Source organism: Arthrobacter sp. 05T47 (genome assembly GCF_056395825.1).
On the sequence record NZ_JBFTKG010000016.1, the window covers coordinates 57,672 to 111,476 of the forward strand.

At 63.1% G+C, this 53,805-nt stretch carries 66 protein-coding genes and 1 pseudogene (2 of these 67 running past the window's edge); 29 read left to right on the plus strand and 38 right to left on the minus strand.

Going from position 1 to position 53,805, the window contains the following annotated elements; genetic code table 11:
* The 3 genes from AC1DEY_RS12745 to AC1DEY_RS12755 all read left to right on the plus strand — a co-directional run.
* A protein-coding gene (locus tag AC1DEY_RS12745) for a hypothetical protein (RefSeq protein WP_476868241.1) crosses the window boundary here: on the plus strand, nt 1-573 show its end. 789 nt of this gene lie to the left of the window's left edge; only the last 573 of its 1,362 coding nucleotides appear in the window; its start codon lies off the left edge, out of view; the stop codon is at nt 571-573.
* A 131-nt stretch (nt 574-704) separates the two neighbouring features.
* Nucleotides 705-1,565 (plus strand): formyltetrahydrofolate deformylase, encoded by an 861-nt coding sequence (gene purU, locus AC1DEY_RS12750; protein ID WP_476868242.1) that lies wholly within the window; start codon nt 705-707, stop codon nt 1,563-1,565.
* A gap of 608 nt (nt 1,566-2,173) precedes the next feature.
* Nucleotides 2,174-2,689, plus strand: a complete 516-nt coding sequence (locus AC1DEY_RS12755) for a winged helix-turn-helix transcriptional regulator (protein ID WP_476868302.1) — start codon at nt 2,174-2,176, stop codon at nt 2,687-2,689.
* Between the two features lie 200 nt (nt 2,690-2,889).
* Here the strand turns inward: AC1DEY_RS12755 and AC1DEY_RS12760 are convergent, their stop codons facing one another.
* Nucleotides 2,890-3,456 (minus strand): recombinase family protein, encoded by a 567-nt coding sequence (locus AC1DEY_RS12760; RefSeq protein WP_476868243.1) that lies wholly within the window; start codon nt 3,454-3,456, stop codon nt 2,890-2,892.
* 273 nt (nt 3,457-3,729) lie between these two features.
* Here AC1DEY_RS12760 and AC1DEY_RS12765 point away from each other — a divergent pair, with 273 nt between their 5' ends.
* Nucleotides 3,730-4,173, plus strand: a complete 444-nt coding sequence (locus tag AC1DEY_RS12765; RefSeq protein ID WP_476868303.1) for an SDR family NAD(P)-dependent oxidoreductase — start codon at nt 3,730-3,732, stop codon at nt 4,171-4,173.
* Between the two features lie 200 nt (nt 4,174-4,373).
* On the opposite strand, the gene AC1DEY_RS12770 is transcribed toward AC1DEY_RS12765, so the two are convergent.
* The 3 genes from AC1DEY_RS12770 to AC1DEY_RS12780 form a co-directional block, all read right to left on the minus strand.
* On the minus strand, nt 4,374-5,399 hold the full coding sequence (locus tag AC1DEY_RS12770; protein ID WP_476868244.1) for a DUF4192 domain-containing protein: 1,026 nt from the start codon (nt 5,397-5,399) through the stop codon (nt 4,374-4,376).
* A 1,011-nt stretch (nt 5,400-6,410) separates the two neighbouring features.
* Entirely contained in the window at nt 6,411-6,494 is an 84-nt protein-coding gene (locus AC1DEY_RS12775; RefSeq protein ID WP_476868304.1) for a hypothetical protein, read from the minus strand.
* Nucleotides 6,491-6,649, minus strand: a complete 159-nt coding sequence (locus tag AC1DEY_RS12780) for a hypothetical protein (RefSeq protein ID WP_476868245.1) — start codon at nt 6,647-6,649, stop codon at nt 6,491-6,493. Before AC1DEY_RS12780 ends, AC1DEY_RS12775 begins: the two co-directional genes overlap by 4 nt.
* A gap of 597 nt (nt 6,650-7,246) precedes the next feature.
* Here AC1DEY_RS12780 and AC1DEY_RS12785 point away from each other — a divergent pair.
* Nucleotides 7,247-9,226, plus strand: a complete 1,980-nt coding sequence (locus AC1DEY_RS12785) for an APC family permease (RefSeq protein ID WP_476868246.1) — start codon at nt 7,247-7,249, stop codon at nt 9,224-9,226.
* Between the two features lie 653 nt (nt 9,227-9,879).
* On the opposite strand, the gene AC1DEY_RS12790 is transcribed toward AC1DEY_RS12785, so the two are convergent.
* The 5 genes from AC1DEY_RS12790 to AC1DEY_RS12810 all read right to left on the minus strand — a co-directional run bounded on the left by AC1DEY_RS12790 (nt 9,880) and on the right by AC1DEY_RS12810 (nt 12,387).
* Nucleotides 9,880-10,572: a hypothetical protein gene (locus tag AC1DEY_RS12790; protein ID WP_476868247.1), complete on the minus strand. Its 693-nt coding sequence runs from the start codon at nt 10,570-10,572 to the stop codon at nt 9,880-9,882.
* A gap of 130 nt (nt 10,573-10,702) precedes the next feature.
* Nucleotides 10,703-11,050, minus strand: coding sequence for a hypothetical protein (locus tag AC1DEY_RS12795; protein ID WP_476868248.1), 348 nt, complete (start codon nt 11,048-11,050; stop codon nt 10,703-10,705).
* 126 nt (nt 11,051-11,176) lie between these two features.
* A complete protein-coding gene (locus AC1DEY_RS12800; protein ID WP_476868249.1) occupies nt 11,177-11,623 on the minus strand; it encodes an Hsp20/alpha crystallin family protein in 447 nt (148 codons plus the stop codon).
* Nucleotides 11,624-11,782: 159 nt separating this feature from the next.
* On the minus strand, nt 11,783-11,947 hold the full coding sequence (locus AC1DEY_RS12805) for a hypothetical protein (protein WP_476868250.1): 165 nt from the start codon (nt 11,945-11,947) through the stop codon (nt 11,783-11,785).
* 242 nt (nt 11,948-12,189) lie between these two features.
* Entirely contained in the window at nt 12,190-12,387 is a 198-nt protein-coding gene (locus AC1DEY_RS12810; RefSeq protein WP_476868251.1) for a hypothetical protein, read from the minus strand.
* Nucleotides 12,388-12,613: 226 nt separating this feature from the next.
* Here AC1DEY_RS12810 and AC1DEY_RS12815 point away from each other — a divergent pair, with 226 nt between their 5' ends.
* From AC1DEY_RS12815 to AC1DEY_RS12830, 4 genes and pseudogenes are all read left to right on the plus strand, one after another.
* Nucleotides 12,614-12,916 (plus strand): hypothetical protein, encoded by a 303-nt coding sequence (locus AC1DEY_RS12815; RefSeq protein WP_476868252.1) that lies wholly within the window; start codon nt 12,614-12,616, stop codon nt 12,914-12,916.
* A gap of 845 nt (nt 12,917-13,761) precedes the next feature.
* Nucleotides 13,762-13,935, plus strand: a pseudogene (locus tag AC1DEY_RS12820) (PAS domain-containing protein); the annotation flags it as partial.
* 157 nt (nt 13,936-14,092) lie between these two features.
* Nucleotides 14,093-14,878 (plus strand): EAL domain-containing protein, encoded by a 786-nt coding sequence (locus AC1DEY_RS12825; RefSeq protein ID WP_476868253.1) that lies wholly within the window; start codon nt 14,093-14,095, stop codon nt 14,876-14,878.
* A gap of 40 nt (nt 14,879-14,918) precedes the next feature.
* Nucleotides 14,919-15,623 carry a hypothetical protein gene (locus tag AC1DEY_RS12830; protein WP_476868254.1) on the plus strand — a complete coding sequence of 235 codons (705 nt, stop codon included), beginning with the start codon at nt 14,919-14,921 and terminating at the stop codon, nt 15,621-15,623.
* A gap of 168 nt (nt 15,624-15,791) precedes the next feature.
* On the opposite strand, the gene AC1DEY_RS12835 is transcribed toward AC1DEY_RS12830, so the two are convergent.
* Complete coding sequence (locus AC1DEY_RS12835) at nt 15,792-16,934, minus strand: EAL domain-containing protein (RefSeq protein WP_476868255.1); 1,143 nt, start codon at nt 16,932-16,934, stop codon at nt 15,792-15,794.
* A 552-nt stretch (nt 16,935-17,486) separates the two neighbouring features.
* Between AC1DEY_RS12835 and AC1DEY_RS12840 the strand changes: the two genes are divergently transcribed.
* Nucleotides 17,487-17,738, plus strand: coding sequence for a hypothetical protein (locus AC1DEY_RS12840; protein ID WP_476868256.1), 252 nt, complete (start codon nt 17,487-17,489; stop codon nt 17,736-17,738).
* 1,360 nt (nt 17,739-19,098) lie between these two features.
* On the opposite strand, the gene AC1DEY_RS12845 is transcribed toward AC1DEY_RS12840, so the two are convergent.
* The 3 genes from AC1DEY_RS12845 to AC1DEY_RS12855 all read right to left on the minus strand — a co-directional run bounded on the left by AC1DEY_RS12845 (nt 19,099) and on the right by AC1DEY_RS12855 (nt 20,500).
* On the minus strand, nt 19,099-19,302 hold the full coding sequence (locus AC1DEY_RS12845; RefSeq protein WP_476868257.1) for a hypothetical protein: 204 nt from the start codon (nt 19,300-19,302) through the stop codon (nt 19,099-19,101).
* 224 nt (nt 19,303-19,526) lie between these two features.
* Nucleotides 19,527-19,757, minus strand: coding sequence for a zinc-ribbon domain-containing protein (locus AC1DEY_RS12850; protein ID WP_476868258.1), 231 nt, complete (start codon nt 19,755-19,757; stop codon nt 19,527-19,529).
* A gap of 29 nt (nt 19,758-19,786) precedes the next feature.
* Complete coding sequence (locus AC1DEY_RS12855) at nt 19,787-20,500, minus strand: TetR/AcrR family transcriptional regulator C-terminal domain-containing protein (protein ID WP_476868259.1); 714 nt, start codon at nt 20,498-20,500, stop codon at nt 19,787-19,789.
* A gap of 177 nt (nt 20,501-20,677) precedes the next feature.
* Between AC1DEY_RS12855 and AC1DEY_RS12860 the strand changes: the two genes are divergently transcribed.
* The 4 genes from AC1DEY_RS12860 to AC1DEY_RS12875 all read left to right on the plus strand — a co-directional run bounded on the left by AC1DEY_RS12860 (nt 20,678) and on the right by AC1DEY_RS12875 (nt 22,076).
* Entirely contained in the window at nt 20,678-20,947 is a 270-nt protein-coding gene (locus tag AC1DEY_RS12860; protein ID WP_476868260.1) for a hypothetical protein, read from the plus strand.
* A 225-nt stretch (nt 20,948-21,172) separates the two neighbouring features.
* A complete protein-coding gene (locus tag AC1DEY_RS12865) occupies nt 21,173-21,430 on the plus strand; it encodes a hypothetical protein (RefSeq protein ID WP_476868261.1) in 258 nt (85 codons plus the stop codon).
* 5 nt (nt 21,431-21,435) lie between these two features.
* Complete coding sequence (locus AC1DEY_RS12870) at nt 21,436-21,861, plus strand: hypothetical protein (protein WP_476868262.1); 426 nt, start codon at nt 21,436-21,438, stop codon at nt 21,859-21,861.
* A gap of 53 nt (nt 21,862-21,914) precedes the next feature.
* Complete coding sequence (locus AC1DEY_RS12875; RefSeq protein WP_476868263.1) at nt 21,915-22,076, plus strand: hypothetical protein; 162 nt, start codon at nt 21,915-21,917, stop codon at nt 22,074-22,076.
* Between the two features lie 511 nt (nt 22,077-22,587).
* On the opposite strand, the gene AC1DEY_RS12880 is transcribed toward AC1DEY_RS12875, so the two are convergent.
* The gene (locus AC1DEY_RS12880) at nt 22,588-22,746 is read right to left on the minus strand and encodes a hypothetical protein (protein WP_476868264.1); all 159 of its coding nucleotides are present in this window, start codon (nt 22,744-22,746) and stop codon (nt 22,588-22,590) included.
* A 411-nt stretch (nt 22,747-23,157) separates the two neighbouring features.
* Here AC1DEY_RS12880 and AC1DEY_RS12885 point away from each other — a divergent pair, with 411 nt between their 5' ends.
* On the plus strand, nt 23,158-23,550 hold the full coding sequence (locus AC1DEY_RS12885; protein WP_476868265.1) for an SOS response-associated peptidase: 393 nt from the start codon (nt 23,158-23,160) through the stop codon (nt 23,548-23,550).
* Nucleotides 23,551-23,574: 24 nt separating this feature from the next.
* Complete coding sequence (locus AC1DEY_RS12890; RefSeq protein ID WP_028275079.1) at nt 23,575-23,952, plus strand: hypothetical protein; 378 nt, start codon at nt 23,575-23,577, stop codon at nt 23,950-23,952.
* Between the two features lie 370 nt (nt 23,953-24,322).
* Here AC1DEY_RS12890 and AC1DEY_RS12895 read toward each other — a convergent pair whose 3' ends face one another.
* The 5 genes from AC1DEY_RS12895 to AC1DEY_RS12915 form a co-directional block, all read right to left on the minus strand.
* Nucleotides 24,323-25,018, minus strand: coding sequence for an 8-oxoguanine DNA glycosylase OGG fold protein (locus tag AC1DEY_RS12895; RefSeq protein ID WP_476868266.1), 696 nt, complete (start codon nt 25,016-25,018; stop codon nt 24,323-24,325).
* Nucleotides 25,019-25,407: 389 nt separating this feature from the next.
* The gene (locus tag AC1DEY_RS12900; RefSeq protein WP_476868267.1) at nt 25,408-25,584 is read right to left on the minus strand and encodes a hypothetical protein; all 177 of its coding nucleotides are present in this window, start codon (nt 25,582-25,584) and stop codon (nt 25,408-25,410) included.
* Between the two features lie 431 nt (nt 25,585-26,015).
* Nucleotides 26,016-26,243: a DUF5670 family protein gene (locus tag AC1DEY_RS12905; RefSeq protein ID WP_476868268.1), complete on the minus strand. Its 228-nt coding sequence runs from the start codon at nt 26,241-26,243 to the stop codon at nt 26,016-26,018.
* Between the two features lie 228 nt (nt 26,244-26,471).
* A complete protein-coding gene (locus tag AC1DEY_RS12910; RefSeq protein ID WP_476868269.1) occupies nt 26,472-26,669 on the minus strand; it encodes a hypothetical protein in 198 nt (65 codons plus the stop codon).
* Between the two features lie 101 nt (nt 26,670-26,770).
* Nucleotides 26,771-27,145, minus strand: coding sequence for a hypothetical protein (locus AC1DEY_RS12915; protein WP_476868270.1), 375 nt, complete (start codon nt 27,143-27,145; stop codon nt 26,771-26,773).
* A gap of 387 nt (nt 27,146-27,532) precedes the next feature.
* On the opposite strand from AC1DEY_RS12915, the gene AC1DEY_RS12920 reads away from it, so the two are divergent.
* The 6 genes from AC1DEY_RS12920 (at nt 27,533) to AC1DEY_RS12945 (ending at nt 31,151) form a co-directional block, all read left to right on the plus strand.
* The gene (locus AC1DEY_RS12920) at nt 27,533-27,961 is read left to right on the plus strand and encodes a hypothetical protein (protein WP_476868271.1); all 429 of its coding nucleotides are present in this window, start codon (nt 27,533-27,535) and stop codon (nt 27,959-27,961) included.
* 464 nt (nt 27,962-28,425) lie between these two features.
* A complete protein-coding gene (locus AC1DEY_RS12925; RefSeq protein WP_476868272.1) occupies nt 28,426-28,755 on the plus strand; it encodes a hypothetical protein in 330 nt (109 codons plus the stop codon).
* A 46-nt stretch (nt 28,756-28,801) separates the two neighbouring features.
* Nucleotides 28,802-29,704 (plus strand): NosD domain-containing protein, encoded by a 903-nt coding sequence (locus tag AC1DEY_RS12930; protein WP_476868273.1) that lies wholly within the window; start codon nt 28,802-28,804, stop codon nt 29,702-29,704.
* Between the two features lie 3 nt (nt 29,705-29,707).
* Nucleotides 29,708-29,986 (plus strand): hypothetical protein, encoded by a 279-nt coding sequence (locus tag AC1DEY_RS12935; RefSeq protein ID WP_476868274.1) that lies wholly within the window; start codon nt 29,708-29,710, stop codon nt 29,984-29,986.
* Between the two features lie 313 nt (nt 29,987-30,299).
* Complete coding sequence (locus tag AC1DEY_RS12940; RefSeq protein ID WP_476868275.1) at nt 30,300-30,857, plus strand: NAD-dependent epimerase/dehydratase family protein; 558 nt, start codon at nt 30,300-30,302, stop codon at nt 30,855-30,857.
* Nucleotides 30,858-31,151: a hypothetical protein gene (locus tag AC1DEY_RS12945; protein ID WP_476868276.1), complete on the plus strand. Its 294-nt coding sequence runs from the start codon at nt 30,858-30,860 to the stop codon at nt 31,149-31,151. It begins immediately after the preceding gene.
* 454 nt (nt 31,152-31,605) lie between these two features.
* Here the strand turns inward: AC1DEY_RS12945 and AC1DEY_RS12950 are convergent, their stop codons facing one another.
* Together AC1DEY_RS12950 and AC1DEY_RS12955 are read right to left on the minus strand one after the other, a co-directional pair.
* The gene (locus AC1DEY_RS12950; protein WP_476868277.1) at nt 31,606-31,923 is read right to left on the minus strand and encodes a recombinase family protein; all 318 of its coding nucleotides are present in this window, start codon (nt 31,921-31,923) and stop codon (nt 31,606-31,608) included.
* A gap of 234 nt (nt 31,924-32,157) precedes the next feature.
* On the minus strand, nt 32,158-32,874 hold the full coding sequence (locus tag AC1DEY_RS12955; protein WP_476868305.1) for an HAD hydrolase-like protein: 717 nt from the start codon (nt 32,872-32,874) through the stop codon (nt 32,158-32,160).
* Between the two features lie 73 nt (nt 32,875-32,947).
* Here AC1DEY_RS12955 and AC1DEY_RS12960 point away from each other — a divergent pair, with 73 nt between their 5' ends.
* Nucleotides 32,948-33,415: an Lrp/AsnC family transcriptional regulator gene (locus AC1DEY_RS12960; RefSeq protein WP_476868278.1), complete on the plus strand. Its 468-nt coding sequence runs from the start codon at nt 32,948-32,950 to the stop codon at nt 33,413-33,415.
* Nucleotides 33,416-33,421: 6 nt separating this feature from the next.
* On the opposite strand, the gene AC1DEY_RS12965 is transcribed toward AC1DEY_RS12960, so the two are convergent.
* The 3 genes from AC1DEY_RS12965 to AC1DEY_RS12975 form a co-directional block, all read right to left on the minus strand.
* Nucleotides 33,422-34,831 carry an aspartate ammonia-lyase gene (locus AC1DEY_RS12965; RefSeq protein ID WP_476868279.1) on the minus strand — a complete coding sequence of 470 codons (1,410 nt, stop codon included), beginning with the start codon at nt 34,829-34,831 and terminating at the stop codon, nt 33,422-33,424.
* Between the two features lie 106 nt (nt 34,832-34,937).
* The gene (locus AC1DEY_RS12970; RefSeq protein WP_476868306.1) at nt 34,938-36,350 is read right to left on the minus strand and encodes an aldehyde dehydrogenase family protein; all 1,413 of its coding nucleotides are present in this window, start codon (nt 36,348-36,350) and stop codon (nt 34,938-34,940) included.
* On the minus strand, nt 36,343-37,395 hold the full coding sequence (locus AC1DEY_RS12975) for a homoserine dehydrogenase (RefSeq protein ID WP_476868280.1): 1,053 nt from the start codon (nt 37,393-37,395) through the stop codon (nt 36,343-36,345). The genes AC1DEY_RS12970 and AC1DEY_RS12975 overlap by 8 nt, the downstream gene beginning before the upstream one ends.
* A gap of 300 nt (nt 37,396-37,695) precedes the next feature.
* On the opposite strand from AC1DEY_RS12975, the gene AC1DEY_RS12980 reads away from it, so the two are divergent.
* The 3 genes from AC1DEY_RS12980 (at nt 37,696) to AC1DEY_RS12990 (ending at nt 41,218) form a co-directional block, all read left to right on the plus strand.
* On the plus strand, nt 37,696-39,135 hold the full coding sequence (locus tag AC1DEY_RS12980; protein ID WP_476868281.1) for an amino acid permease: 1,440 nt from the start codon (nt 37,696-37,698) through the stop codon (nt 39,133-39,135).
* Between the two features lie 81 nt (nt 39,136-39,216).
* On the plus strand, nt 39,217-40,380 hold the full coding sequence (gene alr / locus AC1DEY_RS12985) for an alanine racemase (RefSeq protein ID WP_476868282.1): 1,164 nt from the start codon (nt 39,217-39,219) through the stop codon (nt 40,378-40,380).
* Nucleotides 40,381-40,417: 37 nt separating this feature from the next.
* A complete protein-coding gene (locus tag AC1DEY_RS12990; RefSeq protein ID WP_476868307.1) occupies nt 40,418-41,218 on the plus strand; it encodes an IclR family transcriptional regulator in 801 nt (266 codons plus the stop codon).
* Here AC1DEY_RS12990 and AC1DEY_RS12995 read toward each other — a convergent pair.
* From AC1DEY_RS12995 to AC1DEY_RS13005, 3 genes are read right to left on the minus strand one after another with little or no spacing between them, the layout of a single operon-like run.
* Nucleotides 41,215-41,991: an IclR family transcriptional regulator gene (locus AC1DEY_RS12995; protein WP_476868283.1), complete on the minus strand. Its 777-nt coding sequence runs from the start codon at nt 41,989-41,991 to the stop codon at nt 41,215-41,217. The genes AC1DEY_RS12990 and AC1DEY_RS12995 overlap by 4 nt on opposite strands.
* A gap of 32 nt (nt 41,992-42,023) precedes the next feature.
* The gene (locus tag AC1DEY_RS13000; RefSeq protein ID WP_476868284.1) at nt 42,024-42,776 is read right to left on the minus strand and encodes a cyclase family protein; all 753 of its coding nucleotides are present in this window, start codon (nt 42,774-42,776) and stop codon (nt 42,024-42,026) included.
* Complete coding sequence (locus AC1DEY_RS13005; RefSeq protein WP_476868285.1) at nt 42,773-43,222, minus strand: hypothetical protein; 450 nt, start codon at nt 43,220-43,222, stop codon at nt 42,773-42,775. Before AC1DEY_RS13005 ends, AC1DEY_RS13000 begins: the two co-directional genes overlap by 4 nt.
* Before the next feature lie 317 nt (nt 43,223-43,539).
* Between AC1DEY_RS13005 and mmuM the strand changes: the two genes are divergently transcribed.
* On the plus strand, nt 43,540-44,508 hold the full coding sequence (gene mmuM, locus AC1DEY_RS13010) for a homocysteine S-methyltransferase (protein WP_476868286.1): 969 nt from the start codon (nt 43,540-43,542) through the stop codon (nt 44,506-44,508).
* 50 nt (nt 44,509-44,558) lie between these two features.
* Here the strand turns inward: mmuM and AC1DEY_RS13015 are convergent, their stop codons facing one another.
* The 7 genes from AC1DEY_RS13015 to AC1DEY_RS13045 form a co-directional block, all read right to left on the minus strand.
* The gene (locus tag AC1DEY_RS13015; protein WP_476868287.1) at nt 44,559-44,807 is read right to left on the minus strand and encodes an acyl-CoA thioester hydrolase/BAAT C-terminal domain-containing protein; all 249 of its coding nucleotides are present in this window, start codon (nt 44,805-44,807) and stop codon (nt 44,559-44,561) included.
* A 567-nt stretch (nt 44,808-45,374) separates the two neighbouring features.
* The gene (locus AC1DEY_RS13020; RefSeq protein WP_476868288.1) at nt 45,375-46,283 is read right to left on the minus strand and encodes an SRPBCC family protein; all 909 of its coding nucleotides are present in this window, start codon (nt 46,281-46,283) and stop codon (nt 45,375-45,377) included.
* A gap of 260 nt (nt 46,284-46,543) precedes the next feature.
* Nucleotides 46,544-46,774 carry a hypothetical protein gene (locus AC1DEY_RS13025; RefSeq protein WP_476868289.1) on the minus strand — a complete coding sequence of 77 codons (231 nt, stop codon included), beginning with the start codon at nt 46,772-46,774 and terminating at the stop codon, nt 46,544-46,546.
* A gap of 131 nt (nt 46,775-46,905) precedes the next feature.
* Complete coding sequence (locus tag AC1DEY_RS13030) at nt 46,906-47,172, minus strand: GlsB/YeaQ/YmgE family stress response membrane protein (RefSeq protein WP_476868290.1); 267 nt, start codon at nt 47,170-47,172, stop codon at nt 46,906-46,908.
* A 214-nt stretch (nt 47,173-47,386) separates the two neighbouring features.
* A complete protein-coding gene (locus AC1DEY_RS13035; protein ID WP_476868291.1) occupies nt 47,387-47,764 on the minus strand; it encodes a hypothetical protein in 378 nt (125 codons plus the stop codon).
* A 47-nt stretch (nt 47,765-47,811) separates the two neighbouring features.
* Nucleotides 47,812-48,216, minus strand: coding sequence for a J domain-containing protein (locus tag AC1DEY_RS13040; RefSeq protein ID WP_476868292.1), 405 nt, complete (start codon nt 48,214-48,216; stop codon nt 47,812-47,814).
* Between the two features lie 252 nt (nt 48,217-48,468).
* Nucleotides 48,469-48,897 (minus strand): Hsp20/alpha crystallin family protein, encoded by a 429-nt coding sequence (locus tag AC1DEY_RS13045; RefSeq protein WP_476868293.1) that lies wholly within the window; start codon nt 48,895-48,897, stop codon nt 48,469-48,471.
* Nucleotides 48,898-49,032: 135 nt separating this feature from the next.
* On the opposite strand from AC1DEY_RS13045, the gene AC1DEY_RS13050 reads away from it, so the two are divergent.
* Nucleotides 49,033-49,419 carry a MerR family transcriptional regulator gene (locus AC1DEY_RS13050; RefSeq protein ID WP_476868294.1) on the plus strand — a complete coding sequence of 129 codons (387 nt, stop codon included), beginning with the start codon at nt 49,033-49,035 and terminating at the stop codon, nt 49,417-49,419.
* 767 nt (nt 49,420-50,186) lie between these two features.
* Here AC1DEY_RS13050 and AC1DEY_RS13055 read toward each other — a convergent pair.
* A complete protein-coding gene (locus AC1DEY_RS13055; protein WP_476868295.1) occupies nt 50,187-50,417 on the minus strand; it encodes a zinc-ribbon domain-containing protein in 231 nt (76 codons plus the stop codon).
* A 28-nt stretch (nt 50,418-50,445) separates the two neighbouring features.
* On the minus strand, nt 50,446-51,144 hold the full coding sequence (locus tag AC1DEY_RS13060) for a TetR/AcrR family transcriptional regulator C-terminal domain-containing protein (protein ID WP_476868296.1): 699 nt from the start codon (nt 51,142-51,144) through the stop codon (nt 50,446-50,448).
* Nucleotides 51,145-51,594: 450 nt separating this feature from the next.
* On the opposite strand from AC1DEY_RS13060, the gene AC1DEY_RS13065 reads away from it, so the two are divergent.
* Nucleotides 51,595-51,852: a hypothetical protein gene (locus tag AC1DEY_RS13065; protein WP_476868297.1), complete on the plus strand. Its 258-nt coding sequence runs from the start codon at nt 51,595-51,597 to the stop codon at nt 51,850-51,852.
* Between the two features lie 1,230 nt (nt 51,853-53,082).
* On the opposite strand, the gene AC1DEY_RS13070 is transcribed toward AC1DEY_RS13065, so the two are convergent.
* Together AC1DEY_RS13070 and AC1DEY_RS13075 are read right to left on the minus strand one after the other, a co-directional pair.
* Entirely contained in the window at nt 53,083-53,286 is a 204-nt protein-coding gene (locus AC1DEY_RS13070) for a hypothetical protein (protein WP_476868298.1), read from the minus strand.
* Nucleotides 53,287-53,477: 191 nt separating this feature from the next.
* A protein-coding gene (locus AC1DEY_RS13075) for a hypothetical protein (protein ID WP_476868299.1) crosses the window boundary here: on the minus strand, nt 53,478-53,805 show its final stretch. Its footprint extends 365 nt past the window's final position; 328 of the gene's 693 nt are visible here — the last part of the coding sequence; its start codon lies off the right edge, out of view — the gene reads right to left on this strand; the stop codon is at nt 53,478-53,480.

Below are 53,805 nucleotides of genomic sequence, written 5' to 3' on the forward strand. Positions count from 1 at the left end.
TTCGGTGCCGGAACACCGGTTTCAAATACCCCCGGAGGTCTGCCAGGCAGCCTCAGTCCTTTGGATATGAGGGCGCGGCTGAGGACTCCATATGAAGTGAACTGGGGCTGGATGGCCAAGTTCGATCACGATTTCATCGGCCGTGAAGCCTTGGAGGCCGAGTCGGCGAATCCCCAGCGCAAAACCGTGGTGCTCAAGTGGAACAAAGAAGAYATCCTCGATGTTTTCGCCTCCCAATTTGAGGTCGGGGAAGAGTACAAACACTTCGAGTTCCCAACAACACCCCAATCCCCYGCAGGGGGGCACGCTGACCTCGTCACCAAAGACGGTAAGCCCGTGGGAGTCTCATCGCTGGCAGTCTATTCGTACTACTACCGCGAAATGATCTCGCACACGACCCTGGACCTTGACSAAGCACACATCGGCAATGAAGTCATCGTGCACTGGGGCGACCACGGATCCCGGATCAAACCCATCCGTGCAACGGTCGAACGCTTCCCATACCTCGACCTGCCGACCAACAAGGACTACGACATCGACGCAATTCCGGCCAGCGTGCCTGTCCATGAGTAGAACAAGGTACCCCGGCTTCCAAACAACAAACCCTAGCAGTTACCCGCTGCACAGAAGGTAAGAGCAAAACAATGAAAACCTTGCCCATCAGTCGCCAGCCCGAGGCCCGATCAACGTCTGACGCAACTTTCGTGAAAAAGGAGACGGTTGGACGTCTCCTGATACAGTGCCCCGATCGACCTGGAATAGTCAGCGCCGTCAGCAGTATCCTGTCGGACTTCGGGGCGAACATCGTCTCCCTGGACCAGCACTCCACCGACCCGACCGGCGGAGTATTCTTCCAACGCACCGAGTTCCACCTGGAACACTTCGGCGCCAGGCGCGCCGAGCTGGAGGAACAGATACAAGCGAAAATTGAGGCGCCCTACACCGCGGAATGGCAGCTGACCAGCGCCGCACAACGAAAACGCGTCGCGATTTTCGTATCCAAGACCGACCATTGCCTCCTTGACCTGCTGTGGAAGCAACGACGAGGTGAACTCCAGATTGACATTGCGATGGTTATCTCGAACCACTCAGACCTTGCCGAGGACGTTCGCTACTTCGGGATCCCATTTGTGCACGTTCCTTCGAACGCCCAGGATAAGAGCGCCATGGAGCGGACGCAACTGGAACTACTTCGCGGAAACGTCGACCTCATAGTGCTAGCCCGGTACATGCAGATCATCTCCGACAATTTTCTTCAAGAAGTCGGAGTCCCGCTGATCAACATTCATCATTCCTTCCTTCCGGCCTTCATCGGGGCAGGGCCCTATCAGAAGGCGAAAGACCGGGGAGTGAAGATGATCGGTGCAACTGCGCACTACGTCACGGCTGATCTCGATGAGGGACCCATCATCGAGCAGGACGCTATCCGTGTTGACCATGCGGATTCCGCTCAAGAGCTGATGAGAAAGGGCGCTGACGTCGAACGGCGTGTGCTCACCAGGGCTGTCGCATGGCACTGCGACGACCGCATACTCCGGCATGGTAACCACACCGTGGTCTTCTGATCCCGATAGCCTTCGTGCGGACAGAACGAACGAAATTCGCGCCAATCAAATGACTGAGTTCCCGAGGAGTGTGTCGCTAATTAATTTTCGGCACACTCCTGGGACCGAAGTTAACTGGAACTTAAAGCCCTGGCGATGTTGGGGAGCGGGAAACAAAGTGGTAAAGCCAACGCTTCCTGGTTACGACCGCGCACATAGTCCCCTAGACGAGTAGGGAGATTCCTTAAATGGGCGCGTGGCAGGCATCCTCGACGGGACTGACTCCTTGCTGAGAGGCGACAATGATTTATGAAAACGTTGAATTTCACGTCCGCCATGAAAACTTAGGCARTGTAGATACTTCCTTCGCCGCGACCAGACCCCTGCTGCTCGCGTCTGCCAAATGTCAAACGGCAGAGCTCTTTCAAAGTGTAAATGAGCCCGGGAGTTATCTACTTCGCCTAGGCTGGGAGAAGGCGGAGGACCGACCGGGCACGTTTCCCGGCCGTGTTCCAGCGACGGTGTTCACCCAGATGGTGACTACCTATGACATGTCACCACTACGGCAGTCAGTGCCTGGACCGGATCAGCAAGCGGCCGAAAGCTCCGGGAACGACTCCATCCGCATAATGCCGTCAGCGAATGGCGAAGAAACGTGGGGCGCCCCCGCTCTGTCGCGAGTTCGAGAGGTTCTGATCTCCCTGGGGGAGGGCCATCTTAATCCAACCGAAGCCGAGAACTTCAGATATTTCTGCCGCCAACTTGCCCGTTACGATTCTACCCGCAGCAATCCCMTCGTGAGCGTGGTGGACCATGTAGGCAATTATTGGCGCAACTGGCTTTTGATGATAACTCGCACAGGTCCTTACCGTCCTTCTACAYTGCGGAAATTGCTAGCGGCCCTAGATCCGTCTCATCCCATTTCACAACGAATGCTCACACTCAACCTCAGAATGCTAGAGCGAGACGGCCTTATCGCACGCGATGTTATCGACGACGAACGTAGGCACGTGGAGTACTCATTGACCGTCCTTGGCCGAGGTTTATCCGACAGGCTCCTGTCGCTTATCGATTGGATAGACCAACACGCCGCGGAAATTGAAGCTTCCAACGCAGCATTCGGGGARTTACMAGTCGAAGCTTAGAGTCGCTTGATGACATAACAGMWGGCTCTACCCAACGAGGGACATCTCGTTGCGGCCCCCGTCTGATGGTCCGAACCGGAACTGCAGAAGCATAGTTCAGAAGCCCCTTCTGGAGCTCCTTCCCCTGCCCTTCTAAGGAGCCGATAATGAGGATTCCGTCAAGCTCCGGTGAAGTCCCGATGTGGCATAGCGAGGCCGGCTCACTCCAGCTTGGCGTGGCGCACATACTGGTAGACGGTCTCCCTGCTGATCCCGTAGTCACGGGCAAGGAGGGCTTTCGGAACACCAGTGCCAGCGCGCTGGACCAGTTCCGCGGCCCSTTCCGAAGTGAGGGTCTTTTTCCGCCCTTTGTAGGCGCCGCGCTGTTTGGTCAGGGCGATGCCTTCCCGCTGGCGTTCCCTGATGAGGGAGCGTTCAAATTCGGCGAAGGCTCCCATWACGGAGAGCATGAGGTTGGCCATGGGGGAGTCCTCGCCGGTGAAGACCAGGCTCTCCTTGACGAACTCCACCCGTACGCCTTTGCGGGTGAGGCCTTGAACGAGGCCACGTAGGTCATCGAGGTTGCGGGCGAGCCGGTCCATGCTGTGCACCACTACGGTGTCCCCGTCCCGGGCAAACCGCAATAGCTCGGTGAGCTGGGGCCTGGCCGTGACCCGGCCGGAGGCTTTGTCAGTGAAGATCCGGTCCAGAACCTGGCCTTCGAGCGGGCGTTTCTCGTTCTGGTCCACAGTGCTGACGCGCACGTACCCGATCCGCTGTCCGGCCACCGATTGCCTCCAACCCTGAACCCGTCAGGTTGAGTTCTAGGCTCGTCTCAGAAAGAAGTCAAGATTAGCCTCGAATTTTGTCAGGTTGGCGTGTACCAACCTGACGTCAGAGACATCCGTAGATTTGCGGCGAAGTTGCGTGTTCCACGGGTACGGCCTATGTCAGGCAGGCACTACGACGACCCCTTCGCGATAGTCGAAGGCGCGGCGTGCACTTCCGATGGTTATCCATAGGACAGTCTTATCCTCGGTGAATTCGTCCACAGTGGCTGGATATCGAAGGGACGAGCTTTCGGCTTCAACGGATCCCGCGAAGCCGCACGGCGCATGGCCGGCGGCAACCGCGGCGGGGTTATCATCAACATCGTCTCCACTGCCGGATTCACAGGGACAGCCCCAGGCCTCTCGGCCTACGTCGGATCCAAGCACGCCGTCCGCGGCATGACGAAGCAGATGGCGCTCGAATTCGCACCCCTCGGAATCCGTGTMCTCGGCGTCGCACCCACCTTTGTACCCACCGAAGGCAACATGGCCGCCGCGGCGGGGCACCCGTCAACGGAAGAATCGAGCCAGACCATGGCGGTGATGACCAACAGCCTCATCGGCCGCGTCGGGACCCCGGACGACATCGCGCGGATTGTCCTCTTCTGCGCGAGCGATCTGTCCACCATCATGACCGGAAGCACCCTCCTAGCCGACGCAGGGCAAACCATCTGAGCGCAACCTTCCACGACGACCTCAGCCCCTGTTCTGGTGCAATCCCCGCTCGTTCAGAAGAGTCGATAGTGGATCTTCCGTCAACCAAAAACGCCCTGACATGCGTCAGGTGATCTGCGGCTCGGATACGGCACCACGGGCTTCAACAGTCGGCTGCGGAGTGGAGGACCCGTTTTGGAATCCGGGTTTGGCCTTTTGACTCATGTCATGTCAAAGGGCAGTGTTTTATATGCAGTTTCCCGGTTCATGTTCCAGCCGGCGACGAGGCCGGAGCCGATCATTTGGTCGCTGAGGCGGTAGGCGGGGTCGGTGTCGAGGGCTAGTTGGAGGAATTGGTGGGCTTTGCTGCCTTTGCCTTCCCACCAGTTGATGTAGCCGATGGCGGTGAGGACGGGTGCTGCGTGTTCTGCGCTGGTGCGGGTGTAGGCGTGGAGGAGTAGTTGCTGGGCCCATTCGATGCGTGACCATTGTGGGGCTGTRTCGGTCTGGGCGAACAGGACGTGCTGCATGGGTTCGTCCACGCCTGGGATGTCTGCGATGAGTCGGTCGCGGATAGTGGGGAACTGCAGGTTTGCAACCAGGGCGTGGCAGTCGTCGTCGCTCGGGAAAGTCTTGGAATCGAGCATGTCGGCCCAGAGCCTCCTGCCTTCCTGCAGCGCCGTCTCAGACTGTTGGGACCTGATGGTTTCCATGTGGTGTTCGACGGCGGTGGCCTTGGCTTCTGCCTGGCTGGTGGTTGGGARGGTTATGCGATCGGTGGGTTCGATGAAGCTGCCGCGGTAGATGAATTCTGCGTTGATGGCGCTGGTTTGGGTGGAGCTGACGGGTAGGGCGAGGCTGGTGCCTGGTTCGCCGTCGTACGGGGAGAAAGCTGTGTCTCCGACCAAGAGTCCGTCCCGGATTGTGATGCCTTGTTCTGCGAGGACCCCGGTGAGTGCGGCGATGGTGGCGGCGTGGGGTTTGGCTGACCCGAGCCTACAGGGTTCGCTGGTGTAGACGGCAAAGAGGATGGAYGCGGCGGTGGTGTCGCTGGTGAGGTAGTGGGCGACGGTGCGTGCATAGGCGAGTTCCTGGCCCGTCTGGCGGGGGAGGTCGATGCGGAGGGTTGCGCCGATGCTGTTGTCGTTCAGGGTRATGCAGACAAGGCTTTCCTGGGGCCAGAAGCCGAGGGTGTGCCCGATGAAGCTGAGGACATCTGATGGTGTTTTGATGGTGAGCTTTTCCATGATCCGTAATTCCCCTTACCCGTGCGTTGTTGTGTTTTCTGCGGTTGGTCGTGGGTGCCGTTCTGGTAGGGGACCATCCGCTGGGCTGAGGGGCCGGAGTGCAACTTGGGGGACCGGCCCTGGGGGCCGAAAACTTCCTGGTGGAGCGTGTGTCCTTCGTTCTGGAAGTTTTCGGTCGCCCGGGGTCGGCGCAGTAGCGCCCCGGTTGCGCGGAGGAACCGCCCAGCGATCATGGGACATAGCAGAATGACAGGCAGAGGTGATGCGTTTGCTTATCCATCGCCGGGCAATCGGCAGACTGCATGACTCCTGGCCGGCCCTCAAGTACGTGAAGTCGGGCGCTCGCCGTGCAGGTCAACGGGTCCGATAAGAAGCCCTAAATTGTGTGCGTCTGATGACGCCCAAAGCAGAGAAAACGGCAACTAATGCGCCGATGACGGAGACATTTAGCAAAGGCGATCGAACGCGTCCACGGGAACGCACTGCGGACCGGAAYAGCTCCCGTATTCCTGCGCTCATATCAGTTCCGGCGGTCGGGCTCTCTGGCTAGGCCCCTGTTAGGATCAACGGCGACCGCCCTCTCGGTTGTAGCCGACCCGTTGTCCGAAGAAGTTTCAAGCGGTGAAAACCAGCCTGTTGACAATGTCAACACCCTTCGCCCCTGACTGGGTCGAACAGCCCTCGGACTGCTTCGAATTCCGCATGKTCCTAGAGTTTCCAGTGTTCGCAAGGGCGGGAATGCAGTTCGAGTCCCACCTCGGGCACRTGTTTTCCCTGTTCAGGGGCTTGYGAGCCGCTGARTGTGTACAAATCTYCTTTATGGGCCCCTRCGGGGGCCCATTTTTGTTGGCGGCCGTTGCGGTCTGGCGGCTCCTTCTCTKGACCTGGACAGCGGTGTTGCTGTGTACYCCTTCATGGCCGGGAGCGMCTGGAACTGCATGACTTGCGGTGGCTTGGGATCAAATCCTCATGGTCATCTCTGTCGGCAGCCGGAACCCCTGGGAAACTCCGTCAATTCCTCGATGAGATGAACCGATCGAGTTCGGTGACGACCAGGGTACCGCCGGCCCGGACAGCCGCCAGGGCTTCGTTCAGTCCCGGCCGTTCCCGTTCCTTCCGGTCACGCCGCGGTCACCATTGATCAGGCCCTCGGGGACGCCCAGACCCGTAAGCGGATTGAGCTGCTTTGCCAGGTCTTGTTCGTTGGGGGAGACCCGGGCGTAGCCGATGATTTGCGCGGCCAGGTGCAACTGTCTGGATTGTCCAACCTGAGCGGGACAGTTTCGGGCCGGCTATACGCGAATCCAGGTTTCCAGTATCTGTATCGGATTCTCGCAGCGCCAGTGAGGGCCCCGCGGTGTTGTCTCAGGATCGATCGTTTCGACACAAAGTGCGGACAGATAGACCGCCAGCCTCGGAACAGCATGGGCTAAGCAGCCCGCCTATTGCGCATGGGTACGCTTCGATGAAGATCCATTGAGCGCGAAGAAGGGCACGCTCCGTGACCCGCAGACGGCTCGCGGCCGGGAACCCGGCGCCTCTCAACAAGCGCTGCCCGGCTTGAGGGGAAACCTCCCAGACCGGCCCCGCCGAGACCAACATTTCAGGCCGGAAGAGTCTGCGATCCGGACGCTGATCGATGCGCAGCCTTGGCCAGAGGGCGTCTTACGGGGTCTACCCGACGATCTGGATTGCCGCCGGCTGCGGGAAACGGGACTTCGAGGTCCTTGCCACTGGCCCACCGCCGCGGTCCTTGGGCTCCTGGTTGTACGGCGGCAGCTATGTTGCGGACGGCGTTTGTGGGATGTTGGAGCCGTGGACCCAGTAGTGGAATGGGGAAGAGGCACATGAGCGGTACAGGTCGTGACGCCATTCCGGCGGAAGTCAGGAGGCAGGGACCGGAGACGCGGACCAGTAGCAGGTTGACTAAATGGCTGCTGGAGGACCGGGTCCAGCCCGTCGTCGGACCCGAAGCGCATGAGGACCAGGGCCGCCCCCAGGCCTGGTGGAAGGTCATGTGCCTGACAGGGGTGGATTACTTCTCCACGCTGTCTTACCTTCCGGCGATAGCTGCCTTGGCGGCCGGGGCGTTGTCACCGCTCGCCACGCTGCTGATTGTGGCCCTCACTCTCCTGGGTATGCTGCCGATGTATCGCAGGGTCGCCGAAGAGAGCCCGCACGGCCAGGGGTCGGTGGCGATGCTGGAACATCTCCTGCCGTTCTGGCGCGGAAAAATTTTCGTCCTGATCCTGCTCGGGTTCGTGGCCACCTCCTGGATCATCACCATCACCCTCTCTTCGGCGGATGCCACGGTGCACATGCTGGAAAATCCGTACCTGCCCGGTTTTCTGCACGGTCAGGCCGTGCCAATCACGGTGGCGCTGCTGTTGATTTTGGGCGGTGTCTTCCTTCTCGGCTTCAGCGAGGCCGTAGTAGTTGCCATCCCCCTGGTGGCCGTGTTCCTGTTCCTGAACGCCGTTGTCATCGGTGCCGGATTGATCAGGGTGGTCAATGACCCTGCCGCCCTGGCGGCCTGGACCGGGGACCTGTCCGCACTGGGTGGCCCCGGAGCCATCCTGGGACCGGCGTTGATTGCCTTCCCGCTGCTCGTCCTTGGGCTGTCCGGCTTCGAGACCGGCGTCAGCATGATGCCGCTGGTCGCGGCCCAAGGCAAGACCCCTGAGGAACGCCTCGCCTCCCGGATCAAGAACACCCGTAAGCTGCTGACGGCAGCGGCGGCCATCATGAGCGTGTACCTCCTTGGCAGCAGTTTCGTCACCACGGTGCTGATCCCCGCACAAGAGTTTGAGCCCGGAGGCCAGGCCAACGGACGCGCCCTGGCGTATCTCGCCCACGAGATGCTGGGCAGCACCTTCGGGACCGTCTATGACGTCAGCAGCATCCTGATCCTCTGGTTCGCCGGTGCCTCCGCCATGGCAGGGCTGATCAACATCGTTCCGCGTTACCTTCCCTCTTACGGTATGGCCCCCGAATGGGGCCGGGCGGTCCGGCCCGTGGTGCTCGTCTACACGGCCGTCTGCATCCTGATCACCATTGCCTTCCACGCCGACGTCAACGCGCAGGCCGGTGCATACGCCACCGGGGTCCTGGCCATGATGGTCTCCGGCTCAGTCGCAGTGACCATCTCCGCCCACCGGCGCCGGCAACGCCGGGCAACCCTCGCCTTCGCGCTGCTTTGCCTGATCCTGCTCTACGCGTTGGTCGCCAACATCATTGAAAAGCCGGACGGACTCACCATCTCCACCTTTTTCATCCTCGGCATTGTGGCTATTTCCTTGGTCTCCCGCGTCGCACGGACGACCGAGCTCCGGGCCGACGTGATCCGGTTCGACGACAATGCCCGACGCTTCATCGCGGACTCTCTGGACTATGACGGCGCGCTGGACCTGATCGCCAACCGCCGCCAGGCCGGGGACGTTCAGGAATACGCGGAGAAGGAACAGGACCAGCGCGGCCAGAACGCAGTCCCCGGAACCGCGGACATCATCTTTGTCGAGATCGACATCATCGATCCGTCCAACTTCGGCGGCGCGCTCGACGTCAAAGGGGTCGAAGTGAACGGCTTCCGGATATTGCGCGCCGAAAGCCCGGCAGCGCCCAACGCCATCGCCGCCATCCTCCTGGCACTACGGGACACCACAGGGGTCATTCCGCACGCCTATTTCGAGTGGTCGGAAGGCAGCCCTTTGGCCCACCTGATGCGCTACCTCCTCCTGGGCCGCGGCGACACGCCGCCCGTGGTGCGCGAGATCCTGCGGAAACACGAACCCGATCCCGCCCGCAGGCCACGCATCCACGTCGGATAAGCGGTTGTCCAGGCTAACTGCCGTCATTCGGTGGGGATGCGTGGCCGGGGAATAGTCGATGCCGGCGAGCGGGCTTGGTCCAGCGCCACTCGTAGGGGCCCCTCATGGGACCCTATGCATTGCGGACTTCGTTCTGTCACTGGCGCGGTAGGTGGCCTGTCCAGGCAGGCTGCCCGCCACGCATTCCCGCCGAGTGTGACGGCGGCCGTGCGGCGTCCTTGACCCCCGCGTCTTACTAGCGACGCGGGCGATCTCTTGAAAGAGAAGAGCTCGAGCGAGCCCGGTACGTTCGCGGTCCCGCGTCTGGCAAGGCGGATTCCCCCCGCTCCTTGTCCCGGAACAGGACCCCGTTATTGGATTCACCGGCAGGGGCGGCTCCAGCCAGCGTGCGGGCCTTCGGGCGGCCGCTGTTTTTGGCGGCGTGGACCGGCGGGCGATCCGTAGTTCACGGTCCAGGACCAGGCCGGCCACGACTTCGGAGAGCCGGGTCACCGGTCCGATGATTGCACCGCAGACGACTTCCAGTTTCCCGGCGCTGCAGTTTCAGCCAGTTCCTCCCGGAACCACGGGCACTGCCTTAGGGCCGTCCGCTGGCGCGGCCGGCCGCCGGGGTCCAGCGCGCAGAGGAGGGAAGCCCCTTGGGTCGAGGAGGCTTAGCCCAGCAGGGAGACGGCGTGGGCGATTACGAGGGCCAGGAGGACGAATCCTCCGGCGGCTTCGAGTCCCATCATCATCTTGGCCCGCGGTGACAGGGGCATGGTGTCGGTGGGGCTGAAGGCCATGGAGTTGGACAAGGAGAAGTAGGTGTAGTCGACGAAGGATGCGACCCAGCCGCTCTTGACTGAGGACCGCGTCGCAACTTCCGTGACGGCGTCGTGGTCTTCGTCCTGGGGAAACCGGAAGTCGGCAGCCGGCAGGTTGTTCCGGTGGGTGTTCCGCCGTGCGACCGGTCCACCGCGGTCCAGTTCCCAGAAGACCAGGGCGAAGGCGATGACATTTGTTACCCAGATCTGAACTGCTGCCAGAAGGAGCGTGCGCCCGTCACCGCTGCCGGAGTCCGTCAGCAGAATGATCAACTGCACCAGGGCGACGCCGTTCGCGGCGACGAGGAGAAGGGCCTGGCCAGTGGCTAATCGTTTGGACCAGCGTGTCTCCTTGTGCAGGCGGCGGGGGTTGAGGATCAGCAGGGGAATCAGCATCACGAGGCCGATTCCCACCACCGCGTAGCGCATGGCCGGCAGGAACGCGCTGGGAAGGGCGGCATAGAGGCCCAGCGCGATGAGCAGCCCGATGACGGCCGGCCAGCGGTGCTCGGCGCCGTCCTTCAGGTTTGCAGTCTCAGACATCCATCGAGTCTAGGCAAAGCCGCGGTGCATCCGCGCCAGGGCGCACACTGAGCCGAGAGCAAATGCATCAGCTAACCCAAGCCTCGGCCCAACAAGGCAACCCGGCCGTCATCGAGAGCGGCGGCGATAACTAGTCCTTGTCGAGTTCGTCGAGGAGGGACTTCGCTGCCTTGGCGATGTCGTCGTGGTCGTTCTGGGCGGCCCGGCTCTCGATGGCAAGAATGGCGCAGCGGTGCAGCCGCCGGAAATCGCCAAGGGGAAAGCTGTAGCGTCCCTTGGTGTCGTGGGTTTTCTCGGTGTCTTCGCCCAGATGCCAGGTGCCGTACTCCGTGTAGCCGTGTTTGGCGATGAACGCGTTTTCCTTCTCGGTGTCGGGGGCGTGTTCGCTCCAGTCCTCACGGGCGTCCCGGGCGATTCTGGCGTCCTTGATCAGCTGACGGGCATGGCGCAGGGCGGCGTCATTGATTCTGATTGTCATGGATGGCTTCCGCTCTGTCGGACGATTCGGGTCGGGGACCGGACGGGGGCTGCACAGCCCCCGGGGCCAGAGGGCCAGAGGGGCAAGGACATGACGTCTTCTCGGCCCTAAGCGACGGGACGCCGGTCAGGTCACGAAGTTCTCCGGTGCTTCCGGTGACTGGTGTCCGCCCCGGGAGACGTGGACTTTGGTGCCGGAGGTTCCGGACTGCTCAGGTATCTGGGCGCGGATTTCGAGGACGCCGTCGATGTAGCTGGCCTCGACGGTGTCGGGGTTCGCTGCCCGGGGCAGCGGGATGCTGCGTGAGTATTCGCCGTAGCGCACTTCGCTCCGGTATCCCGGCTGATCCTTGTGGGTGGGCTCTCCTCGCCTGGCAACGATGTGCAGGGTGTCGTCGGTGACCGTGATATCGATGTCGTTGTCGGGATCGATGCCGGGGATATCGGTTCTGACCACTATGGTGTTCCCGTCCCGGTATTCCTCGACTCTCAGCCACGTATCTGACTCACCCTGCAGGAAGCGGCGGACAGGCTCGGGCACGTCGAAGCCGGTACGGCGGAACAAGTTGTCCATGGCCATCTCCTAACTGAGCTGCGTTTCTGATCCTCGGTGTGGGCGCTGTGCGGCCGGCCCCAAGGGGTATCGGCCGGGTGCCGGAATCGATCCGTCCGGGGCCGTGCCCTGCCGGACGCGCAGCGGCAGATCAGCGACGGGTGAACCGAGCTGTGGGGGTCAGACCCCGCGCCGTCCGCGGGAACGGTTCATCAGGAACATGACGACGGCGACGATCAGCAGGATCGGGGCGACCCAGAGCAGAAAGCTGACCGCTTTGACGGTTCCTCCAATGATGAGAAAGATGATGGCGACGGCAATGACAATCCAGAGAAGCGTGCTCATAACTCTGCCCACCTTCCTAGTATTTAGGGCCGGGATGTCTCCCGATCCTGATGCTACAACTGCGGCGATTGCCGCACCAGCGCCCCGGAAAGGTTCCGCGCTACCCACCGCTGACCGGCGGTTTCGTCCCACCCGTAATGCCCTGGAAGGGGCACGCGCAGATTCGGCCCGGGTTCCGTAAGGCCCCGAACTCAGTGCCGGCCCCGGTTCGGTGCGCCGTAGGCCGGGCGGAGTGCGGCCGGTTACATGTCGGGAGATTTTTCCGTACCCGGGGGATGTTCTTCGGCCGGGTGGCGTGCCTCTTTGAGATGGCGTGCGAGCTTTTCTTCAGCGTCTGCGCGCCGTTGCCCGACGGTGCGCATCTGGTGTGTCGTCAGATCCTCCCGGCGTTTGGCGGGCCCGGCACGTTGTCCCGGCCCGGATTCGGTGTGTTCGCTCATGACCGCATCGTCGCACATGATCTTCCTGGGCAAAAGGCACAATTTTGCAACCGCCAGGGAGCGCCAGCATTCCCTGGCGGATCGAGGAATCGGCCCGGGCTCCAGACGGTTGGAGTCGACGCCGGGCCGTTTCCTTCAGCCGGTTTTTTCGGCCGATCGGGACGGCTCCGTCGTCGTCGACATCCCTTTGTCTCTCTTCGGGGAGCGATGCAAGCGGGGGTTCCCGATGAACGATGTAGACGCAGGCAGCCGGGCCCGTCATCGCCAGCCCGGTGCACGGGCCACCGTGGTGGTCGGGCGGATGTTCACCGCGCGCAGCTCCGCTCGTGGGCCGGCGGCGCTGTACAGGGAAGTCCGGCCCGTGATCGTCACCCCTGAGGGCGTAAAGACGCACGCGAAGGTGACCGTCTCCTTCGACGGGCCTCTGAACCGGGTTCTCGCCAGGATGTTGCCGGAGACGGACAGCGCCCTCCAGAACTACGTTGCTGCTGTCAGGCACCGGGCTGAACTCATCGACCGGGCAGGATAGGGCAGCCGCGCCGCAGCGGCCAGTGCTGGAAGAAATCACCTTCAAACCGTTCCCAAGTGTGTGGGTCTCACCTCCGGGGGTTCCCAGGTCCTTCGGCGCAACACCTCCGGGGCCGAATGCATGCTCGATCCGGCGGCCCAGACAACGCTTCTCAGCCATCGAGGCATTGCCGGATAAATGGACTCTGCCTGAGGTGCGCGTCGACTGCTCCTTGCATGCTTTGCCCTGACCACAGCAATTAATTCCTCTGCGCTGGACTATCCCTCTACAGGTGGCCACTATTTCCATTTGGATCGCAGCGTAGGTGTGCTGCAGCTTTAGCGCAGTTTTCGATTACGAGGGACGTTCCTTGCTAGCTTGGATCAAGACGTGGGGACGGGCTCGGGACAGCGATTCTTCCGTGAGAGGCCAGGCCTGCGCTGGCGGCTGCCGGGACTGCCGCCGGTCTGGTCTTCGCTGGCTCCCCGCAGGATGGAGGCTGGTGTCGAAGCAGTCATCTATTGCCGGGGACGGACGGGACCGGGTCGCGGTCCGCGCGAAAGCGCTGGCTGCCGGAGTATGTTTACCAACCAAAGAGGGGGATGGCCGTGGTTGAAGGGAAGAGCGGTACGCCGCGGGCGCGGGGCCGGGATGTACTGGTGTGCTTTCTGGCCGTCCAGGCGGTATTCGCCATGACAGCGGGTGCGGTCCTTATTCTGGACCCGGTGGTCACGGCCGATCCAGGCCTCCAGTTGTTGCTGGGCTCGCTGATCGTGATGCCCATTCTCATGGCCGGCTTCTTGGCCCTGCGGTTCCACAGGTGCCACCGCGCAGAGAGAGCCAGCGCCCGCGATGCCGCCCAGCTGATGGACACCGTCCTGGCCACCAGCCACGAATGGTTGTGGGCGCTGGACGCCCAGGGAAATTTCACCTTCTCCAGCCCCACCAGTACCAATTTGATCGGCTATAACCCCTCGGAGCTGGTCGGGAAACACTTCAGCATCGTTGTCGATGTTGAGAATGTCCCGGAGGCGATCAGGTCACTGCTCCACGCGCCTGCGGTTGAGGGGCGCGCGCGGCATCGTCCGTTGCCGGCACCGGGACGGGAGCACGGTCTGGATCGAATCCTCCACACACAACCGCCCCGTAAGGGCCGGGCAGCCCGCCGGTCTGGAGGGAACCAGCCGGAGGGTACCCGTGGAGACAGCCCGGGAAGCAGCCGCCGCTCTCAGCCGGACCCGGATCCGGGCCATGATCGACGGGAACAAGCTGCTAACGGCGTACCAGCCGATCCACAACCTGGCCGCAGGGCACATCATCGGCGCCGAAGCACTGACCCGGTTCCTCAGCGAAGACCGGACCGGGCCCGAATGCTGGTTCGAGGAAGCCGCCTCGGTGGGACTTTCGGAGGACCTCGAAATCGCAGCGCTGGAGACTGCTCTAAAGGCGGCGCCGGGGTTGCCGCCAAGCATGTACGTGGCGTTGAATGTCTCCCCGTCCACCTGCCTGGACCCAAGACTGCCGGGAATTCTGGAACGGTCCGGCCTCGCCCTGCATCGGATCGTCCTGGAACTGACGGAGAGGCTCGAAGTGGAGGAATATCGCCCCCTCATCTCGGCGCTGGAACCGCTGCGCCGCCGCGGCCTGCGTATCGCCATCGACGACGCCGGCTCGGGCTTCGCCTCCATGCGGCATGTACTGCACATCCGTCCCGACATCATCAAACTGGACCGCACCCTCATTACAGGCATCCATGACGACGAGGGCCGACAGGCATTCGGCGCCGCCATGGCAGAGTTTGCACGCCGGCTCGGCGCCACCCTTGTCGCGGAGGGCATCGAAACCGAGGCGGAACTAGCTGCTGTCACCGAACTAGGGATGACAGCCGGACAGGGCTACCTCCTCGGACGGCCGACGGTCGATGAACACGAATGGGAGAACTGGCGGTTGCAGACATGGGCTCCTTCCGGCCGGTTCAACTAGACCCGGCAACACTGGCTGGAGAAGAAGGATCAAAAAATCGATGACTGACGCGGCTCCCGGCACAGTCCGTTGGACGCTCCTGGCCGGCAAAGATGAGGCACTGGCCCTCCTGGGCGCCGCCGCACGGAAGAACGGCTTCAGGCTCTTACACGAAACGCCTGGCATCCTCCTCGAGATTCCGAGGTCGCTGCGCAAGCGGAGGCCGGCGTGGCGCCTGCCCGGAGCCGTGACGGAGACGGAACGGGGCACCGAAATCCACTGGAGCTGCGGAGAGGACACGCAACGAGCACATGAACACCTGCTCGGCGTTGAAGAAGCCCTGCCGGATGGAAAAATGTACTACCACGGGATGGACGAAGCTTCCGCGGCATCAGGTCTCGTCCTCGAGGGACGACAGGCGTTCCGCAACGTGGTCCGCAACCTTGGCAGCGACGAATGGGTGCTCGCTGTCGGCCAAGGAAAGTTGGCCTCCGAAGCGGGCATCGTGGCACTGACGGACCAGCGTCTTCTCTTCGTGAAGAATGAGGTCCTCGGCACTGCGCGCCTCGACGCTCCCCTCGACTCGATCGGCGCGCTCGTCCTGGGCAAGAAAAGCAGCGGCGAAACCCTACGGATAGGGGCTGGGCCAGCCGCCGTCATCATCTCGCAAATGGGCCACGGCGAGGGTCACGGCATCACGGCAAAATTCAGGGAACGCATGAAAGAGCGCGCCCGCACGACCCCGATCCTCCCCGTACAGGAATAACCGTCACAGGCAACAACGTCACCGTCCCCGGGCCGGGACTCGCTGAGGCGGGCCCGCCTCCACCGCGAATGGGAAAAATTTCCCGCCGTCTCGCTGCAGGCATGACACCACCAGGGTCCCTTCCCGGATAACACGGCGCCGGGCGCCGCCTTGGCTCGAGGCTAACCATCATGCGCCGCTAATTGTCTGGCGGAGGCCCGGACACGGGGTTCTGCCCTCGGGAGCTCCTAAGAATCCGCAGGACCGTGCTTCCTGTGCGGCGGGTGTCCACCCGGTCCAGTCCTCCGGCCGGGTGGTGGGCGCGCCCAGCAAATAGCCCTGCCCGGCGGTCGTGCCCAGACCCGTGACGGCTGCCAGTTCCGCGCTGGTTTCGATGCCCTGGGCGATCACGACGGCACCGATGTGCTCGGCGAAACCGATCATTGCCTCACACAGGGAGGAATGAATCGGGTCCGTAGCAATGCCGGCAACAAGGTTGCGGTCCAGTTTGATGATGTCCGGCCGGAGCTGCCTGATATGCCGGATCGACGTGAAGTACGAGCCGGCATGATCAATGGCAAGACGGACTCCGCTCCTGCGCAGTGGAGCCAAAGCCGTGAGCAGCGCGGCGGGTTGCTCCCTGGTCAGGGCCTCGGTGAGTTCCAGGACCAGGCGCGCAGGGGCGAGTGCCGATTCCTCCAGGAACCCCGACAGGAGAGGGTCCAGGCAGGTGGACGGGGACAGTTTCAGTGCCACGTACAGGTGGGCCGGGAGGATCCTCGCTGCGGCGAGGGCCGATTCCATTGCCGCGAATTCAAGATCACTTCCCAGCCGCGCATCCCTGGCTTCGGCGAACCAGTCCGCCGGCTGGTCGCCGGTATCGCCAAGGAACCGCGTGAGGGCCTGCGCACCGACGACTTCCCCGCTGGAGAGGTCACGGATCGGCTGGAAGGCCGTCAACAACATCCTGTCCTGCAGGACAGCCTCGATCCGCGAACGGACGCTCCCGCCCGGGCCAGAAGACGTGGCTCGGCGGCTGTCCTCGGGCGCATCGCTCCGGCAACCCGGAGGAAATTCGGTCAGGGCACCGAGGGCGATAAGGTGCTCCACGAGCGCTGCTTCCGGCCGGTCAGGATGGGCGGCAAGACACTGACGCAGCGGATCCCGGGCGGCGGCCTGCTCCGGCGCTGACGCAGACAGCACCGCATCGATGATCTCGGCTGCCTGTTGGCGTATCTCCGGCACCCGGCCGCCACCGGGCGTGGCGTCGGTCGTGTCGTCGGGACGCACCGCATTCTCGGGTGGCGGAAAAGACGATGGCTCTACCGGCATTGGCTATTCCTTTGGTCCCCGTTCCGGCTGAGCCCGGAACGGACAGCCGGCCGCCCGCTCCCGCATTCCGGGTTCCCTGACGCTGGAGCAGAAAGGCCGTGACAAAACTTTACAACGTCAATGACAGGTCTGTCGCCTTGGCGATGTAGAAGGAATCCCGATTGTAAGCAGCCCGGCCGCCGTACCGCGTCCGGACAGGACCCGCCGAGCTCGACGGCATCCAGGCAATTCCGCTCCCCACCGATCCGAAAGCACCACTGACCGCCGGCGGCGCCCCGGTTCGGCGGTCACCGAGGTCGCCGCAAGCCACTCCGTGTACGTCTCCCAGCCGCAGGCGGTGGCTTCACTGATCAAGGAAGCGGCGGCGGGGCGCGGCTAGCAGAGATCGTTCAGGGGACACCGCCAGCGAGTCACACAGATCGCGCGTAGCGAGCCGCCAGAGGTGTGGCGAACGAAGAGAAGGCGAAACACCAAGAAATCACGCGACGGAAACTTCCCTGCAACCTCCGCCGTGCACTCTGTAAACTGAGACGCCGCGGAAGGGACGCGATCATGACCACAGACAAAAAGGCCAATGTCAGCTCCTGCCATGACCTGGCAACCGGGGATGAAATCGTCGCCCGGTACAAGGGCGCCCTCGTTCACCGGGGACGGGTCACAGAGAGGGCGCCCGACCACGGGCTGTTCTGGATCACTGACGACCTTACGGGCGGACGCCGGCTGCTGGACATGGCCCAACTGGAGATCTTCCGCGTCCCAGATCCGGTCATTCGTGATGCCGCGCGCGGAATATCCCGGACATAAAGACATCCGCATACTGACTCGTACTCTTCTCTGGACCCCTCGGCGACCGATTTCCGCGGCCCAAAGCCCTCGCCTGACCTCAGCCACGCCCATGGATAGGTCCCGCCCGAACCTACAGGACCTCCAGCGCCTCCACTTCGACGGCACCGGAACTCCACCCGGTGTTGGCCAGGCCGGAGCGGACGGGGTGTGAAACCACAGATATGGCCCACCCCCAAATCCTTTGGCTGGGCCATATCCGTGGCGGTCAGTCCGTCCCGGCGTGGTGCCCGGAAGGGCGTCCTCCTTGCGCAGCAAACCTGCGCCGATGAACTTCGTGATCAACCAGGGACAGGAGCTCGGTGGACGCATTTGGTGCGTCGGCGTTCTGGACCTGGCGTAGCGACTGGCGCAACTTCAGGAGGTCATCAGCTGGCACCAGGGGCCAGCCTCCGTATCTGTGGAATACCCGTTCGGGGTGCTCCGGGCCGACTGGATCGGTCATGCGGCGAGTCTCGCTGCGACGTCGGACCGGCCCCTGTGACGGGTGCTCGGACGTGGGGCGAGAGTTTCCGCCCCGGAACCGCTGAGTGCCCGGAGCGCTTCGTGGGAATCGCAATGAAGCTGATTTAGGTCCAGCTGAACAGCGAATCCCGGCAAGATCCGTTCGGCGCGTCGCACCACAGCAAGTAGACCGCGTACGTTGTCGGAGGTGAGTCTGCCGGAAGGCCGGACAATGACGGAGCTGGCGTCCATGTCAACGGAGACAGTGACGGCGAGTTTGGTGGTCATAGAAACAAAGCTCTCTACGAAACACGAAGAGGCCGTCTGCAGGACCCCACCCCAAGAATACCTTTGATGGCTGCAGGCAACCAAATTTTTTGTGAGTTGCGTTACACGGTCCGTACCGCTGCGGAAACGCGCGGGCTCCGGGAACTCCCCGCGTTAGTGGTCGAAGTTATCAACTGTCAGGTTGGGGTATTCCCAACCTGACGTCAGGAAGGGGCCGGCATCCGAGTCAGGCTACAGTCGCTTGTGCTACTGACTGACACTTTTCCTTCAGATTCATAGAGTCTGACAGCGTTCTTCGGCCGGCGGACCAGGTTTTGCCCCAGCCTTTACTTCAGCTGAAATTCGGCCCAGAGCGGGTAGTGGTCGGAGATGCGCCAGGAGAATTCGTTTCCGGTGAGGCGAGCCATGATGTGTGGGATGAGGTCGAACGAGCCGCTTGGCGCCGGGGCCGGGACGCGCGTTGAAGCTTGCCGGCAGGGGCTGCAACGTCTGATAGCTGATCGGCTGGCGGTTCGTCGTGGCTTGGTCGCCGTGACCGGGGCCTTCGGTGCCCGTGACCTCTCGTCGGCTTCAGATCCGGCGGGACGCGTTACTTCTCCTGGTCTCCGGGGCGGCGGGACTGCTCGCGGATTTCCAGTTCCTCTTCGTATTCGCGCAGGTCGTTGGCCTGGTCGGCGGAATCACCGTGCCACTCTTCGCCGCTGACCTGGCGCTCGAACTCCTGGGTCGGCTGCGCCTCCTCAAGGGCATCGATTTTTTCCTCAAACTTCTTCTGCTCGGACTCATCGCCCATTACGTCGCCTCTGTATCTCTTGGGTAAACATGCTGCCGCACGAAAAACTGTCCCTGAGCCACCAGCATAGGTCCGGCAACCGGGACTGCAAACAGCCGGCGCAGCAGGGACCCCACCGAGTGTCCGGCTCTGCATTCCCTTTCGGCGGTCACGGGCCGGACGGGTTGGTCCTCCTGCCAGGGTTGCGGCCGGTCAGCCTGCGGCCACGCCCGCTGCCTGTGCTCCTAAACCGCCAGAGCGTTCTTTTGGCGGGACTTGATCGTTGAGCGCTGCCCGCAGCTGGTGCAGGTGATGGTGTAGGCCCTGGATGTGGTGAAGACGGGGATGAAGAAGAGGGTGAGTTTGGTGGCCCGCTCCTGCAGATAGTGCTGGACGAATTGGCCGCAGTACTGGCACGTCGCCATCCGTCCGGGCAGGTTCTTCAAGGCAGTTTTGAGGCCGAAGAGTAGAAACATTGTGTGTGCCTTTCAAATGAGGTTTCCCGTCAGGGCAGCGCTGGCGCTTCTCGTGGGTGGAGTCCGGCGGCGAGGCCCGAGAGCAGGATGGTAATGCCTTCGTCCAGTTCGGCCATTCCGTCGTAGTCGGCGAGGACTGGGGCAAGGGCGCGGAGGCGGGGGAAGTCCTTCGCCGGCAACCGGTGCAGGCCCAGGCGGAGAAGGGCCTCGTTCTCGTCGGGGTCCACGACGAACTCCTGCAGCTCGTTGAGGATGTGCCCGTAGAGGTAGCCGTAGTACGCGCGGTAGACGTGCAGGGCGTCTTCGGGTGCGAACCCGGCGTCGATCAGCAGGGAGAGAATCTGTTCCAGGGGCCGCAGCGTGCCCAGCGGCCGAAGGCCCAGGGGAGTGGACAGCGGGCGGGTCACGAGCAGCGGTACAACGTTGGGGTGCCGGAGCGCGATCTCGCGCAGATCGTGGGCGATGCGCCGGAGCTGGGCCTGCCAGTCGGGATCATCGGGGAAGATGGCCAGCTCATTCAGGACGAGCTCCGATACGCCGTCCAGCAGCGCCGCGCGGTTTTCGGCGTAACGGTACAGGCCCATGGGATCCCGCCCGAGTTCCTGCCCGAGCCGGCGCATGGTGAGGGCATCGAGTCCCTCGGCGTCCACCAGGGCCAGCGCCGCGGACAGAACAATCTCCCGGCTGAGCCGTTTTTTCCTGCCAGGAGCCGCGCCGGGCACCGGATTCTCTTCGGGTGACATGGTCTTCCATTCTCGTGGATGCCGACAAACCGCCCTCTTAGGAAAGTAAGGGTGCTTGCTTATTTCGTAGTCTACGCCTACAGTCTACATTGTAGAGAAGTTGTTATCACCGGTTTCAGAAGCGGGACCCTGGTTGCACGGCCGTACCGACCCCTCACACCAACCACAGGAGATCCCATGACTGCGCACAACACCCAGACCACGCACGCGGAGACCATTCGCAACACCAACGACATCAAGATCTCGACCAGGACCCTTGAGTTCGCCGTCTATGTCGCCGCCGTGCTCGCCACGATCATTACCTCGGCCGTCGTGGGGGACAACGCCAGCGAAAACGGTGTGGATGTCTTCAATGCCCACGACGCCATGCAGCTCATCACCTGGCTGACCATCGGTCTCATGGTGGCCCGCGGCCTGGCCAAGGCCGGCAACCGCAACCACGGATAACGTCTGCACAGCGTCCGGCTGCAGTGCTGCCGAGACGATGATGGATCCTGGTGCGGCGCCCAGGTAGGGGCAGCGCCAGGATTTTCAGCCCGAAACCGTCTTATCCCGGATCTGCAGTGCTGCACGCATCCGGAAACCTGCTTCAGCGCCCCGTGCACGGCCTGAACGCTTTGCTGCTGTAGCCACATGGCGGCACGAAATGCACCTCGAGGAAACGAGCCACTCATGGCAACTTCTCAGTACGACCAATTCCTGCAGGAAGCCACTACACAGGACCCTGCATCCGACCGCGGGCTGGGCAGGGACTGCCTCTACGGCCTCTACATCAGCTGGTGCTTCCTGAATCAGACCACGCCGCAACCCGAAGATGCCTTCTGGGCGGCCATGAAAGAGAAGCAGATCCATCCCGAGCGCACCGGCCTCCGCATGAAAGGCCCGGCCGCAGCGGATTACATCCTGGCCAGCTACCCGGGCGTGGTCTGACCCGGATGTCGACGACTTCGCACACGTACGTGCCGCGGGATTCCCACCAGCCGCGGGGCCGACGCCTCTGGTGCGCGGAATGCGACACCGACCGGCACCTCCTCGTGGACTCCGTCACCACCCTGAACGCGCAGCAGGAAACACTGGCCGCCGCCATCACCTGCATGCAGTGCGGCGGCTCACGTGTCCTGGCGACCACCGCGGCCTTCGTCGCGACCGTCCCGGGGCGGAGCGGGGACAACGACGACGTCGTGCACCGGGACGCCGCGTACGTCCACTGCCAGGAACCCATGTCACCCGCGGACCCTGAGCTTCGGGGCGTGCAGTGGCCGGTTTCCACTCAACCCGGGGCTACGGAGTTCCTGGGCGCCTATCTCCGGACCCGGGTTCTGCGGTGCCGGTGCGGATTCCAGATGGAAATACCCGACTAATGACAGGCAGCCTCCTTTTCGGCTCTGCAGTCACCCAAGAACACGGAGCCATCGTGACCAGCAACGACAGCGCACACCAAACCGCGCACCCGGCATCACCTGGGGAACGCCCCGGCTTCGGCTTGAGCGACCTTGACCTGACCCCGCAAGGGCTCGCGGACGCTCCGGCGAGCGAAACTGACCCCGACAGCCTCGTTTACACCGGCAACAGTTGAACAGCAGAACAGCTCAAGATGGCCCAGCGCCCGCTCCCGTCTTTTTAGCCGCCTAGGCCGCCAGAATGCTGTTGTCGGAGCGCGCCGCGCGGTTTGACTTGCGGCTTCGGGTCAATTATGTTCAACAGGTTCCTCCGCGTCCCCCAATAGCGGATGGAAGCCTCAGTGAAGGCCCCCGCGCTCTCCCCCAGGATCGAGCGCGGGGGATTTTCTGCATCCTGTGAGGCGTTGCGTTTTGGCGCAGTCTGCTCAGGCCGGCTCCATCTTCAAGGGACGACGGAGCCGGTCTCTGGGGTGCTACTCGTCATTCCGAGGGAGAAATGACGCCGTGGCGTGCCCCTAACCGGGCTGCTGTGCCACGGCATAAAAGTAGGCGCCCGACCTGCATGTTTCCTTGGCCTTCCTCGGCCAACGAGGTCCCGGACAGATAATCGCCTCTGCCATGACACCGCCGCGGAGCGTCACGGACAGGCGGGATCCGTTCCGCCCCGATGCCCATAGAATTTGAATATTACAGGAGCCCGGAGTTGAACCGGCATGGCGTTATGAAGGACACGATGACCGAGAAATTGCATCTCACCCCGGAGGAATATTTCCCGAGGACCTGACTGAGGTCGGAGATCGGCAGCTGCAGGTCCTGGACAGCCAGGTCCAGCGCCAACTCGATCATGAGGTCATTTCTGAGGGCGAGCCGAACCCGGAGACCGAGTTCCGGCACTATGAGCTCGATGAAGAGTTCGGAAACCGAGACAAACGTTAGTCAGCGGAGGGCAGTGGGCTCCAGGAGGGTCGCCGGGGCTGCATGGGCCCACTGCTGGGGCCTGTGTACGCCGCCCGACGGGGGATTCCCGGCACATAGGAAAGCCCCTCGACGGAGGGGCTTTCGCGGATGAAACAGTGGGTTGGTGGTGTTGGTCAGCGGTGATGTGCGCCCCCTTCCCGGACGTCATGTCCGTCTGCGTGGATTCGATACCGCAAGACTTTAATAAAATGATCCGCGGATCGTCCAGCCGCGGTGCGGCGTGTCTTGCCGCACCCGGGACCGCCTTCCGTTGAATGCGACGTGGGGCACAATGAATCCATGTGCGGAAGATACGTGATGTCCAAGGCCACCGGGGATCTCCTGAGCCAGTTCGAGGCGAAGGAGATCGAAGGCAGCCCGCCGCCGCCCAGCTGGAACGTCGCCCCTACCCAGGACGTGCCCATCATCGCTGAGCGCCTGGACGAGGGCTCCGTGGACCGGCGGCTATTGATCGCCCGCTGGGGTCTGGTTCCGTCCTGGGCCAAGGACATCAAGATCGGGTCGAGGCTGATCAACGCCCGCAGCGAGTCGATCCTGGACAAGCCATCGTTCCGCAAGGCTGCCGTCAAACGCCGGGCGCTGGTCCCGGCGGAGGGATATTCCGGGGCGGGTCGAGCAAGGATCCAGCGGGCCCGCCAGATTGGTGGTGCGGTTTGGCTAATTCGTTGGTGAGGCGTGCATGCCACAATGAGGCCCATGACTCGAATCCTCATGATCGGCATCCACGCGCGAGCCCTCGACTATAGCAAGCTGCCTCCTGGCCTCGACGAGGCCACGATGACCGAACGGATCGAAGCGGGGTTCGGGGCCACTACGGCCGCCGGCTTCGACGCCGTCAACTGCCTGATCGGCACCTCCCCGGACGAGGCCGAAGCAGAGATTCGCTCGGCGTTCGGTCGTGATCGTTTCGGCCTCGTGATGATCGGGGGCGGCATCAGGATGATCCCGGAGTACACCGAGCTCTTTGAACGGATCATCAACGTGTGCAATGCGGAATCGCCCGGAATCACCTTCTGCTTCAACACATCGCCCGAGACGACTCTGGACGCGTTGGAGCGTCACGCCCAGCCGTGAACGTCTGCGACGCGATCCGGTGCGTCGACTAGCCTCGGCGTTTCGTGTCGGCGGTCATGAGATGAGCCTCTGCTCACGTGCGGCTGCGATGTATTGGGAATAGGTGCTCGCCTTACGGGCACTGTTGCGACACGGAGCGACCAAAAAACGCCGCCACAGAGCGACCAACTCCACACGTGCAGTGTTTCGTGCAAAGGTCAGTGTCGGCGTTCCGCGAATTGGCGCGGCGTCAGGAGCCGCGGACGATGCGGTGTGGCCAGCGCACGAATACGACCGTTACTGGTCACGCTCACTCGCGGTGGCGCCCGGTAAAGGATCGGCTTGTGGATAGTCGTGGTTGCTTCAGTGGTCGACTGGGTACTCCGACGGCTCAGCCGCGTCCTGTCGCCAGCCTGAAGATTTCGGTTTCGACCTGCGCTCTCGTTCGTCCGTGAGATTCTCCCCAGCCTGCGAGCAGATCCAAGTATTCGCCGTAGGAAACCGTGCTGTTCTTCTCAAGGGGCACTTCGGCTGCGTCCTCGAGCCAGCCGACGATCCGGTCGTCGAAGATCGGGGCTGCGTTCGGGTCATCAGGGCCGTCGACGGCTGAAGTGAAGTACAGCCACTTGGTGAAGTAGGAGGACCTGAGGTGGAGGATGCGGCCGTCGTTGTTCATCAGTCTGAAAGCCTCAAGAGCCCCGTTGGCGCGCACAGACCTGGCTCCTGCTTCCAGCCGGTCTGCGACGAAGGGATCCATCGGTTCCGAGATCGCGTCTGTGCTCTTGGCCTTGGTCTGGGTGAGTATCCACCGTGTCCGAAGTGCGCCCATGCCAGCGGTGGTGCCCCATCCCCACACCATCGCCGCGATGAATGCGGGGAGGACTCTGCCTGCATTCAGCTCTGCTGAGACCGCGTCAAGGGTTGACTGCCGGCTCACCCTCTCGGGAAGACGGTCCAGGAGCGATAGAACGTCCGGAAGGTCGTGCATTTGGTCGAGCCACGGCTGCTTCGTCCAAAGGAATGGGCTCTGAGGCCGGGCTTCGCCTTCGAGGGCTTCCGCCAGTACGGCGGGGACGGGCGTTGTCATGGGCCAATCCTCGCCCAGCGCACGGGTATTTTCCCGGCGCGCTGGCATGTCGGTGGCAAGAAATCAGTGGACCCAACCATTTTTAGCCCTACGAGGCCGTGAACGCCGCCCCGGTAAGGGTTCCGTAAAAGGAGCGGCACAGTACCGAAAGTTGCATCTGTGACGGGTGATCGGGGGGTTGTGGGACACCACGGAACAATCCGCACGGAAGCCTAAGTTCCCGCTGGGTCCCGAAGCTGACACCTTGCGCAATGGCGGCGACGCGAGTCGTCCGGAAAACGCCGGCCGGCCTTTCGCTTACTGGTGAATTACGGAGCGCCCACAAGCCCCTGAGCGCCGGCGCTCCGGCTTTGAAGCGCCACGACTGGGATTAAGTGGGAGGGCGGGGATCAGAACCGTGACAGGAGCCGAGCCATGGACTGGAATGACCCGGTCAGTGCAGCGCTGATTCCGGCCAAGGCCAGAAGTACGCTCATGGCGATGACCTGCGCCAGGAAGAACAGCAGCGCCACCCCAAGTGTGGCGGCGTACGTCAGCGTAAAACTCAACGTTGAAGGTTCGCTCATGCAGCAGTGACCCCCAGCCCGATTCTATTGCCTCGTTCTCGTCAACACTAGCTGCGGGGCTCTCCCCGGCGTAGATGCAGCGCGGGCACTCTGATCCTGTGGGCCCAGGGCTCTTGCCGCGCGGCGGGTGCCCAGGTAGGTTTTTGCATGCCGTGGCCGTCCGCCCGCAGTGGGGCGGGCCGCGCGGCGGTGGTTGGCCCGGGTGCGGCGTTGGAACTCGCCCGGGCCGCCACCCACCTAACGGGGTGGGCTGCAGCTCCCGTCCGGCCGGTGGGATGCGGGACCGCCGAGGGACAGCTCTCAGACTGCTCTCAGCGCGAAGAGAGACATTGAGAAAAGCCCCGAAAGGCCGACCCCGGCTGGGCCGTCGATCCATAGACTCCGGCCGCACGCTCTCCTCAATCGGCGTGCGGCCGGGCATCACGTCTCCCTCATGCGCAGTCAAAAGGCACCTGGAATGAATAGGACACGGGGCCCTTTTGGCTGGGCATCATGGATGCTCTTCCGGCACCTGCCGACCGTCCAACAATTCGGCGGCGGAGTGAACATCGTTCCCTATTTACACGCGGGACCTGCCTCGGAGGAAGTGGAAAGATTAGGACGACCACGGCAATTACCAGCAGCAGGTGAATGAGCCCTCCGCCGATGCTTCCGAGCATGCCAAGAAGCCAGAGAACAGCGATAATGACGGCTGTTCAAAGCAACACGAGGTTCTCCCTTGTTTGTCTGCGGATGAAAATGCTGATTCTGCGCCCTGCCGGTCTGCATATTTTGGCGCGCGGCGTTCCCTGCAAGGGGCTCGCGCAGGTTCGGTCCGGGTCCCCGTGCGGCCCGCACGCGGCGCCGGCCCGCTCCGGTGCGGCGTAGGGCTGGGCTGGCGTGGCCGGTTAGACGTCAGGGGATTTTTCCGTGGCCGGGGGGTGTTCTCCGGCCAGGTGGTGTGCTTCCTTGAGATGGCGTGCGAGTTTTTCTTCAGCGGCCGCGCGCCGTTGCCCGATGGTGCGCAGCTGGTGTGTGGTCAGATCCTCGCGGCGCGTCCCCGGGGCGGCACGTTGTGCCGCCCCGGGTTCGGTGTGTTCGCTCATGACCGCATCGTCGCACACGATCTTTCGGGGCAAAAGGCACAATTTTGCAACGTCCCAGAGACGMCGGCGTTTCCTGACGGATCGAGGAATCGGCCCGGGGTCTAGGCGGCCGGGGCCGCTATCGGGCCGTTTCCTCCCGCGGGTTTCCGGTCGATCGGGGTGGTCCCGTCGTCGTCGGCGCCCTGGGTGTGGATTTCCTGGGGGAGCGAGGCGAGGGGGAGTTCCCGGTGGACGATGTAGTCGCAGGCAGCCGGGCCCGTCATCGCCAGCCCTGCGCACAGGCCGCCGTGGCGGTCGGGCTGGATGTTCGCCGCGCGCAGCCCCGCTCTGAAAGTTCTGGGCGGGGCGGGCGTGGATCCCCGGAGGGAGCACCAGCTGAGGTAAAGACCGTACAGCTCTTCCTGGGTCAGCCCGTCAGCCTCCTGGATCCGGGCGATGCAGTCATTCACGAATTCGTCTAGCGGTGACTTCAACATCTTGGCCTCCTGCGTCCGGCGGCGTAGCCGCGTATCTGGCACAGCTATCAAGGGGTGAAGCAAACCATCCCGGCCTGGCCGGAACATAGAAAATTTAAAATGCCGGACTGAGACTGTCAACCGGGACATCCGCCTTGATTTCGGTGCGCATCATGGGACCGGCCAGCGGGTTCGTGCAGGGTATCGAGACGTTCATATTTCTGGGACCAGCAGCCCTGACGCTGCGGATCTGCGAGGGACGGGAACCGGGTCGGGGGAGCGGTACTGCGCTGGCCGGTTCCTTGTCAGGGCCCGGACCGGGAGTTAGCCTGATCCACGGGGGGACACGATGAGGGAAGCGGGACCCGATGCATGCGGGCCACCTTTCCCGGACTAAGGAGTCTGTCAATGTCGACTGTTTCCCATCCGCGCAAACACGGGCCGCCCAGCGGCTCCCAGGGACAGCGACTCTGGTGCACTCAATGCCAGACCGATGAATACCTGATCATCGAATCCATTGACACCCTCAGGCCGCCGCGCACCGGGCTGGTCGATGTCGCATACACCTGCGTGGAATGCGACTTCTTCTACGCCCACACCGCCTCGGTGGCTCGCGTTGCCGAGGTCCTGAACCGGCCGGGCCAAGGATCCGGGGTGCTTCAGTTCGGCGGCAACTATCGGCACGGCGGGGAGCCGATGATGATGGTCGGATCCCTGCAGCGCAGCGTCCACGCCACGCTCTCAACGGAACTGGCCGGTGAAGGGCCCTTGGAGGTGTACCTGCGCACCAGGGTGCTGCGCTGCGGCTGCGGGTTCCAGATGGAAATACCCGACTGACACCCCGAACCCCCGCGAGCCGGCTCTTGCCGGCAGGTACGGTCAGGCTTCGGCGATCGTGAAGGCGAAGGTCTTGAGGGTGACGGTGGGGGACCACGCGGCCGCCGCCCGCTGAGGTCGAGGGGGGAACCTACAGCTTGTCGATGCCTGGGTAGGCCGCTGTACGCCTGGGCCGGCTTCCGACGGCAAAGGCAAGAGAAAGCGTTCTGTCCGGTCGGTCCGGGATGGCCCCAGCCTTCTATCTACGCCTTGGCTGTAATACGCAGGCATAGCCTTTTCATCTGTGCAACGTGCCAAAAGCTGCCCGTGCGACGGACAATTGGCGCCATACTTTTGGGACAACTTAGCGGATGGCCAGATTACGTGGTCGTCCGCGGCCTCGGGCAGTTGGGGGCATGTCCCATTTCGCGTGTCCCGGTTCCAAGGAAGTGGGACACCCACGTGATGGGCCATAGGATCGGGCCATGCAGGCAGACTCCTTCAACGTCAACCAGCCCCCGAGCGCCGAGGCCAGAGTGCGACAGTTCCTTGATCTCTCGGACGAGTACCTTCTTCTGGTGCCCCTCCGACGGGAGAGCCCTGCATATTTCACGGAGGGCAGCACTGAAGCTCTTATGTCCCTGCGCGAAGGCTTGCTTGCCCACATGCTTATGAGGAAATTCATTACCAAGGGTGAGAGCGAGAATCTCGAAATGACGAGTACAAGCCGTCGCGGTCTAATGACGGCCGGGGCCGTCGGCACCCTCGCCTCGGCGCTGACGCTCCGGAATGTCTCAGAAAGCAAATGCGACTGAATCCGGCCTGCAGGCAGCTTCGTCCAGCTCGCCGAACACTTACGACGTGACCGCCTGGCGAATAAAGGGACGGCCGGATGTCACTGCCCAATCCGACATCGGTGCGATCATCAACGACATCATCGCCGATATCAGGCAGCGTCAAAAGACCCCCGACACGAGGCCCGGGGCTGCCATCATCATTCCTCCGGGGGACTACGATCTCCGGACCCAGGTCGTCGTGGACGTCAGCTATTTGACGATCGCAGGCTTCGGACACGGCTTCTTATCGCGTAGCATCCGCGACAATGTAGACACGACCGGCTGGCTCAACCTTCAGCCTGGGGGAAGCCATATCCGTGTCCTCACGTCCTCAGCGGCCCCGCAGGCTTTTCTCGTGCGCCGGGCAGGGAACCCTCGCCTATCCGGAATCGTGTTCCGAGACTTCTGCCTCGACGGGGTGGACTTCACGCCCGACGAAAACAGTTATCGCAACGGCAGAACCGGAATCGAAGTGGCCTCGGACAACGATTCCTTCCACATAACCGGCATGGGCTTCGTCTACCTTGAACACGCCCTAATCGTCCGCGGCGCGGACGCCCTTCGAGTGCACGACAACATGATCGCCGAATGCGGCAACTGCGTGGAGCTCACCGAGTCAGGCCAGGCAACAACTGTAAGCGACAATCTCATGGGCGCAGGCCCTGACGGAGTCACGCTCCTGGCGGAGAACCATGAGGGCCTGCTCGTCACGGGAAACAATCTGTTTCCACGGGGTCGCAGCCTCATCGAACTCACCGGCTGCAACCGATGCTCGGTGACCTCGAACCGGCTTCAGGGCTTCTACCCCGGAATGATGCGATTGCTCAACAACTGCAAGGAAAACCTGATCACATCCAACCACTTCCGGCGCACCACGGAAGGATTCCCTCCGTTTATCGGAAAGTCGAACGGCCTGGACGACCGTTAGGGCGTGCTTCACGTAGCGGGCGACAACAACTTGATCTCCAACAGCCTCTTCGCTTACGATGTCGCCCCCAACAAGGTCGTCCCCCCTAACGCCCAGCCCACCATGATCTTGATCGCCGCCGGCGATAGCAACGTCGTCGCCCTCAACCACGTTGTGAGCAATGTAGCGACCCAGCACGTCATTCTCAACGGATCGACCACCCATTCGAAGGTGCTCGACAGCGGCGCTGCATCCACCATCACTTCGTACAGCTCGGACACTGCTATCAGGCCGACACCCTGACAGACCAAGGCGCCAGGAGCGCGTCCCGAGGCATGGCCTCCGTCCTTGGGGCGCGCTCCCACGTATTGTTCGCCCGGACAGCCGTTGTCAACAGACCGAAATGTCACCTCGTCTGTCATCGGGCCCCGGCGTCGACAAGCACCCCAGTGTTGGCCGATTTATCAGCCCCTGCGGTAAGCCAAGGTGTGCTCAAGGCGACAAACCTACCCGAAGACCCGGATCAAAGATGCCGGAGAAACACTCCAGTATGTCCGGACCTCCGGAAGGGAGCATTATGATTCACCGAAACCAAGGCGCTCCTGGACCGAGTGGCATGCGGGTCGTTATTACCGGTGCCGGCGGGAACATCGGCCGTGGCCTCGCGACACGTCTCCTTGCCGCTGGCTACGACCTGAGCTTGTCCGACCTTGAATCCGTCGACGGCCTGGTTGCGGAGGCACGTTTCGCCCCGGGGGACGTCCGGACGGGAGAGGGTCTCCAGGCCGCGATGGCCGGCGCCGACATTCTCGTGCACCTGCCGGCATTGCACGGCATCCACGTTGACGATCATTCTGAAACGGAATTCTGGGAACTCAATGTAGATGGCACATTCCGCACGCTGCAAGCGGCCGTGGCCGCCGGTGTCCGCAAAGTGGTGTGGCTTTCGTCGCAGGCATGGCATGACTCGAACGACGTTTACGGGTTCACGAAAGTCATCGGCGAGCAGCTTCTGAACTATCGCCGGGTGCGTCACGGCATCTCATATGTTGCGGTCCGTCCTGCTTCACTGGTGCCCTGGACAGATTGGGCCCGCGACTATGGTCTCGGTCTGCTCTACGAGCGCGTAGACCGCAATGATGTACTCGACGCGATCCAGTTGTCAGTGCACTAGGTGGCAGCAAACGACGGCGGTCTGGCCTTGGATGCCCTCCATCCGGATGCAGCGTCGGCAGAGGATCTGCGCGAATGGGAACATGATCCAATCAGCACCGCAGACCGCCTTTTCCCTGGGGCGCGGGCCGTGGTCGAGCGGTTCGGCCTCGACATTTCAGCCACTCCCGTCCGGCCAAGCAAGCGCGGCTGGGCCGAGATTGGCTACACGCCGAGCCGCGACTTCGGTACGTGGATCGATGAGGTCACCGGACTCAGCGACGATCAGGTGAAAGCACGGACCAGCGACTACTGAACGCCATCGCGTCCAGGGTGGAAACAAGTCACCGTTCGGGGCTGGACATCGCACCGGGGACCGATCCAGTGCGGTGTCCGGGCCGGGCGTTCATGATGGGTTAGGGGCTTTGGAAGGGGAAATTGGGGTGTGTACAAAGTACACTCTTTGGGGTTCGGATCGGGTCGTATGTGGGTCGGATCGGGCTGGATTCCGCATGTTTCCGCGGGAGCCTTGTGTTTGCAAGGGCTGGAATGCAGATCGAGTCCCACCTCGGGCACGTGTTTTCCCTGTTCAGGGGCTTGTGAGCCGCTGAATGTGTACAAATCTCCTTTTATGGGCCCCCGGTAGGGGCCCATTTTCGTTGGTGGCGGCTCGTCTGGCGGATCCTTCTCTTGGCTTGGACAGCGGTGTTGCTGMGTACTCCTTCAYGGCCGGGAGCGCYTGGAACTGCCTGACTTSCYGTGACTTGGGGTCAAATCTTCGTGGTCATCCCKGTCGGCAGCCGGAACTCCTGGGAAACTCTCGTCATKWCCTCGATGATGTTCYCGAGCATCGGGTAGGGCCGGGCGAACCGATCGGGTTTGGTGACGAGCATGGTGTCGCCGGCCCGGACAGCCGCCAGGGCTTCGTTCGGTCCCGCCCTTGCCTTGTTTCTACCGGTCGGGCAGTGGTCGACATTGATCAGTCCTCGGGGACGCCCGAGACCCGTAGGCGCCTTGCGCTGCGCTGTCAGGTCCTGTTCGTTAGTGGAGCCCCGGGCGTAGCCAATGGTCTGCGCGGGTGGGTGCAACTGTCGCGATTATCCAAACAACCCGAGCAGGACAATTTTGCGGGTGGGGTATACGCGAATCCAGGATTCCAGTATCTGTATCGGATTTTCTCGGAGCGCGCGTGCGGGCAGAGGATGTCGCGGTGGGGGACCGGCTTATGCGGCAGGCGAAACTGGCACGGATCAGTTCTGAGGCCAAACCGCAGTTTCTAGCAAACAGTGGATTGTGAATGCCTTTTGGTCGCATTCGTGGACTCATCGCACGAGGGATGCTGCGCGGCTGACCGGGCGGTTATCCAGGATCAGTGGCAGAAGGGCTGCAGGGGAGGGAGCAACGGCGGCGGCCTGCGCGGCTTCCTCGGCCTCCCCGTATCCCCAGAGTGCGAATATTGTGGGGATTCCGTGTTTGGCTGCTCCCGCGACGTCGTAGCTTCGGTCTCCGACCATTGCGGGACTGGAGATGTCTGCGCCTGCGGAATCGAGCCGAAGCAGCAATTCGGCGATGACGTCTGCCTTGCTCGCTCTTCCCTCGCTGTCAGACGCTCCGCATACGTTGATGAAGTGGCAATCAATTCCGAACATTCGTGCCAGTCTTATTGCTTGATCTTCAACCTTGGATGTGGCTACGGCCATCGGAATGCCAGCCGAGTGTAGGCGTTCTAGCAGATCGATGATCCCGTCGTATGGGCTGGACTGTTCGGCGCCATGATCGGCGTACGCTTTGCGATAATGTTGGAGGGCCTTTTGGGCCGTCTTTTCGTCCAGTTGTGAGACTGTTCTGAAGGACTCGATCATCGGCGGTCCAACGAATCGGCGCAGTATGTCCATTCTGGGAACCGGCGCGCCTACAGCTGCCAATGCCTGTGCAGCACTTGCTGTAACGCCCGGTGCTGAATCCAGGAGCGTTCCGTCCATGTCGAACAAGATGCAGCTAATGCCAGTGAGAGACGGCCGGGCTTGATGAAGTGTCATTTTTTCGAGGCTTTCGGTCTTGAAGTTGTTTCCGTTCCGGTTGTGCCCGGGATTGTCGCTGTGAAGGGTAGGCATGGATCGAGTGAGTCTTGATCAGATTGACCAGAGGATTCTTGCGGAGCTCACGAAGAACGCTCGCATGAGCCATGCAGAGCTGGCGACCAAAGTCCTCCTTTCGAGGAACGCTGTGCGCCAGCGGATCGAACGGATGGAACGGCAAGGGTATATCCAGGGGTACACGATTGTTGCGGGCCCGCCGGGGCAGGGCTCGGTGTCCGCCTTCCTGATGGTTTACAGGAAGGACCGGGTGCGGGGGGCGGACGTCATCTCCGTGTTGCGGTCGATTCCGGAAGTAATTCTGTGTGACGTCGTGAGCGGCGACTTTGATCTCCTGGTTAGGATCGAGGCCCGGTCGCTGGAGAGGGTTCAGGAGATCTGGGAGCAGATCGCTGCTATTCCCGGCGTCGCGGACACGGTGACGGCCATGACGCTTTCCAGCTACATCAGGAGGGCCGGCGGAGGCGCCAGCGCCACGGAGTGAAATCGATCAGACTCCGGACATGCCGGCACTTCTAGCGGGCAGCACGGCGAGTTCAATCAGTGACTGAGCTACGTTCCGGTCCAAGAGCTTTCTGCCGGTGACTATGTCCAGAATGGTTGACCCGTCTCGGAGGGCTTCCTTGGCCACTGCTGCTGTTGCGGCATACCCGATGGCCGGTATGAAGGCCGTTGCAAGGCCCACCGAGGCCGCCGTCTGGCGGGCGAGGCGTCCGGTGTTCGCTTCGATGCCCTCGATGCAGTATCGACGAAGAGCGCGGGATCCGTGTTCGAGCCATGCAACGCTTTGGAGCAGGACATGGGCAATGACAGGCTCGAAGGCATTGAGCTGGAGCTGCCCGTTGTCAGCAGCCATCGTCACCGTAGTGTCAGCTCCGGCGACCGCGAAGGCAATCTGATTCAGGGCCTCCGGGATGACAGGGTTAACCTTTCCCGGCATGATTGACGACCCCGCCTGACGCGGGGGAAGGATAATCTCGCCGAAGCCGTTCTGGGGCCCGCTCGACAGCAGCCGGAGGTCGCTGCTGATTTTGGAGAGCTTTATKGCSGTGCGTTTCAGCRTGCCSGACAKGTGCATGAAAACRCCRACGTCGGACGTCGCTTCGATGAGGTCAGCAGCGGGGCATACCGGGACGCCGGAGAGTTCCGACAGCGCCCGAAGKACGAGTTSCTGRTACCCGAGTTCGGCGGTGATGCCGGTCCCGATGGCGGTGGCGCCCAGRCTGCACTCGCGCATCAGCGCTGCGGATTCCATAAGCCTGGAGCGGTCTTCTTCCAGCGTAGCTGCGAAGGCATTGAACTCCTGTCCAAGGGTCATCGGGACGGCATCCTGAAGCTGTGTTCGGCCCATCTTCACAACGTCGGCGAATTCTGTGCCCTTGCGGCGGGCGGATTCGGCGAGTTTGCCCAACTCGTGGTTGAGTTCTGTGGTGGCGAAAATCAGTGCCAACTTGATCGCCGTTGGATAGGTGTCATTGGTGGATTGGCACCGGTTGACGTGATCAATGGGGTGCAGGTGCTGGTATTCGCCGCGGCGGTAGCCCAGCTTTTCAAGCGCAAGGTTCGCGATCACCTCGTTGGCGTTCATGTTCGTGCTCGTGCCGGCGCCGCCCTGCATGACGTCCACACAGAACTGTTCGTGGTGATATCCGTCCTGGATTTCCTGGCATGCATCGCGGATCGCTGTCGCTTCCCGCGGGTTGAGGATGCCCAGTTCACAGTTGGCCTGCGCCGCAGCGTTCTTGATCATCGCCAGGGCACGCACAAGGTGCGGGTGGCTGGAGACCGGAATGCCACTGATGGTGAAGTTTTCCAAGGCCCGGGCGGTATGTGCTCCCCAATATGCTGTGGCCGGTACAGGAACGTTCCCGAGCGAATCTGACTCGATGCGGGTGGTCATGGTTTTCCATCCTCTGTGTGGAAGTTTGGGTGGTGGCGTCTTGTGGCCGCTTGCTCGGAGGAACTGGAGGGGGGGCGCAAGGCCCGGTCGCGCCCCTCCRGTTCGATYAGTTCTTGATGCAGAYGACCTTTGGCTGGGTCATCTCCTCGTACGCGAAGTGGACGCCCTCCCGGCCCATGCTTCCGTATTTGGCCCCGCCGAACGGCATGCCGTCGAACCGGTAGTCAGAGGAATCGTTGATCATGACGCCGCCTGCTTCGAGCYGTTGGGCCGCGTCCATTGCCTTGGCCAGGGAGTCGGTGAAGATGCCCGCATGAAGACTGAACTCGATGGCGTTGGCGACTTCGATGGCTTCTTCGAAGGTAGTGAATTTTCGGAACATGACCACGGGCCCGAAGACCTCCTCCTTCCACAGCCGGCCATCGGCCGGGACCGCTTCCAGAACGGTCGGGTGAAGCACATTGCCGTCCGTGACATTGCCTGAGAGCAGGACAGCGCCGGCGTCGAGGGCCTCGTCCAGCTTGGTCTGGAGCTCATGCAAGGCAGCCGRGCTGATCATGGGCCCGACATCCGTCCGTTCATCGGATGGATCGCCGGCAATCAACCGCGCGGTTGCCTCCAGGAAGCGCTGGCGGAACGCGCCGTACACCGGGGCGGCCACGAGGATCCGCTGCACCCCTACACAGTTCTGGCCGGCGGCCCAAAACGCTCCGGAGACGCAGGATTCCACTGCCTTCTCGATGTSGGCATCCTCCAGGACGATCACGGGCGCGTTTCCGCCAAGATCCATGGACAGCTTCTTCAGGCCTGCGGTGCGGGCGATACTCTCACCCGTGGCGAACCCACCGGTGAAGGACACCATTCGCACGTCACGTGACCTGATGATGGTTTCGGCCACTTCCCGGTCGCCATGCACGATCGTGAGGGCCTCCGGCGGCAGCCCGGAGCTTACCAGGGCGTCCGCGAGCAGCTGGGCCGACAGGGGAGTCAGCGCAGAGGGCTTGAGGATCACGGCGTTTCCTCCGGCGATTGCCGGGCCGATCTTGTGTGCCACCAGGTTGAGGGGGTCGTTGAAGGGAGTGATTGCGGCAATGATGCCCAGTGGTTCGCGCGAGTACCATCCGGTGCGGTCCTCGGAGCCCTCATACGAGTCAAAGGGGATGACTTCGCCCGCGTTYCGGCGCCCTTCGGCAGCGGAGAGGCGCAGCGTGTTGACCGCGCGCAGTACTTCCTTCCGTGCCTGACGGATCGTTTTCCCGGCCTCGGACACAATCGTTTGAGCGAACTCCTCGCTGCGCTGCTCGATCTCTGTTGCGGCGCCGTCCAGTATCTTCCCGCGGGCGTTGCGGGACAGCGCCCGTGCCTTCCGGGCGCCGACGCGGGCCGTTTCGATCACGGCATTGCCGGCGGTGGCTTCAGTCAGCGAAACCGCGCCGACCACGCTGCCGTCGTAGGGGCTCGTCACGTCACGGAACTGCGGCAGCGCCGTTTCTGTCGAACACAGCGTGGATTCAGACATGTGCGGCTGCTCCGGTCCTGGCTCCGTGCATGGCGATGATGTCAGAGAGCAGCGCGTAGGCGGTCTCCACACGGCCGGCTCCCGGTCCTGAGACGGTKACTKGGCCCAGAAGGTCCGTGTCGAACGACACGGCATTGGTCGCACCGGAAACCCCGGCGAGACCATGGTCGAGGGGGAGCGCTACGGGGGAKACGCCTGCTGTCACGGACCCGTCCRGGTTCCGMCGTGCTGCACCGACGAGCTTCCAGCGGCATCCCTCGCGGGCTGCYTYCTGGATGTTCTCCGGCGWCAGGGTCGAAATTCCCTGGCGCTGRACGTCCTTGAGTTCCAGGCTGGCGTCGAGCAGTTCGTTGGCGAGGATGAGGACCTTGAGCTGAACGTCGTATCCCTCGATGTCGGCTGCGGSGTTTGCTTCGGCGTAGCCGAGGTCCTGCGCCTCGCTGATGGCCGCTTCGAAGTCCAGGCYGGCTTCCATCCGCCCGAGCACATAGTTGCTGGTGCCGTTGAGGATGCCTTCGAAGCCGTTCAGCTTCAGCCCCGCGAACATCTTCTTGGCCAGGCGGATGACGGGAGTGCCGCTCATGACGGCGCCCTCGAACTCAAAGTGCACGCCRTTCTGTTTGGCCAGSGAGGTSAGCTCGGCGCCGCGGAGGGCAACCGGGCCCTTGTTCGTGGTACAGACGCTCTTGCCGGATTCGAGKGCCCAGCGCACGTGTGAAACTGCCGGCTCGCCGYCGTCGGGATTCGTGAAGGTCGCCTCGCAGATGATGTCGGCGGTGCAGTTGCGGATAACTGATTCGTTATTGGTATCCGCGGATCCGCCGTACTCGGCGAAGGTTTCGCCGCCACCGCCCAGTGTGAGGGCGATGGAGAGGTCGATGCCCTCGGGCTGGACCAGGGATCCAAGGCGAAGGTCGGTGATGGCCACGACCCTCAGGCCGAAGCCCAGCTCGGAACGAAGTGTCTCACCGCGTGTAGCGATCAGTTCGGCCAGCGTCCTGTTGACGCCGCCGAAGCCGATCAGCGCAATGTCGTAGGTGGTCATGGTGCTCCTTCAATCAGTTACATCGGTCCTCCAATGCTGACCGCATTCCATGTCCGTCAGTGCATGTGATTCTGACCGAAAAACAGGGCAAATTGACCATCTGACTGCCGATTCGACATCGGCATCTCAAGTAACCTACGTGCAACATAGGCATGTTGAAATGTTTTTAATGACCAAAGYRMCGTTTTCGTGTTAGTTTCATCACTATCGCTATTGCACAGCTCGAGGCGGCCYGTCCCACACGCCGGGGCGATGTGCGTACTCTTCGCATCAGACCTGTCCACTCACCTGGGAGAAACCATGGAATCCTCATCACCTGTCCAGCTARAACCGCAGCCCACGATTCCCCCGTCGACCGATTCCGGGCTCCGGCGGTCCATGGGGGCACGGCATCTGGTCATGATCGCCATGGGCGGGGTGATCGGCTCCGGGCTTTTYCTGAGCTCGGGCTACACCATTTCCCAGGCCGGGCCRCTCGGGGCGGTCATCGCCTATCTCATCGGCGCCTTTGTTGTGTACCTGGTGATGGCCTGCCTCGGCGAACTTGCCATCGCATACCCGGTCTCGGGCGCCTTCCATATCTACGCGGCGAGGTCGATCGGGCCGGCCACCGGGTTCACCACGGCCTGGCTCTACTGGCTCTGCTGGGCAGTSGCCATCGGATCGGAGTTCACTGCCTCCGGTCTCCTGATGCAGCGCTGGTTCCCGGGTGTTGACGTCTGGRYCTGGTGCGTCATCTTCGCCTCGGTCCTCTTCGGATTAAACGCAGTTTCCTCGAAGTTCTTCGGCGAATCCGAGTTCTGGTTTGCCATCGTCAAGGTCGGCGCCATCGTGGTCCTCATCGTTCTCGGTGGCGCGGCGCTGTTCGGCGTCCACCCGCTCAGCGRGGGGGCCAACCACCCCTTWATGTTTGAGAACTTCAACACCTCCGGCGGYCTSTTCCCCAACGGCTTCACCGGYGTCCTCGTCACAGCACTTGCAGTGTTCTACGCCTTCTCCGGCTCTGAACTCATCGGCGTGGCAGCGGGCGAAACAGCTGACCCCGCCACGAGCATCCCCAAGGCRATGCGCAGCACCGTCGTCCGTCTGCTRGTCTTCTTCGTCGGGGCAATCGCYGTCATCGCCGCGACCATCCCSTWCGAGCACGTCGGACTGGATGAAAGCCCGTTCGTGACRGTCTTCTCATCCATCGGCATTCCTTTTGCCGCCGACATCATGAACTTCGTCATCATCACCGCACTGCTCTCCGCCGGAAACAGCGGACTCTTCTCCTGCGCACGGATGCTTTACTCCCTTGCCGACGAGGGCCACGCCCCACGGGCGCTGAAGAAGCTGACCCGGCGCGGTATCCCGATGATCGCGCTCTCCGTCAGCATGCTTGGTGGCCTGGCATCCCTCATCAGCAGCGTCGTTGCGCCCGAAACGGTATACCTCGCTCTCGTATCGGTGGCAGGTTTCGCCGTCGTCGGGGTCTGGATGTCCATCACCGYCTCGCACTTCTTCCACAGGAGGTCCTTCGTCAGGAACGGCGGCGATGTCGCTGCCCTTCCCTACAAGGCCCCGCTGTTCCCGCTGGTGCCGATCCTGGCCTTCTCGCTCTGTCTCATTTCGCTCATCGGCATCGCCTTTGACCCKAACCAGGTAGCMGCCCTCTATTTCGGACTCTCTTTTGTTGGKGCCTGCTACGCCTWCTTCTACTTCAAATACGGGCGCAAGGCGCGCGTAAACCAGCTGTCCTGACGCCATCATCAACCACCGTCTTCACAGCTTCGTGGCCGGGGTCTTTCTTCCCCGGCCACGAGGCTGTCCAAGGGCTAAACCATGAACTCACAAGACCTGATGCAACACGTGCGCAGTTCGGTCCAGGACGCCGGCAGCTGGCTGGAGATTGACGCCGCCGCTTTCGAGTCAAACGTCCGGAACCTCCTGTCCATGATCGATGACCGGGCGCTGTTGTGTGCAGTGGTCAAGTCCCATGCCTACGGACACGGAGCTGAGCTTTTACTCCCGTCCCTTGTTCGTCTAGGCGTTCCATTCGTCGGAGTAGGAAGCAACGAGGAGGCAGCCATTGCACGCCGCTGCGGTTTTGYGGGCCGGATCCTGCGTGTCCGTGCCGCGGCGCCACAGGAGATCAAGGCCGGCCTGCGCCACGACATCGAAGAACTTGTTGCCGACCCGCAGAGCGCGTGGGAGATACAGAAGATCGCTGCCGTGGCCGGGAAGGTGGTCCGCATCCACCTCGATATCAACTCTTCCGGGATCAGCAGRCACAGCCTCGACGTCTCGTCCTCGCTTGGCCGGGCATCCGCGGTAGGGATCGTGAGCCACCCGGGGCTTCAACTGGCCGGGATCATGACGCATTTTCCCACCGACGACAACGGCCATATTGAAACGGCCCTKCTGCGTTTCCAAAGCCAGGCGTTGACGCTGCTTCAACTGACCGGAACTCCCCGGGAGGAAGTGCTGCTCCACTGCGCCAATTCATACGCCGCCCTGCACGTGCACGGMTCGTGGCTGGACATGGTCCGYGCCGGGGCAGTCCTCTACGGCGATTCGGGTCCGACAGCAGCGCAYTTCCAACGGTGCATGGCSTTCAAAGCCCGGATCGCTTCCATTAATAGTTATGCAGCAGGTACCAAGGTCGGCTACGGGCTGACCCACACCCTGGAGCGGGACTCAAGGCTGGCGTCAGTGACAGCAGGTTACGGAGACGGCTACCGRCGGGCGCTGGCCGGCCAAGGCGGSGTGCTGGTCCGCGGCCGTCGCGCTGCCATTGTCGACRTCGTTTCGATGAATTCCATGGTYGTCGACGTCACCGACGTGGCGGAAGTCTGCCCTGGAGATGAAGTCGTACTGTTCGGGCGGCAAGGAAGCGCAGAAATCGCTCCCSCRGAACTGGAAGCAGCGAATTCAGCAATACTCGCGGACCTCTACACWGTGTGGGCGCAAGGAAACCGCGTCCTGRTCAACAATGAAGACATGTGAGAATAGGCGTAGTWATCGGGCGGAAGGAGCATGGAGCRTGGATTCTTCYTCGGAAGCGTCGTCCATGGCCCAGGGACTGCGGATAGTTCGGCTGGTCGCAGACCGGGAGAARTGGGGAAGGCGGCTTCTCGGTGTYTCCCAGYTMGCWTCMGAGCTGGACATGGAACAAAGCCGTGTCTCCCGGCTGACKCAGGAATTGTGTGAGCTGGGACTGCTGGAACGTGTCGAACGCGGACCATTCCGAACGGGGCCGCGTTTTTTCAGCCTGGCCGCAGCAGTGAATGCCGGCTGGGTCCGGGAATCCAGATCCGAACTTGAGGCTTTGGTGGCTTCTTTCGGCCTTCGATCCAGAATTTCCGTCCGCGAGGGCTTCCGCGTTATTCTCCTGCGGGCCTCCAGCAATGACGCGGTTCCCGGCAGCTTCGTGAAACCCGGCATGGTGACGCCCGTGTGGTGTACCGGGTCCGGCCGGGCCCTGCTGTGGGACGACCAGCAGCCCGCCGTTCAAGCCCTCCTCCAGGACGTCAACTTCATCGGAGTCGGCGGTCCGGGAGCGGCCCATTCGCCACAAGAAGTCGCCGAACTGATGGACCGGGACAGGACGCGGGGCTTCATCGTCGCGGAGGAAGAATTCGAGCATGGCGTCTACGAACTGGCCGTTCCCGTCCGCAGCGCTGAGGGATCCATTCTTGCCGCGCTAAGCGTCCTGGGCAGCCGGGCCGAGATCCAATCCAGCACCAATGACATCGCAAAGGCCCTCATAGCAGCAGCCGAACGCCTGGGGTCCCGCGAGGCCCGCACTCGGGACGACGCAGGCCGGAAGGGCCTGGCCAGCTAGAGCCCGTTCTGCGGCAAAGGGCGGCCCAGCGATGACTCAAGCCACCTTCCCCAGGACACGAGAGCCGTGGCGCAGAACTCCTGCCGCGGCTCCAATCGAGTCTTGGCGCCTACGACCTGCAACGCTGCCACCACGTCGCCCTTGAAGTCCCGAATCGGAACGGCCAGGGAATACAGCCCTGGCTCGGCTTCCTCATCGACKATGGAGTACCCCCGTGCCCGCGCCCCGCGCAGTCGGGACAGGAAGTCCTCGACGTCAAGCGGTGTATTGGGCCCATGGCGAACGAAGGCAACGCCCGAGAAAATGGTTCGTACCTCGGCATCCGACGCTTCCCACAGCAGGGCCTGGCCGGCATCACTACAAAACGCCGGGTAGGGCCGGCCCAGCCAAGAACCGACCATATTGCTACTTGCCGGAACACGCTCACCGATGGTGACAGTACTGTTTCCGCTCAGAACGCCAAGGAAGCATCCTTCATCAGTTTCACCGGCCAAGCCTTCCAAGGCGGTTACGCCGTCGGTCTGCAGCCGTTGCTCTGTCAACAGCTGTGCGTCTGTCAGGAGCGACCAGTCCAGGGTGTAGGACCGATGGTCTCCGCGTGCCAGAAACCCCTCCTGCTCGGCGGTCCGGAGGCTGCGCGAAACCTGGCTGCGGTCCCTGCCCAGATCGGCCGCTATATCAGCGACCGTTCCGCCGGACAGGCCTTCTGCGTTGCGGGAGCCCACCGCGAGGACAGCCATGACTCCCCGGCCCATGCTGGTTGTCTTAGACATGGATCCGATTCTAGTCACTGCACGAACAAGTCTTAGTGGATGGCGAAGACCCGGGCTGGAAAGCCGCTGCCTTGCAGCGGCTTAGGCCAGCTCGCAATGAGGACCGCGCCCGCTTCTGGAAGTCCGTCCAGGTTCGCCATCAGCTCGATCTGCCACCGGTTCCGCGCCAGGACATAGGTCTCCAAAGTGAAATCCTGGCGGGACGTAGCCCGCCCCGGGTCTGTGTCCGTCTGCTCATGGCCGACGGCAGTTACCGACCGTTCCTCGACCAGGAAGGAGAGGACTTCCTGCGACCAGCCCGGCGTGTGGCTGACACCCTCACCGTCCCTGTTTGCCATGGCATCGGCGTCGGGCCAACGATGGCTCCACCCGGTCCGCAACGCCACAAAGGACCCCGGTTCGATGGCACCATTGCGACGCTCCCATGCCTGAACGTCCTCCATCGTGGGAGTGGCGTCCGCATTTGCGATGACCCGCGCGGTGATGTCCAGGATGACCAGCGGAAGGACCATGTCCTCCACAGGAATCTGGTCCAAGGTCCGTCCCCCCCGGATGAAATGCGAGGGAGGGTCAACGTGTGTTCCCCATTGGCCGATGATCGAATAACGGTGAGCGGTGAAACCGTCGCCTTTCTCCAGATCGAAGACGGGCTCCCTAATTTCGTCGGGGAATGCCGGAAAATGCGGCTGGCCAGGGTGGAAGGCATGCGTCAGGTCGGTAAATGACCTGCCGGCAAGCAGCGGCCGCAGACCGTCCCAAAGTCCGGTCGAGGTGGCTTCCATCATGATGCGGCCTCACCCGCAAATACTGCCGGAAGGGCAGTGCTGGAGACGCCGATTGGCCCTGTCAGTTCGATGACAGGGACCTCCCAGGGATGGATATCCACGATGCTCTGCAGGAAGCGTTCCACAGCGGCATCATCGAGCGCCGCATCAAAATACGTCGTGAAGACAAAAGTAGGTGAAATCGTCTGCTGGCCCACCTGCCCCAACGTCGGGTTAGCGCCTTCCGTACAGGTGAATCCCTCGAAACCCAACCCGGATTCGAAGACATGCCTGTAGTTGCCAAAATCCCCCAAATCGGGGGATTCGGACACGGCCTGGAGCAGGGCCACGACGCCCGCTTCATCCCTGAATGCTTCAACATCGCCCTTGGCGAGCCGCGAAAAAGTTTCCGAAGCTACGGGCCAATGCACACGCAGCTTGCGTACTGATTTCATTTCAATCTTCAACGGAATCCTCTTCCTGATCGGTTCACAAAGGGTGACTGAATGCCATGGTGGCATAGAGTGATGATCATTACAAGCATYGAAAAATGCTTATTACGCACATATGGGGTGAGGCGGTCACGTTCACTCGGCACCTCCGCTCGGCTTGGGGACTGAGCCGGGACGCGCCGGTAGCTGGAGTGGCTGCTGACCGTCATGTGAATGCCCGGGACCGTGGCGCCCTTGCCATTGCACGTTGTGCTGCGTGGCACTGCCGGACGATGAGGCACCGCTTCCGCCTGGCAGGCACGACCGAACCGAACCGCTAGGAGCCCTGAACGATGCCCAGAAACACCAAGCTCTCCCGCCTGCTCGATACCGGAGCAAACCTGACAGTAGACGGCGCACTCGCCACCGAGCTTGAAGCGCACGGCTGCGATCTGGACGACCCTTTGTGGTCGGCTAAAGTCCTTCTGGAACAACCGCAACTCGTCAAGCGCGTGCACCACGATTACTTCCGCGCCGGAGCCGCGGTGGCCATCACGGCGAGCTATCAAGCCACACCGCTGGGATTTGCGCGGCGCGGCATCGGCCAGAAAGAAGCCTTGGAGCGGGTGGCCCTGAGTGTGCGCCTGGCCGACGAGGCGCGTCGGGAGTATCTGGCCGAAAACCCGGATGCGCGCCCTCTGTTGGTTGCGGGATCGGTCGGGCCCTACGGCGCGTACCTTGCCGACGGATCGGAATATCGGGGCGACTACTTCCTCAGCCAACACGAGTTTTTGGAGTTCCACCGGCCTCGAATCGCAGCGCTGGTGGAGGCCGGAGCGGACTTTCTTGCCTGTGAGACGCTGCCTTCATTGGCCGAGGCCGAGGCCTTGCTGGCGCTCATGAAAGAGTTCGACGTCGAAGCCTGGCTCTCCTTCACGCTACGGGACGGTAAGCACATCAGCGACGGCACGCCGCTGGCCCAGATCGCAAAGCTTTGCAGCACACAGCCGCTCGCGGTGGCGATCGGCGTGAACTGTGTGCCGCTGGAACTGGTCGCGCCATCCCTGGACGCCTTGAGCAAAGCCACCGATACGCCCCTGATTGCATACCCAAATTCGGGCGAAAGCTACGACGCAGTCACCAAGACGTGGGGGCCGGCCGCGGCAGGGGACAGCCCGGCGGGCCCGGACAGTAAACAGCCCACAAGACTTGCGCAGGGAACGCCCGTCTGGCGTGAACTTGGTGCCCGGCTCATTGGCGGGTGCTGTCGAACGACCCCGCAAGATATTGCCGCCGTGGCCAGACTGTCAGAAAATCCCTGATCAGAAGCTGCCAGGCGGCAGAACGGGGCGTGGCCATAACCCCGCGTTTGTCACTCACAAGGCCCTGAGTTGGAGGTGACAAACTGGATCCGGGCATCGAGGGCGGCGGCAATCAGCGCCACACATGCGCCCTGACTCACTCCGTACAAGCCGCACCCCGAGCCCGTCACAGCTGGGTGGGATCTCAACAGCGCCGCCGCACGGAATCCCTCCGCGCGGGCAGTCAGGGATTGAGTTCCCCAGTCACCGGGGGCAGTCTCCGCAGCCGGGTTTGTCGTGTGTGAGGGCCACAGTTCCACTCAGGACAAGCAGATCAACAGCACCACCCCAGCCATCGGCTGTACCGTTTCCGGACCCGTCCAGCATGACCACTCCTGGCTGGGGTAGTGGTGAAGGACGGTAGTGAATCAGCGCGTCGAGGTCGCCGTCGGCGGTGCTGACTCGGGGGCGCTCCCTGCGCTATGGCAGCTGTCTGTCAGCGCTGGTCGAAAAGTGAGCCATTTTGCCGCCGCTTGGCGTCCAGTGGTCGTTGCAACACCTGAGCCTTTAGGAGTTGCAATTGGGAGACATGAAAAGACCGAGGAAATCCCGGGGCGCCCCTCCGAAGAACGCTGCACGCGCTCACTATGATCAGCTGATGAAGCAGGGAATGGGCAATTCCGAAGCGTGCCGGATCGTAGGAATCAGCAGCCCAGGGCACCGCGAATCATTTTCTCGATCAAAGTGTCTCCTTCGTTGTAGCCGGCGCGTGTGCTCCGTCCTCCTGGGCCGGGAAAGGCTCTCCCGTGTTCACGGGCCACCTGATGAGGCAGCGGGACTGGCATCGGCAGCATGACGGCCGGGGATCCCATCCTGCTGGTCCGCGGTCAGTGCTGTCCCAGACTTCCTCCGGTGGGCGGGACAGGGCCTGGTCCGCGTTCCGTGCCTGTGTCCCGGTCGGCCGCGCTGGAGGAGTCGCTCACGACTGTCCCGTCCGAATCGCCGTCGGTGTCAATGAGGCCGTTGGTCTGGTCGAAAGGCTTCGCTTCGGACCGGCCAGCAGTCTCTTCCGCGGTATGAGTCGCGTCCCGGGGGGTTCCCTCACCGGGAAACACGCTGCCCGCGGTGCCGGTGGGCGGAACGGCTTCAACCTCTGGGTATGGCGTGGCCTGAGCCGGCGCGTCTGGGCCGGTGGCCTTGCTGCCTGCCGCTGCAGCGACGCCCGACGCTGCAGCGGCGGCGAGCCCAACTCCGGCAACGACCGTGCCCGACACCCCGGCTTTGCCGCTGTCCCCCCGCGACCCCGCGGCCTCATCAATGCCGGGCGTGCCTCCGGAGGCGCCCTCGCTGACGGATCCGCGCCAGGCGCCGGTCGCGTAGCCCTCGTCTTCAATGAAGGCCTTGAACCGGTTGAGGTCACTCTCGGCTTGCCTCTCTACGATGTTCAGCCTGTCGCCGATCTTTTCCACGATCCCTTCGGGCTCATATTCCAGGGACAGCTGTACCGATGTCTGCCCGCCGCCGAGGTCTTCGAACGTCACGGACCCTGCGTTCGTTGCGCCCTCTGTGGCGGCCCATGCGACTTTTCGGTCGGGTACCTGCTCGAGGATTCTGGCCTGCCACTGCCTGCGCACCCCGACGATTTCCGCAACCCACTCGAGCTGGTCGTCACTGAGCTGTTTGACGCTCTTCACCCCGCCCATAAAGCGCGGAAATTCTTCGAACTGGGTCCATTGGTTGTAGGCCACGCTCACGGGAACGTTGACCAGAACTCGCTTTTCAACCTTGGTGCTCACGGTGTCTCCTTCGACGGGATTTTTTTGGGAACTGGCGGGAAGGGAATCAATCATCAGCATGCTTACTATAACTTCGGGGGTGTCATCCGGGCCAGGGGGCAATTCGTGCTCGGTCCGCCGTGGCCCGGCCTCCAGACATGAGCGTCGCGCCGGTATTGAAGCGGCCGCTGCCCAGGTATCCGGCGAATGTCCGGGACGGCGAGGCCGCCGCGGTCGTCCCGGCCGCACTAGACGTCCGGGACTGCGTGGGAGCCCGACGTCTAGTGCGGCGTCGGCGCCGCTTCCTCGCGCAGTCTGAAGCGGGCACCGGGAACGCCTATCAGCGTGGTGCGCGTCCCGTCGTCTGCCTCCAGGTCGAGGTGGACCAGCCGATGTCGGCGGTGTTTTGCCACGATGGCGAAGCTGGCACCGGCCAGCCGCAGGATCTGTCCTTCGAGGACCTCACGGAGTTTGTGCTCGACGAAGGACTGCGGGAATGCGGGTTCGGTCATGGTGTTCAATTCCCTCCTAGGGGCGCCTATCGGTGCGGATTCGTGGCAACGTCGTTTCGTACACTCACGGAAGGMCCCGCCGGCCGGAATTCGGGCGGCCGCCGGGAATCCCGTACGTGGCCGATGGCTGCCTAAACCCTGCTCCTGCGGCCGGCGACGGCGCCGTAGATCAGGAGCACTATGACGGCGCCGAGGATGGAGAGGAGCCAGGTCCGCAGATCGAAGAAGTCACCGAGGCCTCCGCCGAAGATCAACGAGCCGATCCAGCCGCCGAGGATCGCGCCTACGACGCCCAGGACGAGTGTGATCACCCAGCCGCCGCCCTGCCGGCCGGGCAGGACCGCCTTGGCGATGGCTCCTGCGATAAGCCCAAGAAGGAGAAATCCGAGAATCCCCATGACTGCACTTCCTTTCGGTAGACCGGCCGGGGATGCGACCGACATCAAGATTTAATCAGCATGCTTAGTAGTATGCAAGGACCCGGCGCCCCTGGGGCGGTCGTGCGTGGATGCCCCATCAGTCGCCGACCTTCGGCGGCCCGCGGAGGGAAGAACAGCCACTTGATGGCCTTCGTCCCCACGCGAGTGCCTGTGGGTGCCGCGGTTCGTGGGTCTAGGGCCGGGATCCGTAGATGAATTCCTTTGCGTGGCTGACGGCCTTTCTGAACGCATCGTTGCGCAGGGTGATCTGTTCGTCCGTGTCTGTGGTGCCCGGTTCGATGTAGGCGGTGAGGCCGGGGTGGAGCACCCAGATGTCCCCGGCGGGCGGGAGGTAGAAGACCCCGAAGGAGCGGTGCCGGGAGTCTTCGGCCCAGATAGGGACGACGGCGACCGCGGCGCCGGTGTCCGGATTGATCCATTGGGCCCGGGGCAAAGGCTGTTCGTGGACTTCGGGGTCCAGGAACGGGGCCGTGCCCTTGCCCCAGCGTTGTTCGAAGCGTTCATAGAACGCCGGCATCAGCTGGGCATCGTACGGGTGCCAGGCACTCATGGCGCTTTCCTTCTCCATTCGTGTAGTCAGCGGCGTCCGGGTCCTGGTCAGAACCGGATCCACCACAGGACCTGCCGTCCCGGGGCCGGAGTGCCCGGTGTAATGGGGCATTCCCACCGCAGCGGACCGATGATCAGCTCAGGGCCGGACAGTCCCGGCTCCCGTGCCGGCGGCGCGGGATCCCGCAGCGCCGGCTGCGGCGTCGTCGGCCGGTGCCGGTCGTAGGCCGCCCGCTTAGCCGGGTCGCCGAGGACGGCGTAGGCATCCATGATCTCCTGCAGCTCCTGCCGCTCTTGTGCTGTGGAGTCAGGGCCGGCGGGAACGGCGCCCGCGGGACGGGTGTCGGGATGACGGGCCCGCACCAAGGCCCGGTACGCGCGGCCAACCTCGCGGGCCGTCGCCGCACGGCCCAGATGGAGAACCTCGTAGGGATCGGGGCTGCGTCCCTTCATGGTCCGACTCCCGTCTGCTCGGCTTGTTCCGGTCCACCCCGGCGCCCCGGCGCCCCGGCGGGTCGCGGGGGCGGGGGTGTGCGGGTGGTCCTCGGCCCGGAGACAGGGGACCACCATGCGGGAGGCACCGTCGGGGGCCGCTTTTCGCTGCGCAACTGGCGCGGTGGCGTGGCTGCTCTGCATCGCCCTTTACTTACTGGTGGCCGGTCCCGCTGCTCCCGGTCCTGCGGGCCTGTCCTTCCCAGGGGTGGATCAGGCGGCGTTGATTGCCTGTGGCTCGTTCTTCTGGGAGGTGATCTCGATGCGGCGCGGCTTGGCCTTCTCGGCTACGGGGATCCGCAGCGTCAGGACCCCGGCGTCGTAGCTGGCCTTCACCGCGTCGGTGTCCAGGGCGTCGCCGAGGATGAGCTGGCGGCTGAAGACACCCCGGGGACGTTCGGCGGCGATCAACTCGGTGTCTTCACCTTTCGGGTCCTTGCGCTCGGCCCTGACCGTGAGGACGTTGCGTTCGACGTCGATGTCCACCGAGTCCGCGGCGACTCCGGGCAGGTCGAAAGCGACGACGAAATCTTCGCCCTCCTGCCATGCGTCCATGGGCATGGCCGCGGGCCGCGCCGTGGTGCCGAGGACCTGCTGGGCGAGCCGGTCAAGCTCGCGGAACGGGTCGGTACGCATCAGCATGGTCTTCTCACTCCTTGCAGTCGATTTTCTTCTCATTCCACCCAGCCACTTATGTGTCGTGGCTGGTATAGATTTTTTATAGCACCGGTGCGAAACTGGTGCAAGACGTTTTTTGGGTTTTTTGAGGAGGCCGGGATGGAGCGGAACCCGGGGAGAAGCGCGGCGGTTTATGCCATTTCCGTGGCGGCGGAGCTGGTCGGGACCGGGCAGCAGAACCTGCGGCTGTATGAGCGCCGGGGCCTGCTGGAACCGGGCCGGACGGTCGGCGGAACACGCCGGTACAGCGAGCAGGACCTGGCGATCCTGCGCAGGATCGGCGCCCTGCTCGATGACGGCCTGAACCTGGCCGGCATCCGCCTCGTCCTTGAACTTGAAGCGGCCAACAGGCGCCTCGAAAGCGAACTCGCAGCGGCCCGGGCGCGGGAGCACCGGGCGAAGAGCACTTCGGCCAGTGYCGCCAGCCCAGGGACTGCGGGAACGAACGGCGGTGCAGGCCGCCGCGGACGAGGGGTCCGCGTCTAGGCCCGGACGCGTCCAGGTCCGGACGATGGGACACGGATTTCCAGGATGCCGTCACTGTAAGAGGCCCTCACCTCAACCGGATCGACAGCCGCTTCCCGCGTCGGTTACTTCGCTTCCCCGCGTCGGTTACTTAACGTTGAGCAGGCGGCGGTCACGGGCGTTTCGGTTCCTCGCGGCCAGGCCTCCTGATCCAGCGGGGCCGGGGCCCGGTCGAGGGTCTGGCTTTGAACGTGGATCACTACTCTCGAGTTGTTCCAGGTTTGGGGGGCGCGTTAACAGGGCTTGAGGGCTATGACTGCGGCCCGGCTGAGGCGCAGCGGTGAGGGTGCATCGCCAAGGCTGCGCTGAACCAGGCGGCCCGCTGTGACCAGAAGCAGACAGTCGTCCGGGACGTGGGCCGGGGGCGAGGGGCGTCGAGGACTGCCTCCCCTCTGCGCCGGAGGACATCCTGCATACCGCACCCCGTATCGAAAGTTGTCGCCGTGCACGCCCAGCCGCGTCTTGCGGCACAGAGGGGCTGTGGTCTTCGTGCGCGGGCTGGAGTTCCGCCGGGTCGGTGCATGCGAACATCGGGGCGGCGCCCCCGGATGCCCGGGGCCGGCTGATTGTAAGTTGACCGCACGGGCGGAACGGGGGGTCCGGCTGCGCTGGTGCGTCAAGCACGCAGTTGGGCCGCGACTAGGCCGCAGGGGAGAGCGGCCAGGGCACGGTGCCGCGCGCCCGGGTGTGGGTTTACCGGCACATGGTCGGGTGGGCGTCCGTCTGCTTTACCAGGCCAGGGCCTTTCTCTGACGGGACTGGATGGCCGTGCTCTGGCCGCAGTGCGAGCAGGCGATCCGGTAGGTCCTGGACGTGGTYAAKACGGGGATGAAGAAGAGCGTGAACTTGGTGGCGCGTTCCTGCAGGTGGTGGTGGACCAGYTGGCCGCAGTATTGGCAGGTTGCGGTCCGTCCGGRCAGGTYTTTCAGGACCGTGTTGAGGCCGAAGAGGAGAAWCATCGGTGACTCCTTTCGAAAAGGKTGCTGATCACGCCKTGGGGGAGAGCCGGGTGGCGAGGCCGGTGAGCAGGATGGTGATGCCTTCGTCGAGTTCGGCCATTCCGTCGTAGTCGGCGAGGACCGGGGCGAGGGCGCGGAGGCRGGGRAAGTCCTTSGCMGGCAGCCGGYGCAGGCCMAGGCGGAGGAGGGCTTCGTTTTCCTCCGGGTCCACGATGAATTCCTGCAGTTCGTTGAGGATRTGSCCGTACAGGTATCCGTAGTAGGCGCGGTAGACATGGAGGGCATCGGCCGGGGCGAACCCGGCGTCGATSAGCAGGGACAGGATTTGCTCCAGYGGCCGCAGCGTGCCCAGTGGGCGAAGGCCCAGGGGTGTTGACAGGGGGCGGGTCACGAGCAGGGGTACGACGTTGGGGTGCCGGAGCGCAAGGTCGCGCAGATCGTGGGCGATGCGCCGGAGCTGGGCCTGCCAGTCCGGGTCACTGGGCAGGATGACCAGTTCGTTCAGCACGAGCTCAGAAACGCCGTCCAGCAGTGSCGCGCGGTTTTCGGCGTAGCGGTAGAGGCCCATGGGATCCCGGCCGAGTTCCTGCCCGAGCCGGCGCATGGTGAGGGCGTCGAGTCCTTCGGCGTCTACCAGGGYCAGRGCCGCGGACAGCACAATCTCCCGGCTGAGTCGCTTCTTCTTGGCGGGGCCCGAGGCAGGGGCGGTCTTTTCTGCGGGGGACATGGGTTCCGTTCCGGCCGCGGTGTCGGTCAGTCYCACCGGAGAGGCCGTTATCAGGGAGTYRGTAAGCAGGCTTGCTTATTTTGTAGTCTACGCCTAGAGTCTACATTGTAGAGACGTTGTTATCACCRGTTTCAGAAGCGGGACCCTGGTGCACACGGCCCTTCCGGCCCCTCACGCTAAGCCCAGGAGATCCCCATGACGGCCCACACCGCCCACACCCCGAAAAACTCCCGAAAAGCGCCCCGGATTTAGTAGCGGCGCGACTTCCGGATCGTGGCAGGGCCCCGGCAACGGCGGCGCGTCAGGATCCAAGCCCCTCAACAGTTCATCCCCGGAGCGGCAGTGCTGCAGCATCCGGGACCCCGCTTGACGCCCCGTGCATGGCGTTCGAGTATCAGCTGCTGTAGCCCTCGGCGGCACAAAAACGCACCCAGCGGAAATGAGCCAACCATGGCAGATTCGCAGTACGACCAGTTCCTCCAAGAAGCCACCACCCTGGATGACCAATCCGATTCCGTCCTCGGACAAGACTGTCTCTACGGCCTCTACACCAGTTGGTGTTTCCTGTCCCAGACGGTGCCCCGGCCCGAAGACGCCTTCTGGGCGGCCATGAAAGAGAAAAAGATCCGGCCTGGACACGCGCACCTTCGCATGAAGGGCCCCGCGGCCGCAGACTACATCGTGTCCAGCTACCCCGGGCTGGTCTGAGCCCGGTGACCGTTACGTCCGGAACATACCGTCCGCGGAGCGCCCACCAGCCCAGAGGGCGCCAGCCGTGGTGCAGCAATTGCCGCACCGACCGGCATCTCGTTGCCGGCCCTGTCACGGTCCTGGACTCCCGAGAGGAAACCCTTGCCCTCGCCGTCACCTGCACCAGATGCAGTGGCTCCCGGGTTCTGGCAACCACGGCAACCTTCGCCGCTGCCATCCTGGGCAGGGCAGGCATGAACGGCGACGTCACCCGGCCCGCCCCGGCCGCCGTCCATTGCAGGGAACCTATGTCCCTGGTGGAATCAGGACCCGAAACCGCCGGCGCCTGGCAGCCCGGGTCACCGGTTCATCCCGCGGACCATCTTCCGTACTCCGTGCTGCGGTGCAGATGCGGTTTTCAAATGGATGTACCCGCCGGCCCGTGAACCCAAGCTACCCGCCCGCTCAAACCACGAAGTACTCGGCCACCCTGACCAACCACACCACCCCGCACAGCGGACCAGACCGCTGCCACCCCCTGGAAACTGTCCGGCGTCGAAGGGCTTGACCCATCGACCCAAGGGCTTGCCGATGCCCTGGCCAAGGTGAAGTCCGGCCGGGACGTCTCCGACGCCGAGAGGTTGGTGAAGAGCTGTGTGWTKGGTGCGCACGGATCGGGGATGATCAGGCCGTGCGCGGAGAACGGACGAAGATAAGCGCSGAGTTCCAYAACGGGCCGTTCGCGCGGTTTGGCGCAGGGTGATTGGCAGGCTTTCGGTTCCCTTGCCATCGGTGGATCATGTGATGAGTCCGGAAGGTTTGTCAGGCCGGCATTCCCCACTTAGCTGCGGCAACGTACTGCCGTGCTGAACGACTCTGTCGGTAACGGGTGTGACGCTGGTAGACCGATAACCACGTGTGACCAATCCAAGCATTTCGGGGGGCCTTGTGGCCGAGGTGAGCATTAGCACTGAACGCGGGGAAATGCCTGCCTACCTCTTACTACCGGCCGGCAGGGGTCCTGGCCCGGCGTGGTCGTCGTCCATGATGCACTGGCCTGAGTCGCGATACCCGCGGGCAGGCGGACTGGCTGGCCAGCGAGGGGTTCCTCGCAGTGGCGCCGAACGTGTTCTACCGGGCGCCATGTGCATCGCCAGCAGTGGCTGCGCCAAACCTTCGCAACCACGGCTCGGGTCAGAAATAACTGCCGTGCCGGGGTCATCCAAACCCGTCAYAGTCACGAGTTTTTCAGTCATAGTCGGTGTCCGTGTCATCGTCCGTGAGGCGGCGGAAGTCTCTGGAGAGGTACAGTGCCATCGCCGCGGGGTTGTTTACGTCGACGGCGACAGTCACGGTGGTGCGGCCGGTATATCCCTGCGGGTCATCGTGGACGAAGGTCGTGAGAAGTGCCAGCCCCAGATCCAAGACGTCGCGCGGCATTTCCTTTTCCATCGCGAGTACTCCCTGAACGCAGACGAGAGTCGAATCCCGGTTATTCACAGAACCTATTCCAGAGACATTGGGAATAACTTGCAAAACCTACACGCCCAGCGGGCCGCACGAAGCGCTGCCTTCGCGCTGGCGTCTCTACTGGCGCGGCCAACTCCCGACTCCAGCGCGGGGGCGGGAAGCGCCTGGGGCGCTTAGCCGAGCAGGGAGACGGCGTGGGCGATCACGAGGGCCAGGAGGACGAATCCTCCGGCGGCTTCGAGTCCCATCATCATCTTGGCCCGGGGTGACAGGGGCATGGTGTCGGTGGGGCTGAAGGCCATGGAGTTGGACAGGGAGAAATAGGTGTAGTCGACGAAGGAGGCGACCCAGCCGCTCTTGACTGAGGAGCGCGTCGCAACTTCCGTGACGGCGTCGTGGTCTTCGTCCTGGGGGAACCGGAAGTCGGCAGCCGGGAGGTTTTCCCGGTGGGTGTTCCGCCGTGCGACCGGTCCGCCGCGGTCCAGTTCCCAGAAGACCAGG

Bases quoted from the DNA above. Each gene is read 5' to 3' on its own strand.
- AC1DEY_RS12855 (WP_476868259.1), bottom strand. From the start codon at position 20,500: ATGTCACCCGAAGAGAATCCGGTGCCCGGCGCGGCTCCTGGCAGGAAA.
- AC1DEY_RS12880 (WP_476868264.1), bottom strand. From the start codon at position 22,746: ATGATCGAGTTGGCGCTGGACCTGGCTGTCCAGGACCTGCAGCTGCCG.
- AC1DEY_RS12920 (WP_476868271.1), top strand. From the start codon at position 27,533: ATGTCGACTGTTTCCCATCCGCGCAAACACGGGCCGCCCAGCGGCTCC.
- AC1DEY_RS12870 (WP_476868262.1), top strand. From the start codon at position 21,436: ATGTCGACGACTTCGCACACGTACGTGCCGCGGGATTCCCACCAGCCG.
- AC1DEY_RS12815 (WP_476868252.1), top strand. From the start codon at position 12,614: ATGAACGATGTAGACGCAGGCAGCCGGGCCCGTCATCGCCAGCCCGGT.
- AC1DEY_RS12830 (WP_476868254.1), top strand. From the start codon at position 14,919: ATGACTGACGCGGCTCCCGGCACAGTCCGTTGGACGCTCCTGGCCGGC.
- AC1DEY_RS13030 (WP_476868290.1), bottom strand. From the start codon at position 47,172: ATGGGGATTCTCGGATTTCTCCTTCTTGGGCTTATCGCAGGAGCCATC.
- AC1DEY_RS12910 (WP_476868269.1), bottom strand. From the start codon at position 26,669: ATGAGCGAACACACCGAACCCGGGGCGGCACAACGTGCCGCCCCGGGG.
- AC1DEY_RS12865 (WP_476868261.1), top strand. From the start codon at position 21,173: ATGGCAACTTCTCAGTACGACCAATTCCTGCAGGAAGCCACTACACAG.
- AC1DEY_RS12905 (WP_476868268.1), bottom strand. From the start codon at position 26,243: ATGCTCGGAAGCATCGGCGGAGGGCTCATTCACCTGCTGCTGGTAATT.
- AC1DEY_RS12860 (WP_476868260.1), top strand. From the start codon at position 20,678: ATGACTGCGCACAACACCCAGACCACGCACGCGGAGACCATTCGCAAC.
- AC1DEY_RS13035 (WP_476868291.1), bottom strand. From the start codon at position 47,764: ATGAGTGCCTGGCACCCGTACGATGCCCAGCTGATGCCGGCGTTCTAT.
- AC1DEY_RS12845 (WP_476868257.1), bottom strand. From the start codon at position 19,302: ATGGGCGATGAGTCCGAGCAGAAGAAGTTTGAGGAAAAAATCGATGCC.
- AC1DEY_RS12795 (WP_476868248.1), bottom strand. From the start codon at position 11,050: ATGACAATCAGAATCAATGACGCCGCCCTGCGCCATGCCCGTCAGCTG.
- AC1DEY_RS12790 (WP_476868247.1), bottom strand. From the start codon at position 10,572: ATGTCTGAGACTGCAAACCTGAAGGACGGCGCCGAGCACCGCTGGCCG.
- AC1DEY_RS12885 (WP_476868265.1), top strand. From the start codon at position 23,158: ATGTGCGGAAGATACGTGATGTCCAAGGCCACCGGGGATCTCCTGAGC.
- AC1DEY_RS12835 (WP_476868255.1), bottom strand. From the start codon at position 16,934: ATGCCGGTAGAGCCATCGTCTTTTCCGCCACCCGAGAATGCGGTGCGT.
- AC1DEY_RS12960 (WP_476868278.1), top strand. From the start codon at position 32,948: ATGGATCGAGTGAGTCTTGATCAGATTGACCAGAGGATTCTTGCGGAG.
- AC1DEY_RS12785 (WP_476868246.1), top strand. From the start codon at position 7,247: ATGAGCGGTACAGGTCGTGACGCCATTCCGGCGGAAGTCAGGAGGCAG.
- AC1DEY_RS12805 (WP_476868250.1), bottom strand. From the start codon at position 11,947: ATGAGCACGCTTCTCTGGATTGTCATTGCCGTCGCCATCATCTTTCTC.
- AC1DEY_RS12925 (WP_476868272.1), top strand. From the start codon at position 28,426: ATGCAGGCAGACTCCTTCAACGTCAACCAGCCCCCGAGCGCCGAGGCC.
- AC1DEY_RS12955 (WP_476868305.1), bottom strand. From the start codon at position 32,874: ATGACACTTCATCAAGCCCGGCCGTCTCTCACTGGCATTAGCTGCATC.
- AC1DEY_RS12840 (WP_476868256.1), top strand. From the start codon at position 17,487: ATGACCACAGACAAAAAGGCCAATGTCAGCTCCTGCCATGACCTGGCA.
- AC1DEY_RS12810 (WP_476868251.1), bottom strand. From the start codon at position 12,387: ATGAGCGAACACACCGAATCCGGGCCGGGACAACGTGCCGGGCCCGCC.
- AC1DEY_RS12915 (WP_476868270.1), bottom strand. From the start codon at position 27,145: ATGTTGAAGTCACCGCTAGACGAATTCGTGAATGACTGCATCGCCCGG.
- AC1DEY_RS12900 (WP_476868267.1), bottom strand. From the start codon at position 25,584: ATGAGCGAACCTTCAACGTTGAGTTTTACGCTGACGTACGCCGCCACA.
- AC1DEY_RS12895 (WP_476868266.1), bottom strand. From the start codon at position 25,018: ATGACAACGCCCGTCCCCGCCGTACTGGCGGAAGCCCTCGAAGGCGAA.
- mmuM (WP_476868286.1), top strand. From the start codon at position 43,540: ATGCCCAGAAACACCAAGCTCTCCCGCCTGCTCGATACCGGAGCAAAC.
- AC1DEY_RS13070 (WP_476868298.1), bottom strand. From the start codon at position 53,286: ATGGAAAAGGAAATGCCGCGCGACGTCTTGGATCTGGGGCTGGCACTT.
- AC1DEY_RS13065 (WP_476868297.1), top strand. From the start codon at position 51,595: ATGGCAGATTCGCAGTACGACCAGTTCCTCCAAGAAGCCACCACCCTG.
- AC1DEY_RS12850 (WP_476868258.1), bottom strand. From the start codon at position 19,757: ATGTTTCTACTCTTCGGCCTCAAAACTGCCTTGAAGAACCTGCCCGGA.
- AC1DEY_RS13000 (WP_476868284.1), bottom strand. From the start codon at position 42,776: ATGATGGAAGCCACCTCGACCGGACTTTGGGACGGTCTGCGGCCGCTG.
- AC1DEY_RS12940 (WP_476868275.1), top strand. From the start codon at position 30,300: ATGCGGGTCGTTATTACCGGTGCCGGCGGGAACATCGGCCGTGGCCTC.
- AC1DEY_RS13040 (WP_476868292.1), bottom strand. From the start codon at position 48,216: ATGAAGGGACGCAGCCCCGATCCCTACGAGGTTCTCCATCTGGGCCGT.
- AC1DEY_RS12890 (WP_028275079.1), top strand. From the start codon at position 23,575: ATGACTCGAATCCTCATGATCGGCATCCACGCGCGAGCCCTCGACTAT.
- AC1DEY_RS13025 (WP_476868289.1), bottom strand. From the start codon at position 46,774: ATGACCGAACCCGCATTCCCGCAGTCCTTCGTCGAGCACAAACTCCGT.
- AC1DEY_RS12800 (WP_476868249.1), bottom strand. From the start codon at position 11,623: ATGGACAACTTGTTCCGCCGTACCGGCTTCGACGTGCCCGAGCCTGTC.
- AC1DEY_RS13045 (WP_476868293.1), bottom strand. From the start codon at position 48,897: ATGCTGATGCGTACCGACCCGTTCCGCGAGCTTGACCGGCTCGCCCAG.